Source organism: Nocardia sp. NPDC052112 (assembly GCF_040680135.1).
GTDB lineage: Bacteria > Actinomycetota > Actinomycetes > Mycobacteriales > Mycobacteriaceae > Nocardia.
Genome location: NZ_JBFAWD010000002.1, coordinates 1 through 55,426, shown reverse-complemented (window position 1 = coordinate 55,426; position 55,426 = coordinate 1). Strand labels below are relative to the sequence as shown.

At 65.7% G+C, this 55,426-nt stretch carries 57 protein-coding genes, 3 pseudogenes and 1 riboswitch (1 of these 61 cut by a window edge); of the genes and pseudogenes, 30 read left to right on the top strand and 30 right to left on the bottom strand.

What is annotated here, in order from left to right:
• On the bottom strand, window positions 1–312 hold the 5' end (the start) of the coding sequence (locus tag AB0L58_RS03570) for a TIGR03617 family F420-dependent LLM class oxidoreductase (RefSeq protein WP_364380426.1). Its footprint begins 720 nt before the window's first position; the window shows 312 of its 1,032 coding nt (coding positions 1–312); its start codon is at window positions 310–312; the stop codon falls past the left edge of the window.
• A 157-nt stretch (window positions 313–469) separates the two neighbouring features.
• Between AB0L58_RS03570 and AB0L58_RS03565 the strand changes: the two genes are divergently transcribed.
• Both AB0L58_RS03565 and AB0L58_RS03560 read left to right on the top strand, forming a co-directional pair.
• The gene (locus tag AB0L58_RS03565; RefSeq protein WP_364380424.1) at window positions 470–1,213 is read left to right on the top strand and encodes an enoyl-CoA hydratase-related protein; all 744 of its coding nucleotides are present in this window, start codon (window positions 470–472) and stop codon (window positions 1,211–1,213) included.
• A 22-nt stretch (window positions 1,214–1,235) separates the two neighbouring features.
• Window positions 1,236–2,057: an SDR family oxidoreductase gene (locus AB0L58_RS03560; protein WP_364380421.1), complete on the top strand. Its 822-nt coding sequence runs from the start codon at window positions 1,236–1,238 to the stop codon at window positions 2,055–2,057.
• A 62-nt stretch (window positions 2,058–2,119) separates the two neighbouring features.
• Here the strand turns inward: AB0L58_RS03560 and AB0L58_RS03555 are convergent, their stop codons facing one another.
• Genes AB0L58_RS03555 through AB0L58_RS03535 form a run of 5 tightly spaced genes read right to left on the bottom strand, consistent with a single transcriptional unit; the run spans window position 2,120 to window position 6,591 of the window.
• On the bottom strand, window positions 2,120–3,310 hold the full coding sequence (locus tag AB0L58_RS03555) for an acyl-CoA dehydrogenase family protein (RefSeq protein ID WP_364380418.1): 1,191 nt from the start codon (window positions 3,308–3,310) through the stop codon (window positions 2,120–2,122).
• Complete coding sequence (locus AB0L58_RS03550) at window positions 3,307–3,765, bottom strand: MaoC family dehydratase (protein WP_364380415.1); 459 nt, start codon at window positions 3,763–3,765, stop codon at window positions 3,307–3,309. The genes AB0L58_RS03555 and AB0L58_RS03550 overlap by 4 nt, the downstream gene beginning before the upstream one ends.
• A complete protein-coding gene (locus AB0L58_RS03545; protein WP_364380412.1) occupies window positions 3,762–4,973 on the bottom strand; it encodes an acetyl-CoA C-acetyltransferase in 1,212 nt (403 codons plus the stop codon). Before AB0L58_RS03545 ends, AB0L58_RS03550 begins: the two co-directional genes overlap by 4 nt.
• A 45-nt stretch (window positions 4,974–5,018) precedes the next feature.
• Window positions 5,019–5,747, bottom strand: coding sequence for a 3-oxoacyl-ACP reductase FabG (gene fabG, locus AB0L58_RS03540; RefSeq protein ID WP_364380409.1), 729 nt, complete (start codon window positions 5,745–5,747; stop codon window positions 5,019–5,021).
• 22 nt (window positions 5,748–5,769) lie between these two features.
• Window positions 5,770–6,591, bottom strand: coding sequence for a mycofactocin-coupled SDR family oxidoreductase (locus AB0L58_RS03535; protein WP_364380406.1), 822 nt, complete (start codon window positions 6,589–6,591; stop codon window positions 5,770–5,772).
• Window positions 6,592–6,762: 171 nt separating this feature from the next.
• On the opposite strand from AB0L58_RS03535, the gene AB0L58_RS03530 reads away from it, so the two are divergent.
• Window positions 6,763–7,572 (top strand): NAD(P)-dependent oxidoreductase, encoded by an 810-nt coding sequence (locus AB0L58_RS03530; RefSeq protein WP_364380403.1) that lies wholly within the window; start codon window positions 6,763–6,765, stop codon window positions 7,570–7,572.
• A 356-nt stretch (window positions 7,573–7,928) separates the two neighbouring features.
• Here the strand turns inward: AB0L58_RS03530 and AB0L58_RS03525 are convergent.
• Window positions 7,929–8,051, bottom strand: a pseudogene (locus AB0L58_RS03525) (DUF397 domain-containing protein); the annotation flags it as partial.
• An 89-nt stretch (window positions 8,052–8,140) separates the two neighbouring features.
• Here AB0L58_RS03525 and AB0L58_RS03520 point away from each other — a divergent pair.
• Both AB0L58_RS03520 and AB0L58_RS03515 read left to right on the top strand, forming a co-directional pair.
• Window positions 8,141–8,632, top strand: coding sequence for an Rpn family recombination-promoting nuclease/putative transposase (locus tag AB0L58_RS03520; protein ID WP_364380401.1), 492 nt, complete (start codon window positions 8,141–8,143; stop codon window positions 8,630–8,632).
• On the top strand, window positions 8,544–9,116 hold the full coding sequence (locus tag AB0L58_RS03515; RefSeq protein ID WP_364380398.1) for a hypothetical protein: 573 nt from the start codon (window positions 8,544–8,546) through the stop codon (window positions 9,114–9,116). The genes AB0L58_RS03520 and AB0L58_RS03515 overlap by 89 nt, the downstream gene beginning before the upstream one ends.
• A 324-nt stretch (window positions 9,117–9,440) precedes the next feature.
• Here AB0L58_RS03515 and AB0L58_RS03510 read toward each other — a convergent pair whose 3' ends face one another.
• On the bottom strand, window positions 9,441–10,625 hold the full coding sequence (locus AB0L58_RS03510) for an acyl-CoA dehydrogenase family protein (protein ID WP_364380395.1): 1,185 nt from the start codon (window positions 10,623–10,625) through the stop codon (window positions 9,441–9,443).
• A gap of 170 nt (window positions 10,626–10,795) precedes the next feature.
• Between AB0L58_RS03510 and AB0L58_RS03505 the strand changes: the two genes are divergently transcribed.
• Both AB0L58_RS03505 and AB0L58_RS03500 read left to right on the top strand, forming a co-directional pair.
• Window positions 10,796–11,305, top strand: a complete 510-nt coding sequence (locus AB0L58_RS03505) for a DoxX family protein (RefSeq protein WP_364380392.1) — start codon at window positions 10,796–10,798, stop codon at window positions 11,303–11,305.
• Window positions 11,306–11,322: 17 nt separating this feature from the next.
• Window positions 11,323–12,822, top strand: coding sequence for a fatty acid--CoA ligase family protein (locus AB0L58_RS03500; protein ID WP_364380390.1), 1,500 nt, complete (start codon window positions 11,323–11,325; stop codon window positions 12,820–12,822).
• A gap of 170 nt (window positions 12,823–12,992) precedes the next feature.
• Here AB0L58_RS03500 and AB0L58_RS03495 read toward each other — a convergent pair whose 3' ends face one another.
• The 6 genes from AB0L58_RS03495 to AB0L58_RS03470 are packed head-to-tail and all read right to left on the bottom strand — an operon-like array spanning window position 12,993 to window position 19,714.
• The gene (locus AB0L58_RS03495) at window positions 12,993–13,403 is read right to left on the bottom strand and encodes a PaaI family thioesterase (protein WP_364380387.1); all 411 of its coding nucleotides are present in this window, start codon (window positions 13,401–13,403) and stop codon (window positions 12,993–12,995) included.
• Between the two features lie 35 nt (window positions 13,404–13,438).
• A complete protein-coding gene (locus tag AB0L58_RS03490) occupies window positions 13,439–15,016 on the bottom strand; it encodes a class I adenylate-forming enzyme family protein (RefSeq protein ID WP_364380383.1) in 1,578 nt (525 codons plus the stop codon).
• Complete coding sequence (locus AB0L58_RS03485; protein ID WP_364380380.1) at window positions 15,009–16,601, bottom strand: class I adenylate-forming enzyme family protein; 1,593 nt, start codon at window positions 16,599–16,601, stop codon at window positions 15,009–15,011. Before AB0L58_RS03485 ends, AB0L58_RS03490 begins: the two co-directional genes overlap by 8 nt.
• Window positions 16,591–18,114 (bottom strand): AMP-binding protein, encoded by a 1,524-nt coding sequence (locus tag AB0L58_RS03480; RefSeq protein WP_364380377.1) that lies wholly within the window; start codon window positions 18,112–18,114, stop codon window positions 16,591–16,593. The genes AB0L58_RS03485 and AB0L58_RS03480 overlap by 11 nt, the downstream gene beginning before the upstream one ends.
• On the bottom strand, window positions 18,111–18,914 hold the full coding sequence (locus AB0L58_RS03475; protein ID WP_364380374.1) for an enoyl-CoA hydratase/isomerase family protein: 804 nt from the start codon (window positions 18,912–18,914) through the stop codon (window positions 18,111–18,113). The genes AB0L58_RS03480 and AB0L58_RS03475 overlap by 4 nt, the downstream gene beginning before the upstream one ends.
• On the bottom strand, window positions 18,911–19,714 hold the full coding sequence (locus AB0L58_RS03470; protein WP_364380371.1) for an enoyl-CoA hydratase/isomerase family protein: 804 nt from the start codon (window positions 19,712–19,714) through the stop codon (window positions 18,911–18,913). The genes AB0L58_RS03475 and AB0L58_RS03470 overlap by 4 nt, the downstream gene beginning before the upstream one ends.
• Window positions 19,715–19,813: 99 nt before the next feature.
• On the opposite strand from AB0L58_RS03470, the gene AB0L58_RS03465 reads away from it, so the two are divergent.
• Together AB0L58_RS03465 and AB0L58_RS03460 are read left to right on the top strand one after the other, a co-directional pair.
• Window positions 19,814–20,527, top strand: coding sequence for a hypothetical protein (locus tag AB0L58_RS03465; RefSeq protein WP_364380368.1), 714 nt, complete (start codon window positions 19,814–19,816; stop codon window positions 20,525–20,527).
• Window positions 20,524–21,420, top strand: coding sequence for an enoyl-CoA hydratase/isomerase family protein (locus tag AB0L58_RS03460; RefSeq protein WP_364380365.1), 897 nt, complete (start codon window positions 20,524–20,526; stop codon window positions 21,418–21,420). The genes AB0L58_RS03465 and AB0L58_RS03460 overlap by 4 nt, the downstream gene beginning before the upstream one ends.
• 11 nt (window positions 21,421–21,431) lie before the next feature.
• On the opposite strand, the gene AB0L58_RS03455 is transcribed toward AB0L58_RS03460, so the two are convergent.
• Complete coding sequence (locus tag AB0L58_RS03455) at window positions 21,432–22,241, bottom strand: enoyl-CoA hydratase-related protein (RefSeq protein ID WP_364380362.1); 810 nt, start codon at window positions 22,239–22,241, stop codon at window positions 21,432–21,434.
• Window positions 22,242–22,779: 538 nt separating this feature from the next.
• On the opposite strand from AB0L58_RS03455, the gene AB0L58_RS03450 reads away from it, so the two are divergent.
• On the top strand, window positions 22,780–23,196 hold the full coding sequence (locus AB0L58_RS03450; RefSeq protein WP_364380359.1) for a cupin domain-containing protein: 417 nt from the start codon (window positions 22,780–22,782) through the stop codon (window positions 23,194–23,196).
• Window positions 23,197–23,290: 94 nt separating this feature from the next.
• Here AB0L58_RS03450 and AB0L58_RS03445 read toward each other — a convergent pair whose 3' ends face one another.
• Window positions 23,291–23,434: a hypothetical protein gene (locus tag AB0L58_RS03445; RefSeq protein WP_364380356.1), complete on the bottom strand. Its 144-nt coding sequence runs from the start codon at window positions 23,432–23,434 to the stop codon at window positions 23,291–23,293.
• 216 nt (window positions 23,435–23,650) lie between these two features.
• Between AB0L58_RS03445 and AB0L58_RS03440 the strand changes: the two genes are divergently transcribed.
• Both AB0L58_RS03440 and AB0L58_RS03435 read left to right on the top strand, forming a co-directional pair.
• Window positions 23,651–24,001 (top strand): hypothetical protein, encoded by a 351-nt coding sequence (locus tag AB0L58_RS03440; RefSeq protein WP_364381733.1) that lies wholly within the window; start codon window positions 23,651–23,653, stop codon window positions 23,999–24,001.
• 82 nt (window positions 24,002–24,083) lie between these two features.
• The gene (locus AB0L58_RS03435; RefSeq protein WP_364380353.1) at window positions 24,084–24,974 is read left to right on the top strand and encodes an alpha/beta fold hydrolase; all 891 of its coding nucleotides are present in this window, start codon (window positions 24,084–24,086) and stop codon (window positions 24,972–24,974) included.
• Window positions 24,975–25,181: 207 nt separating this feature from the next.
• Here AB0L58_RS03435 and AB0L58_RS03430 read toward each other — a convergent pair whose 3' ends face one another.
• Both AB0L58_RS03430 and AB0L58_RS03425 read right to left on the bottom strand, forming a co-directional pair.
• Window positions 25,182–25,343 (bottom strand): hypothetical protein, encoded by a 162-nt coding sequence (locus AB0L58_RS03430; protein ID WP_364380350.1) that lies wholly within the window; start codon window positions 25,341–25,343, stop codon window positions 25,182–25,184.
• A gap of 105 nt (window positions 25,344–25,448) precedes the next feature.
• On the bottom strand, window positions 25,449–26,153 hold the full coding sequence (locus AB0L58_RS03425) for a S1 family peptidase (protein WP_364380347.1): 705 nt from the start codon (window positions 26,151–26,153) through the stop codon (window positions 25,449–25,451).
• 172 nt (window positions 26,154–26,325) lie between these two features.
• On the opposite strand from AB0L58_RS03425, the gene AB0L58_RS03420 reads away from it, so the two are divergent.
• The 6 genes from AB0L58_RS03420 to AB0L58_RS03395 all read left to right on the top strand — a co-directional run bounded on the left by AB0L58_RS03420 (window position 26,326) and on the right by AB0L58_RS03395 (window position 32,563).
• On the top strand, window positions 26,326–27,027 hold the full coding sequence (locus AB0L58_RS03420) for a response regulator transcription factor (RefSeq protein WP_364380344.1): 702 nt from the start codon (window positions 26,326–26,328) through the stop codon (window positions 27,025–27,027).
• The gene (locus AB0L58_RS03415) at window positions 27,024–28,127 is read left to right on the top strand and encodes an ATP-binding protein (RefSeq protein WP_364380341.1); all 1,104 of its coding nucleotides are present in this window, start codon (window positions 27,024–27,026) and stop codon (window positions 28,125–28,127) included. The genes AB0L58_RS03420 and AB0L58_RS03415 overlap by 4 nt, the downstream gene beginning before the upstream one ends.
• A gap of 1,260 nt (window positions 28,128–29,387) precedes the next feature.
• The gene (locus AB0L58_RS03410; protein WP_364380338.1) at window positions 29,388–30,566 is read left to right on the top strand and encodes a DUF4173 domain-containing protein; all 1,179 of its coding nucleotides are present in this window, start codon (window positions 29,388–29,390) and stop codon (window positions 30,564–30,566) included.
• A 203-nt stretch (window positions 30,567–30,769) separates the two neighbouring features.
• Window positions 30,770–30,994: a hypothetical protein gene (locus tag AB0L58_RS03405; RefSeq protein ID WP_364380335.1), complete on the top strand. Its 225-nt coding sequence runs from the start codon at window positions 30,770–30,772 to the stop codon at window positions 30,992–30,994.
• 135 nt (window positions 30,995–31,129) lie between these two features.
• Window positions 31,130–31,963, top strand: a complete 834-nt coding sequence (locus AB0L58_RS03400) for a M48 family metalloprotease (RefSeq protein ID WP_364380332.1) — start codon at window positions 31,130–31,132, stop codon at window positions 31,961–31,963.
• Window positions 31,964–32,236: 273 nt separating this feature from the next.
• Window positions 32,237–32,563, top strand: coding sequence for a hypothetical protein (locus AB0L58_RS03395; RefSeq protein WP_364380329.1), 327 nt, complete (start codon window positions 32,237–32,239; stop codon window positions 32,561–32,563).
• 449 nt (window positions 32,564–33,012) lie between these two features.
• Here the strand turns inward: AB0L58_RS03395 and AB0L58_RS03390 are convergent, their stop codons facing one another.
• Window positions 33,013–33,492, bottom strand: coding sequence for an LOG family protein (locus AB0L58_RS03390; RefSeq protein WP_364380326.1), 480 nt, complete (start codon window positions 33,490–33,492; stop codon window positions 33,013–33,015).
• 342 nt (window positions 33,493–33,834) lie between these two features.
• Window positions 33,835–35,205, bottom strand: coding sequence for a cytosine permease (locus AB0L58_RS03385; RefSeq protein ID WP_364380323.1), 1,371 nt, complete (start codon window positions 35,203–35,205; stop codon window positions 33,835–33,837).
• Window positions 35,202–35,316: riboswitch (TPP riboswitch) on the bottom strand. It overlaps the preceding gene by 4 nt.
• 182 nt (window positions 35,317–35,498) lie before the next feature.
• Between AB0L58_RS03385 and AB0L58_RS03380 the strand changes: the two genes are divergently transcribed.
• Window positions 35,499–35,780: a hypothetical protein gene (locus AB0L58_RS03380; RefSeq protein ID WP_364380320.1), complete on the top strand. Its 282-nt coding sequence runs from the start codon at window positions 35,499–35,501 to the stop codon at window positions 35,778–35,780.
• Here the strand turns inward: AB0L58_RS03380 and AB0L58_RS03375 are convergent.
• Window positions 35,764–36,573: a DUF72 domain-containing protein gene (locus AB0L58_RS03375; protein WP_364380317.1), complete on the bottom strand. Its 810-nt coding sequence runs from the start codon at window positions 36,571–36,573 to the stop codon at window positions 35,764–35,766. The genes AB0L58_RS03380 and AB0L58_RS03375 overlap by 17 nt on opposite strands.
• Before the next feature lie 40 nt (window positions 36,574–36,613).
• On the opposite strand from AB0L58_RS03375, the gene AB0L58_RS03370 reads away from it, so the two are divergent.
• A complete protein-coding gene (locus AB0L58_RS03370; protein ID WP_364380314.1) occupies window positions 36,614–37,081 on the top strand; it encodes a DUF4383 domain-containing protein in 468 nt (155 codons plus the stop codon).
• Here the strand turns inward: AB0L58_RS03370 and AB0L58_RS03365 are convergent.
• Entirely contained in the window at window positions 37,075–38,178 is a 1,104-nt protein-coding gene (locus tag AB0L58_RS03365; protein WP_364380311.1) for a glutamate--cysteine ligase, read from the bottom strand. The two genes, AB0L58_RS03370 and AB0L58_RS03365, sit on opposite strands and share 7 nt — an antisense overlap.
• A gap of 112 nt (window positions 38,179–38,290) precedes the next feature.
• Here AB0L58_RS03365 and AB0L58_RS03360 point away from each other — a divergent pair, with 112 nt between their 5' ends.
• The 4 genes from AB0L58_RS03360 (at window position 38,291) to AB0L58_RS03345 (ending at window position 41,609) form a co-directional block, all read left to right on the top strand.
• Window positions 38,291–38,887, top strand: a complete 597-nt coding sequence (locus AB0L58_RS03360) for a type 1 glutamine amidotransferase domain-containing protein (protein ID WP_364380308.1) — start codon at window positions 38,291–38,293, stop codon at window positions 38,885–38,887.
• Window positions 38,888–38,925: 38 nt separating this feature from the next.
• On the top strand, window positions 38,926–39,453 hold the full coding sequence (locus tag AB0L58_RS03355) for a pyridoxamine 5'-phosphate oxidase family protein (protein ID WP_364380305.1): 528 nt from the start codon (window positions 38,926–38,928) through the stop codon (window positions 39,451–39,453).
• Between the two features lie 66 nt (window positions 39,454–39,519).
• Window positions 39,520–40,296, top strand: a complete 777-nt coding sequence (locus AB0L58_RS03350) for a helix-turn-helix transcriptional regulator (RefSeq protein WP_364380302.1) — start codon at window positions 39,520–39,522, stop codon at window positions 40,294–40,296.
• 470 nt (window positions 40,297–40,766) lie between these two features.
• On the top strand, window positions 40,767–41,609 hold the full coding sequence (locus AB0L58_RS03345; protein WP_364380299.1) for a fructosamine kinase family protein: 843 nt from the start codon (window positions 40,767–40,769) through the stop codon (window positions 41,607–41,609).
• Between the two features lie 63 nt (window positions 41,610–41,672).
• On the opposite strand, the pseudogene AB0L58_RS03340 reads toward AB0L58_RS03345, so the two are convergent.
• The 4 genes and pseudogenes from AB0L58_RS03340 to AB0L58_RS03325 form a co-directional block, all read right to left on the bottom strand.
• Window positions 41,673–42,206, bottom strand: a pseudogene (locus AB0L58_RS03340) (sigma factor-like helix-turn-helix DNA-binding protein); the annotation flags it as partial.
• 113 nt (window positions 42,207–42,319) lie between these two features.
• On the bottom strand, window positions 42,320–43,192 hold the full coding sequence (locus AB0L58_RS03335; RefSeq protein WP_364380296.1) for a TIGR03619 family F420-dependent LLM class oxidoreductase: 873 nt from the start codon (window positions 43,190–43,192) through the stop codon (window positions 42,320–42,322).
• 1 nt (window position 43,193) lies between these two features.
• Window positions 43,194–44,678 carry an FAD-binding protein gene (locus tag AB0L58_RS03330; protein ID WP_364380293.1) on the bottom strand — a complete coding sequence of 495 codons (1,485 nt, stop codon included), beginning with the start codon at window positions 44,676–44,678 and terminating at the stop codon, window positions 43,194–43,196.
• On the bottom strand, window positions 44,669–45,175 hold the full coding sequence (locus AB0L58_RS03325; RefSeq protein ID WP_364380290.1) for a VOC family protein: 507 nt from the start codon (window positions 45,173–45,175) through the stop codon (window positions 44,669–44,671). Before AB0L58_RS03325 ends, AB0L58_RS03330 begins: the two co-directional genes overlap by 10 nt.
• Window positions 45,176–45,297: 122 nt before the next feature.
• Between AB0L58_RS03325 and AB0L58_RS03320 the strand changes: the two genes are divergently transcribed.
• Window positions 45,298–45,912: a TetR family transcriptional regulator gene (locus AB0L58_RS03320; RefSeq protein WP_364380287.1), complete on the top strand. Its 615-nt coding sequence runs from the start codon at window positions 45,298–45,300 to the stop codon at window positions 45,910–45,912.
• A 39-nt stretch (window positions 45,913–45,951) separates the two neighbouring features.
• Here AB0L58_RS03320 and AB0L58_RS03315 read toward each other — a convergent pair whose 3' ends face one another.
• The 4 genes from AB0L58_RS03315 to AB0L58_RS03300 form a co-directional block, all read right to left on the bottom strand.
• On the bottom strand, window positions 45,952–47,205 hold the full coding sequence (locus tag AB0L58_RS03315; protein ID WP_364380285.1) for an MFS transporter: 1,254 nt from the start codon (window positions 47,203–47,205) through the stop codon (window positions 45,952–45,954).
• Window positions 47,202–48,329, bottom strand: coding sequence for a PLP-dependent cysteine synthase family protein (locus AB0L58_RS03310; RefSeq protein ID WP_364380283.1), 1,128 nt, complete (start codon window positions 48,327–48,329; stop codon window positions 47,202–47,204). Before AB0L58_RS03310 ends, AB0L58_RS03315 begins: the two co-directional genes overlap by 4 nt.
• 100 nt (window positions 48,330–48,429) lie before the next feature.
• On the bottom strand, window positions 48,430–48,873 hold the full coding sequence (locus AB0L58_RS03305) for a hypothetical protein (RefSeq protein WP_364380280.1): 444 nt from the start codon (window positions 48,871–48,873) through the stop codon (window positions 48,430–48,432).
• Window positions 48,874–49,128: 255 nt separating this feature from the next.
• Window positions 49,129–49,557 (bottom strand): hypothetical protein, encoded by a 429-nt coding sequence (locus AB0L58_RS03300; RefSeq protein WP_364380277.1) that lies wholly within the window; start codon window positions 49,555–49,557, stop codon window positions 49,129–49,131.
• 374 nt (window positions 49,558–49,931) lie between these two features.
• Between AB0L58_RS03300 and AB0L58_RS03295 the strand changes: the two genes are divergently transcribed.
• From AB0L58_RS03295 to AB0L58_RS03275, 5 genes and pseudogenes are all read left to right on the top strand, one after another.
• On the top strand, window positions 49,932–50,678 hold the full coding sequence (locus AB0L58_RS03295; protein WP_364380274.1) for a hypothetical protein: 747 nt from the start codon (window positions 49,932–49,934) through the stop codon (window positions 50,676–50,678).
• 265 nt (window positions 50,679–50,943) lie between these two features.
• On the top strand, window positions 50,944–51,615 hold the full coding sequence (locus AB0L58_RS03290; RefSeq protein ID WP_364380271.1) for a hypothetical protein: 672 nt from the start codon (window positions 50,944–50,946) through the stop codon (window positions 51,613–51,615).
• A gap of 989 nt (window positions 51,616–52,604) precedes the next feature.
• Window positions 52,605–53,102 (top strand): MarR family transcriptional regulator, encoded by a 498-nt coding sequence (locus AB0L58_RS03285; protein WP_364380268.1) that lies wholly within the window; start codon window positions 52,605–52,607, stop codon window positions 53,100–53,102.
• Between the two features lie 37 nt (window positions 53,103–53,139).
• Window positions 53,140–54,666 (top strand): annotated as a pseudogene (locus tag AB0L58_RS03280) (MFS transporter); the annotation flags it as partial.
• 21 nt (window positions 54,667–54,687) lie between these two features.
• Window positions 54,688–55,426 (top strand): carboxypeptidase-like regulatory domain-containing protein (locus AB0L58_RS03275; protein ID WP_364381730.1); only part of this gene is annotated, 739 nt, incomplete at its 3' end.

Sequence of the window (55,426 nt, the reverse complement as noted above, 5' to 3'; positions counted from 1 at the left end):
GCCCCACTGGCTGCCGTAACGCTTTTCGATGTGTACGCGGACCTGTGAACCCAGGCCCAACCGGAATCGGCCGCGGCTGTACACCTGGAGGTCATAGGCGGCATGCGCCAGGTGTAGTGGACTGCGCGGCCCGGCTATCGCCACATTGGTCATCAATTCCAGGTCGGTTTCGCCCGCCGCGAGTACCAGGGGGAAGAAGACGTCGTGCTGTCCCTCGAAGGAGAAGATTCCATCGGCGCCCAGCGCGGCGATCGCGCGGGCGCTGTCGCGGACTTCGGTCGGTGACCCGTCCACCTGCAAATGCACTTTCACCGGAACTCGTCCTTTCGATCATTTCGGCCACGGCGGCCGGGCAAGGGGCCGGTCGAGCTCTTGTGGCCGGGCCGCAACGTCTGATAAGAAATCACTGTAGTTTTATCCTATGGCAGTGCCCTCCGGCAACCGTCGACAAATGTGATGAGACGAGAGCGTGAGCGAATACCTTCATTCCGAGCAGCGCGGCGCGGTACGCGTCCTGACCATCGATCGGCCCGATTCGAAAAATGCACTGCACGGCCCCCTCCGAATCGCCCTGTGCGAAGCCATAGCGGATGCCGATCGCGACGATGCCGTGCGCGCCGTGGTGCTGACCGCGGTCGATCCGGTATTCAGTGCCGGGGTCGATTACAAACAACTCGACGCGGCGGCCGGCTCGCCCGAGATCAATCCGGCCGCTGCCGCACGCGCGGCGCGCAAGCCGGTGATCTGTGCGGTGAACGGTGCGTGCGTCTCCGGCGCGCTGGAGATCGCACTCAGCTGCTCGTTCATCATCGCCTCCACGCGTGCCCGCTTCGCCGATACCCATGCCTTGCTCGGCGTGGTGCCGGCGTGGGGACTCACGGCTCTGCTGCCGCGCGCCATCGGTGTCCGTGCGGCCCGGCAGCTGTCGATTACCGGCGCATTCGTCGACGCCGACACCGCGCTTCGGCTCGGTCTGGTGAATCACGTTGTGCCGCATACTGATCTGTTGCCGTTCACCCTCGACCTCGCCCAGCGCATACCCGCGACCGCGGCGGTCGGCGAGCTGCTCGAACTCTATGCCCGTGGTGCGGAGCTGTCACCGTCCGGTGCGCTGGCCGCCGAGGCCGCCCACAGCAGGGGGCGTACCTACGACCTCGAAGCGTTCACCGCTGCCGGCAGCGCCACTGCCGCTCGGCAGCGTGGACGCGCATAACTCATTCCGAGAGGAGAACATCATGGCAGGTCGTTTCGGAGGCAGGCGCGCGGTCGTCACCGGCGCCAGCCGGGGTATCGGAGCCGGTACCGCACAGCGGTTGGCGGCGGAGGGCGCCGATGTCGCGCTGGTGGCCCGCACGCTCGATAAACACCCGACGATGCCGGGCAGCCTGCGGCAGACCGAGGCCGCGCTGCGTGCGTACGGCCACCGGGTCGGCACGATCGTCGCGGACCTCGCCGACCCGGATGCGCGCTCGACGGTGATATCGCAAGCCGTCGAAATTCTCGGCGGGCCAGTCGACATCCTGGTCAACAATGCCGTCTCACCCGCGGCCGTCCCGTTGACCGAGGTGTCGGCGCGCCAGCAGCGCACCGCCTATGAGTGCAATGTCATCGCCCCACTGGAACTCACCCAGCAGGTCGTGCCCGGTATGCGCGCGGCGGGTGCGGGTTGGATCGTGAATATGACCAGCTTCGGCGCTCGTCTGCACGACGGGCCGCCGTTCTATCTCGGCCCGCAGGGATCGACGATGGAGCTCTACGGTACGACGAAGGCGGCATTGAACCGGCTGACCAGCGGCCTGGCCGGAGATCTGCACGGCACCGGGATCCGGGTCAACGCGGTCGGGCCGCGCATCGCGGTCATGAGCGAGGGAATGGCGGATCTGATGGGTGATCAGTTGCCGACCGAGCTGTTCGAGGCGGTGGAGGAGACGGTCGAGGCGGTGGTCGCGCTGTGTGATTGTGCCGAAGACATCACCGGTCGGGTGGCCGCCAGCCTGGATCTGATCGTCGACTGGGGTCTGACGGTGCACAATCTCGACGGTCTCGCGCGGGTCTGACAACGACACGAACGGCCCCGCGCTGCGGGGCCGGTCGGTCGAAAACGGCGGGGCGACAAGATCTAGAGGCGGTAGTCGCGCAGTACGCCCTTACCGATGATCCGTTTCTGGATCTCACTGGTGCCTTCGCCGATCAGCATGAACGGCGCCTCGCGCATGAGCCGCTCGATTTCGTACTCGGTGGAGTAGCCGTAGCCGCCGTGGATTCGGAAACTGGCCTGGGTGACTTCATTGCAGAATTCGCTGGCCAGGTATTTGGCCATACCCGCGGCGACATCGTTGCGTTCACCGGAATCCTTGAGCCGGGCGGCATTGACCATCATCAGATGTGCCGCTTCGACTTTGGTCGCCATCTCCGCCAGCGTGAAGCCGATGGCCTGGTGCTCGACGATGGGTTTGCCGAAGGCCGATCGCTGCTGGGCGTAGCGGGCGCCGAGTTCGAATGCGCGGATGGCTATTCCGCAGGCTCTGGCGGCGACATTGACCCGGCCGACCTCGATGCCGTCCATCATCTGCTTGAAGCCCTCGCCCGGGATGCCGCCGAGCACCGTGTTCGCGGTCGTGGGGTAGTTGTCGAAGAGCAGCTCGGTGGTATCGATGCCCTTGTAGCCCATTTTGTGGATCTTGCCGGGAATGGTCAGGCCGGGCGCCACCGTGCCGTATCCGGCGGGTTTTTCGATGAGGAAGGTGGTGAGGTTGTCGTGCGGGCGTTCGCGGCCCTCGTCGGTGCGGACCAGGACCGCGACCACGGTCGCCGTCGAGCCGTTGGTGAGCCACATCTTCCGGCCGTCGACGATGTAGTTGCCCGCGTCGTCGCGGACCGCCTTGGTGCGAATGGCGGCTACATCCGAGCCGAGTTCGGGTTCCGACATCGAGAATGCGCCGCGGATCTCGCCCGTGGCCATCCGGGGCAGGAAGTGTTTTTTCTGCTCGGGGGTGCCATGGTGCTGAAGCAGATACGCCACGATGAAGTGGGTATTGATCACCCCCGAAATGCTCATCCAGCCCCGTGCCAGTTCCTCGACGCAGAGCGCGTAGGTGAGCAGCGATTCGCCGAGTCCACCGTATTCCTCCGGAATCATGAGGCCGAACAGCCCCATCTCCGCCATCCGGTCGACGATGGCCTGCGGGTAGGTGTCGGTGTGTTCGAGTTCCTGAGCGGTAGGAATGATCTCCTTGTCCACGAACGTGCGGACCGTATTCAGGATTTCGGTCTGGACCTCGGAAAGACCCTGTGTTCGTGCGAGTTTCACAGCACCACCACCGTAACTGTTTCCGCGACACACGCGGGTTTGGCCTGTCCTTCGTTGTCGATGGTCCAGCGCACGGTGAGCTGTGCCCGCGACTGTTCGACGCGCAGGTCCGCGATGGTCGCGGTGGCACGGATACGGGTGCCGGAGCGGACCGCCGACGGAAAGCGAACGGTATTGCTGCCATAGTTGATTCGGGCCGTGCCGAAGTCCAGGGCGTAGATGTCGCGGCCCAGCAGCGGGATCAGCGAGAGGGTGAGGTAGCCGTGGGCGATCGTCGCGCCGTAGGGTCCGTCCGCGGCGCGTTGCGGATCCACGTGGATCCACTGGTCGTCGCCGGTGGCTTCGGCGAAGGCGTCGATGCGCGCCTGGTCGATCGTCAGCCACGGGCCCGGCCCGATGGATTCGCCGACCGCGCCGCGCAGCTCGTCCAGCGAGGTGAATATGCGCTTGGTCATGCCACCCTCTCGAAGACGGCGGCCAGGCCCTGTCCGCCACCGATACACATGGTTTCCAGACCGTAACGCAGTTCGCGCCGGCGCATTTCGCGTGCGAGCGTTGCGAGCATGCGTCCGCCGGTGGCGCCCACCGGGTGGCCGAGCGAGATGCCGGAGCCGTGCACGTTGGTGCGTTCGAGGTCCTGCTCGCCGAACTTCCACTCGCGCATTACGGCGAGTGCCTGGGCGGCGAAGGCCTCGTTGAGTTCGATCAGGTCGATATCGGCGAGGGTGAGTCCGGCTCGGCTCAGCGCCGCCTCGGACGCGGGTACCGGGCCGATGCCCATGATGTCGGGTCGTACTCCGGCCACCGCCCAGGATTTGAGGGTGACCAGTGGGGTGAGCCCGAGTTGCTCGGCTTTGTCGCGGGTGGTGACCAGGCACATCGCGGCGGCGTCGTTCTGGCCGCTGGAGTTGCCCGCCGTGACCGTGGCATCCGGATCGAGTCGCGCGCGAATGGGTTTCAACTCGGCGAGCGCCTCGAGGGTGGTATCGGCGCGGGGGTGTTCATCGATCTCGATCCGGGTCTCCGAACCTCGCGCGGACACGGTGACCGGGATGATCTGCTCTGCGCTCGCGCCGCTCTGCTGCGCCGCGACCGCACGCTGGTGCGACAGCACGGCGAGTCGATCCTGCTCCACGCGGGTGATGTCGTAGGTCCTGCGCAGATTCTCCGCGGTCTCCAACATGCCGCCGGGGACCGGATGATGTTGCCCGCCGGCTGTTTCGCGGCCCCGGACGAGACCGTCGTGCACCTGCACGCCGCCGCGGGCGCCGCCCCAGCGCATATCGAGCGAATAGAACGCGGCATTGCTCATACTCTCGGCGCCGCCCGCGACGACCACCTCGTTGGCGCCGCTCTGTACCTGCAGCACGGCCTGGATGACGGCCTGCAGGCCGGAGCCGCAGCGTCGGTCGATCTGCATCCCGCCGACCGTGACGGGCAACCCGGCATCGAGTGCGACGACGCGGCCGATCGCTGGGGCTTCGCTGTTCGGATAGCAGTGGCCGAGCACGACGTCCTCGATGATTTCGGGGTCGATTCCAGTACGCCGCAACAGACCTCGCAGTGCGGCGACGCCGAGGCCGACCGCGGTGAGCGACCGGAACGATCCCCCGTAGCGTCCGATGGGGGTGCGGACGGGTTCGCAGATCACAACTTCACGCATGGAATTCGTCTCCAGGAGCAGGGAAATCGACTTGATCCGGGGCGATCACATGAACCGTCCACCGGTCACTTCCAGGGTGGTGCCTGTCATATAGGAGGACAGGTCCGAGGCGAGGAACAGCGCGACGTTCGCGACCTCGGTCGGCTCACCGGCGCGCGACATCGGAATTTCGGACATCTTCTGCGCCCACACGTGTTCTGGCATCGCCAAGGTCATCGGCGAACGAATCAACCCGGGCTGGATCGCATTGACCCGCACACCATGAGCGGCCGTTTCCTTGGCCGCGGCCTTCGTCAATCCGATGATGCCCGCCTTCGCGGCGGAGTAGTTGGTCTGACCGGCCATCCCGACCTTGCCGGAGAGCGAGGAGATGTTCACGATGCTGCCGCGTCGAGCTTCCCGCATGATCGCCGCCGCCATCCTGGTGCCGTGCCAGGTGCCTTTGAGATGCACCGCGATCACCTCGTCGAAGTCCTCCTCCGACATCTTGCGCATGGAGGCGTCGCGGGTGATGCCCGCGTTGTTCACCATGATGTCGAGCGCACCGAATGCGGTGAGCGCCGTATCGAGCAGGGCCGCGATATCGGTTGCCCGCGTGACATCGCAGCGCACCGCACGCGCGACCTCGTCGCCCAGAATACGTTGCGTGTCACCGGGATTCAGATCACCCACCACCACACGCGCCCCGTGCAGCACGAATGTCTCGGCGATGGCGAGTCCGATGCCCTGGGCGCCGCCGGTGACAACGGCGACGCGGCCTTCGAGTAACGACATGGCTATGTCCTTATGGCTGAGCTCAGTATTGGGTGGATCCGAGGTCGACCGATATCTGGGCGGCCGTGATGAAGCGTGCTTCGTCGCTGGCCAGCCAGCACACGGCGTTGGACACGTCCTCCGGTTCGGCGATCCACGCCGGGAGGAACGGTGTGGTCATATGCGCCAGTTGCGGATTCGATTCGAATGCCCGGCCCAGCGCGGCGACCATGTCACCACTGCCCATGGGCGTATTGACCGCACCGGGGTGCACGCTGTTCACGCGGATCTCGTGCTTTCCGAGTTCGGCCGCCAATGATCGGGCCATTCCGGTGATGGCGTGCTTGCTGGCCGTGTAATGCACCATGAACGGCTGCATCTTCACGCCCGCGGCGGAGCTGATCAAGATGATCGACCCACCGCGGCCGCCATCGATAATGGGCTGGACGCCCGCGATTACGGTGTTCCAGGTTCCGATGACATTGATGTCGATGACGTCGCGGAAGGAATCGGGGGTTATGGCGTCCCAGGTTTCGGGGATGCAGATTCCGGCGTTGGCGACAATGGTGTCGAGGCGGCCCAGGGCGTCGACCCCGTCCTGCACGGCCTTGCGCAGTCCGTCCAGGTCCCGGATATCGACGGCGGAGGCGAGTATCCGGCGGCCGGTCGCTTCGACCAGCCGCACCGTCTCGGCGAGGTCGTCGGGCGTTGCCGAATCGTAGGGAACCGCCGGCGGGAGTGGGCCCGCCACGTCGACGGCGATGATGTCGGCGCCTTCGGTAGCCATGCGCACCGCGTGCGCGCGGCCCTGACCTCGCGCTGCTCCGGTTATGAACGCCACCTTATCCGTGAGTCGGCCGGTCACTTGCCCTCCTTTGCCTGCGGCGTCGTATGCGGATGGATCATATCCGCGAGCGGAGAACCGGCCTCTCGTTGCCGTATCGCCGATCCGCCGAAATATATATCGTATTGTCTATGGTAAGTGCAACGGTAGCCTTGCGTAGGTTGTCCGGTGGATCGAGTGAGGAGTGCACGCATGTCGCAGGTCATCGGGTTTGTCGGTGCGGGACAGATGGGCGAGCCGATGGTGATTCGGCTGGTGCGGGCCGGCTATCGGGTGGTGGTCTACGCGCGCCGGGAATCGGTGCGGGAACGTTTGCGGGCATGCGGTGCGGAGGTGGTGGATTCGGCTGCCGCGGCGGCCGCGGGCGCGGATATCGTGATCGTCTGCGTGTTCTCCGACGCGCAATTGGTCGAGGTCGTCGGCGGCCCCGACGGCGTATTGGCGGCAGCGGGCCCGGATACGGTCGTGGTCTCGCATACGACGGGCGCGGTATCGACGGTAAAGGATTTGGCCGCAACGCATCCGGACGGACCGGTGCTGTTGGACGGCCCAGTGAGCGGTTCGGCAGACGATATCGCGGCCGGGAAGTTGACAGTGCTACTGGGTGGTCCGGCGTTGGCGGTGGAAGCGGTGCGCCCGGTGCTAGAGGCCTATGCTCGAACGATTGTCGCCACGGGTGGGCTCGGCAGTGCATTGGGTGTGAAACTGGTGAACAATGCCCTATTCGCCGCGAATGCACAGCTGGTGGCGCTCGCGGCAGAGGTGGGCAGGCGATTGGGCATCGAGGACAACGATTTGCTGGACGCGCTGGCGGCGTGCAGTGGTAACAGCTATGCGGCGAGTTCGATTCGGCGCACCGGGGGATTCCCGAAATTCGAACAGCTGGCGGCGCCCTTCTTGCGTAAGGACGTGGCGGCGTGTACGGCCGCGACGTCCGATCTCGGCGTCGATCTCGGCCTGCTCGGCACCGTGATCTCCGACGGCCCATTCGATCTCGGCTGACGCCTGCCGACCAGCATGATCCGAGCCGATACCGCGAACATCGAAACGCAATGTGCTGCGACCTGATTGGACACTGCCGAGCGCGGCGCGCACGGGGGCATCCGGTTGTCGCTCGCCGAGCGCAGTCGAAACGTGGCTCGACACGCCGTTCGGTATCACATTTCGACTGCGCTCGGCGGATCCCCTATCCGAAGTTCGATTCCGCAGGGAGCTATCTGGATGGGGCACTGGCCGCGGGCGCGCATGTCGGGTTCGAGGCAACCTATTTGGACGGGGCGCGAGTACGGGAACCATTAACGGCCTCAGTCCATTACGTGGTGGATTGAGGCCGTTACCCATGGTCGGGTCGAGGGCTGTTACGTCGTGGGGCGGGTGAACTCACCGTCTTGTACGCCTGCGGTGAAGGCGTCCCACTCGCTCGGAGTGAATACCAGTGCCGGGCCGGTCGGATTCTTGCTGTCGCGAACCCCTACGCTGCCGGGAGGAGCAGTCCAGGTCGTGGATCCGCCTGGCGTGCAACTTCATTCGGCTGACCGCGGTGTCGGTGGGCGGTAGTACGGTGCGCCACATGGCCGCGAACCCGTCGAACCCACACGACGCTTACTTCCGCAACGTACTCGGCCGACCCGCGGAGGCCGCGTCGGAACTACGTCTGGTGTTGCCGAGGGAGATTGTGGCGCGCCTGGATTGGACCACTCTCGAGGTGCAGTCGGGCACGTTCGTGTCCGACGAGCTGCGGTCCCGCCAGAGTGACCTACTGTTCCGGACCAAGCTCGACGGTCACGACGCGTTCGTCTACATCTTGTTGGAGCATCAGAGCCGCAGTGACAATCTGATGCCGTTCCGGATGCTCGAATACGTCGTCAGCATCTGGAACCATTACCTGCGTTCGCAGCCTGATGCTCGATTGCTGCCGCCGATCATTCCGGTGGTCGTTCGTCGGCCCGTCCGGCTGCCGGTGGACGGCACCGATGGACGTAGCGGAGCTGATCGATGTCGATGCCGACACCCGGGCGCCGCTCGGCGACTACCTGCCCCGGTTGCGGTACGTGCTCGATGACGTCAATGCCGTCGATCTGCCCGCACTACTGCGACGGCCTCTGACACCCGCGGCCAAAGTCATGCTGTGCCTGCAGAAAATTGCATCGGGCAACCCTGACCTCGTCGCGCAGCTCGAGCCCCTTGTTGCCGACCTGGCGGCCATCCTCGCAGGTCCCGGTGGGAAACAGGACTTCAGAACCATCGTGAAGTACATTATCGTCGTCGGTGATATGGATCCCGACGACCTCGATCCCCTCACCGATCAACTCGGGTACGAAGCCAAGGAGGTCATCGTGACTACAGCTGACAGGTTGCGCGCAGAAGGTGAAGCACGTGGTGAAGCGCGCGGGCGAGCGGCGACGTTGATCGAGCAGTTGACGCTGAGGTTTGGTCGGCTGCCTGCCTCGGTCGAACAGGCTGTCCGTGATGCCGGGTTGGAGCAGCTCAAGGTGTGGACCGCGCGGGTGCTCACGGCAAGCAGTCTGGACGACGTCCTGGTCTGAGTAAGGGCCTACTCGATTACTCCCGCGCCGACCAATCGATTCGTGCCCGAACTGAGGAGGTCATCGTGACTACCGCTGACGGGTTGCGCGCAGAAGGAGAAGCGCGCGGTGAAGCCCGTGGGCGGGCGGCGACATTGATCGAGCTATCGACTATGAAGTTCGGTCGGCTGCCTGCCTCGGTGGAGCAGGCTATCCAGGATGGCGTCCGGGATGGCGAGTTAGAGCAGCTCGAGCTGTGGTGCGCGCGGGTGCTCACGGCAAGCAGTCGACCTACTTGCCTGAGTAGGGCTTCCGCATCGGTCGTGCTGTCGACGCTGCGGTCTATTAGTGCCCGCGCCGGGCGTTCTTGACGAGTCCGCCGCCGATGATCAGGCGCTGAATCTCGCTGGTGCCCTCGTACAGTCGCAGCAGGCGGACATCGCGGTAGATGCGTTCGACGGCCACATCGCGCATATAGCCGGTGCCGCCGTGCACCTGCACCGCCAAATCGGCTACCTTGCCTGCCATTTCGGTGCAGTACAGCTTCGCGACCGATGGTGCGATGCGCCGGTCGTCGCCCGCGACCCAGCTGCGCGCCGCATCGCGGACCAGCGCTCGGCCCGCCATGACCCCGGTCTGCATATCGGCGAGCATGGCCTGCACCAACTGGAACTGTCCGATCACGGTGCCGCCCTGAGTAGCTGTCGCGGCGTAGGCCACCGACTCGTCGAGGGCGCGTTGCGCGGCCCCGACCGCGAGTGCGGCGATATGGATCCGGCCGCGGGCCAGTGAGGTCATCGCCGCGCGGTAGCCGATATCCTCGCTCCCGCCGACCAGCGCTTCGGGTCCGACGCGCACATCCTGGAACCGCACCTCCGCCGTCCACGCACCCTCCTGTCCCATCTTGCGGTCCTTGGGTCCGACCTCGACGCCGGGGGAGTCGGCGGGGACGAGGAATACCGCGATTCCGGCGCCGTTTTCGTCGGCCGGGCGGGTACGGGCGAAGGCGACGAACAGATCCGCCACGGGAGCATTGGTGATGAATCGCTTCTCGCCGTTGATGATCCAGTCCGGCCCGGAGCGGACCGCTGTACTCCGCAACGACGCCGGGTTGGAACCCGCCCCGGATTCGGTGAGTGCGAACGAGGCGACCACCGCGCCGGAGGCGATGTGCTCGAGCCACCTCGACTTCTGCTCCTCGGTGCCGAATCCGACCAGTACCTGGCCCGCGATCCCGTTATTGGTGCCGAACATCGATCGCAACGCGAGCGTGGTGTAGCCGAACTCCATCGCCAGCTCGACGTCCTGTGCGAGATCGAGGCCGAGCCCGCCCCATTCCTGGGGAATGGCGTAGCCGAAAAGTCCCATCGCCTTGGCCTGTTCGACGATCTCGTCGGGCATCCGGTTTTCCTCGGCGATCTCGCGCTCCCGCTCGACGACGACGGCTCGGACGAACTTCCTGGTCTGGTCCAAGATTTCGCGGAAATCCTCCGGCGCGACCGCATCGACGCCGGTGGATGAACTCGTCATGACATGGCCTCCTGGAATCCGGCGTCGGCGCCGGTGTCGTCGTTCGCTTGACCGCTCAGCTGTTGTCTATAACATTACTGTAATGCCAGCGGTATGGAATACGGTAGCGCTCCGGGGCGGTCCGCGCGGGCCGGGTGCCAGACCTTCGTTCTCGATGTATTGGTGCTGCGATGAATGCTTATGACCTCGGTCTGTTGATACTGCGAGTGTGCCTCGGTCTGACCATGGCCGCGCACGGGTACGGCAAGATCTTCTCGGGCGGACGGCTTGCCGGGACTGCCGCGTGGTTCGACAGCATCGGGATGAAACCGGGCGCGCTGCACGCGCGCCTGGCAGCGGGCTGTGAGATCGGCTTCGGTACCGCACTCGCGGTCGGCCTGCTCACCCCGGTCGCCGGCGCCGGATTCGTCGCGCTCATGGTGGTGGCGGCGTGGACCGTCCATCGGTCGAACGGATTCTTCATCGTGGGCAACGGCTGGGAGTACAACATGGTGCTCGCGGTGGCGGCGATAGCCGTCGCGACACTGGGCGCCGGGCGGATCAGCATCGATCGGCTGCTCTTCGGCACCGATCAACCCGACGGCTGGGTGGGTCTCGCGATCGCGGCCGGTCTGGGATCGGTGTCCGGTATCGGGCAACTCGCGATCTTCTACCGGCCGCAGGCCATGACGGTCTCCTGAAGATCATGTCGATTCCGATGACACCATCGTCTCGCAACGAAAATAGCAGCGGCACTGCGGAATTCGCGAAGCAACTATCGGCCCGCCTGGCCGACTACGGTGATCGGCCGTGTATCGAGTTCGAGCAGCGGTGGTATACGGGCGAGGAGATCGTCGACTACATCCGTGCGATCGAACCGGCACTTGTATCCGCCGATGTCTCGATATCCGAGCGGATCGCCGTCGTAGTTCGCAACCGCGTACCGCATGCCGCGGCCCTGCTCGGATGCATCGCCCGGTCTCGCCCGATCGCGATGATCAACTCCTATCAGTCCGCCGAGTCCATGGCCCGCGACATCGAGGAAGTACGGCCGAGCGCGGTCATCGCCGACCGTCAGGATTGGACCGCGCCGGTGCTGGCGGCATGTGAGCGAGTCGGCAGTGTCGGGGTGTCGCTTTCGCTGGATCCGCCGCGGGTCGAGACGGTGCTGCCACGCACTCGCGCCGCGGATCCGGTGGTCGAGGTACCCGGCTTGCACATCTTGACCAGCGGAACGACGGGACCGCCGAAACGAGTGCCGATTCCGCTGGCCGCACTCGAACATACCGTCCGGAGCATGACCGGCGGCGAAACCGCCGCGCCCGACGATCCGCCGGAGCTGGTGTACTGGCCATTCGGCAGTGTGGGTATCTGTCAGTTGCTCGCCGGCCCGTTTCTCGGGAAGCGGATGGTGCTGCTGGAGAAGTTCAGCGTCGAGGAGTGGGTTCGAGCCGTCAAGACCTACCGGATCAAGCGGGCCGGCGTGCAGCCGACCATTCTGCGAATGATTTTGCAGGCCGATGTGCCGCGCGAAGATCTGGCATCGCTGGAGTATCTGCCGGGCGGTTCCGGGCCATTGGAAGCGGAACTGCGCGCGGAATTCGAGCAGCGCTATGGTATTCCGCTGCTGTGGGCGTACGGGGCGACCGAGTTCGCGGGTTCGGTCTGTGCGTGGACGCCCGAGCTGCACCGGCGATTCGGTGTGACCAAGGAGGGCAGTGTCGGCAGGCCGCTGCCGGGTGTTCAGGTCCGGGTGGTCGACGCGACGACCGGATCCGCGGTGGCGACCGGCGCGCAGGGCTTTCTGGAAGCCAGAGTGGCTGTGCTCGGCCCGAATTGGGTGCGCACGACCGATCTCGCGTCGGTGGACGCCGACGGTTTCGTCACGGTGCACGGCCGGGGCGACGGCGCGATCAATCGCGGTGGATTCAAGATCCTGCCCGAGACCGTGCGCAAGGTACTGCTCGGACATCCCGCGGTCCGCGACGCCTGTGTGGTCGGTGTGCTCGATGCGCGGCTGGGCCAGGTGCCCTTCGCTGCGGTGGAGGTCCGGCGTGGGGTGCCTGCCCCGACGGAGATTGAGCTGAAAGAACGAGTCCGGCAAGCACTTCCGAGCCACCACGTGCCGGTGGCGATCGCAATGGTCGAACAATTGCCGCGGAATGCGGCGTTGAAGGCGAAGCTGGACGCGGTAGCGGCGATGTACGGCCGCGGCTGACGCCACCGGTCCGGCATGGCGGAGAAGCTGGGCACCGCCGACACTCGTGGTGGCCCGCGAGTCGGTGATCCACAATGTCCGGGTGGTGTCGGATCAGGTGACGCTGCACCGGCGCTGCCGCGGTACCACCTCGACAGCTGAGCCGCCCCGACGAACTCGACCGTGCTCGACTACGACTCTGTCGCGCCGGTATTGAACTCGACCGTGGCGAAGTTGACGGTCGCGAGTGCGGCCAACTCATCACCCGGCATGCTGCGCACTTCGACCTGGACCACGATGGACCGCCGACCCGCATGCACGATCTTGGTCACGGCGCGCGCCGCGCCGTCGGTGATGGCGCGAAAATACCGCACACTCAGATCCGAGGTGACCACGCCACCGCCGTTCGGTCGAGTCGCCAATGCCGCTGTGCCCGCGGCGATATCGGCCAGCGTCGCGATCAGCCCGCCCTGTAATCCACCCGAGGTATTGACCACGTGCGGAGCGACCGGAAGCTCCCAAACCGGTGAGTCGTCCGCGCCGCCGCTTCTACGGAATCCGATGTGGTCGAGGAGCCCGCGGATCGCTTGCATCGCTGTCATGTTTTTCGCTCACTTTGTCGTCGAACGCACCGAATTCAGTTACTGCCATGGCGCGACAGCAAGTCGCGCAATGCCGTGATATCGACCTTGCCGGTCGATCCGCGTGGGATGCGCTCGTCGGACTTCAGCAGCAACCAGATCGTCGGCACCTTGAACGCGCTGAGCCGTTGCCGCGCGTCGGCACTGAGCCGATCGATGGCGATATCGCCCACGATGGCCGCGGCCACCTGATCGCCCCGCCCCCGAACGACATTGGTGACGAAGGCGTTCTCGACACCGTCGATACCGCGCAGCGCCTGTTCCACTTCGCTGGGATAGACGGTGGCACCGCTGACCTTGAACATGTCGTCGGAGCGGCCGTGATAGAACAGGAACCCGCCGTCGTCGAGATGGCCGAGATCCCCCGTGGGATAGAACCCGTCGACGGTCAGCAGGTCTGCCCGACCGCGGCGGCATATGCCGCGCAGCGTATGCGGTCCGCGGAGTTGGATCTCACCCACCGTGCCCGCGCGTGCCGGGCTGCCGTCCGCCGGATCGACGATGCGCACCTCCATCCCGGCAAACGGTCGTCCGCAGCTGCCTGCCGCGGTGTCGGGCATATCGGTGTCGGCGCGGTAACCACAGTAGGGGCCGAAAGATTCGGTCATGCCGAACAAGTTGGCACGCGCACCGGGTCGCGAGCGCTGCTCGGGCGGTAGTAGTGCCTCGAGGCTGCCCAGTCGCAACGCCGAGAGGTCGGCGCCGATCGTATCCGCTTGGCGCGCGAGCATTTCGGCCTGATCGGGCCAGCCACGAAAGAGGGTGACCTGCTCGCGTTCCAGTAGTCGCAATGTGGCCTCCGGTCGGGCAATCGCCTCGGTAACCAGGGTGGCGCCCGCCAGCAGCGCGGACAGGACGCCACCGCCGAAGCCGCCCACCCAGAAGAAGGGCATCGGCAGGTACAGCCTGGTGCCGCTGTCGATGCATCGGCTGGCGAGTCCGGAGCGTACGGCACCGAATGCGTTGCCGTGCGAGTGGATCACGCCCTTGGGGAGACTTCGGCTTCCGGAAGTGAACATGATCGTCAGCGGATCGGCGGCGACGACAGTGCGCGCCAGAGCCGCGGCGACCTCGGTGGCCGTCGCGGTGACCGGCAGCCCATCCACCTGATCGACCGTCCACACCCGCCGTAGCGCGGGCAGCGCGGGATGTCGGATCGGTGCGTCGCCGAGATCGTGGAGCCCCAGCTCGGATCGGAGACCCTCGACATAGCGATGCCCACGGAACTCCTCGACCGTGATCACGAATTCCACTGCGGCGACGCGCAATTGCGCAACCAGCTCCGGGGTCTTCAACAAGGTGCTGAGCGGGACCAGCACCGCGCCGATACGTGTGAGAGCGACAGCGAACTGTACCCAGCCGACGCTATTGGGCATGATCAATCCCACCCGGGTGCTCTTGCCGACACCGGCTTCGACGAATGCTGTAGCCAGCTGGTGTGTCGTCGTGTCGAGTTCGGCGTAGGTCAGGTGTGCGATCGGATCGATGATCGCCGTGTCGGCTCCGTTGTGGTGGGCGCGCAGTCGTATCAATGCATCGACGGTGCATGCGCTCGCCGCGACATCCTCAGGCATCGAACATCTTTCGGAGTCGTTGGACATCGACCTTGCCGCTGGAGAGCACCGGTATGTCGGCGGCTCGCGCGAAGACGAACCGCTCGGGAATCTTGTACGCCGACAGTTCCGTTCGAAGTCGTTCCGGTAGGTCGTCGATGGCGCCGCCGTTCGGTGTCACGATCACCGCCGCGACCGTCTGACCTCGCTCCGCATCGGGGATGCCGAGCACGTGCGCGGTGGCTGCGGTGATCTTGGTGATGGCCTTCTCGACTTCACCGGGGGAGACGTTCGCGCCCACGGTCTTGATCATCGAACCGTATCTGCCGATGTAGTAGACGAAGCCGTCGCCGTCGACGCGCACCAGATCACGGGTGTGGAACCAGCCGTCGGCGTCGAAACTCTGCTCCCGGCTGCGCTTGTAGTAGCCCTGCATGACATAGGGCCCGCGGATACACAGCTCGCCGATCTCGCCGGTTCCTACCTCGGCACCGGTGTCCGGGTCGACGATCCTGATGTCGAATCCGGGGGCGGGTTTGCCGAATGAGCCGCGGCGCTGCTCCGGTTGATCGGATTCGTCGCCGCTGAGCAGCACGACACTGCCCGCCTCGGTCATGCCGAGCATATTGTGGCGCAGCTCGGGATCTCGGGGGCGCGCCTCCTCGGCCATGATCGGGTAGAGGTTGCCTCGGCGCATACTGGACAGATCGCGATCGGCGAAGCTGGGATGCCGGGCGAGGTGGGCGATAGCCGCCGTGAAACCATTTGTCATCGTGGGCTTTTCGGCCTCGAGTAGATCGAGGGTCGCACCGGCGTCGGTGGTGTTGGAGCACACCAGCGTCGATCCGGCGACCAGGGTCGCCAGCAGTCCGAAGGCGAATCCGCCGATCCAGAAGAACGGCGAGTTGCAGAACAAGATGTCTGTCCCGGTGAGTCCGCGGATCTCGTTCAGGTTCCGCTGGTGGTCGAGCAGTGCGCCGTGGGTGTGCACGACCCCCTTGGGCGCGCTGGTGGATCCGGAGGTGTAGATGATGGCCAGCTGGTCCGAGCCTTCGACATCGTCTTCCATCGCGGTGAGCAATGCCTCGTCGACAGACTCGGCGAAGTGGTCGAGGCCCTCGATACTGCGGATCCGGCGCGGGTCCGTGCCATAGCTGATGGCGACGTGGCGCAGCTGGGGGACAGTGCTGCACAACAGTCTGCCCCCGGAGCCGAATTTCGAGCTGGTGAGCACCTCGGTCAGCCGCTGGACATAGTCGTGGGAGCGAAAGCTCGCGGCGGCCAGCAGGATTCGGATATCGCTGTCGACCAACTGCTCGCGTATCTCCCCCGCGGTGGCGAACGTCGAGAACGGGACGATCACGGCACCGATCCGCGCGGCCGCCAGCGCGCCGACGACGAAGTCGGCGCCGTTGGGATACAGCAGCCCGATATGGGTGCCTTTACCGGCCCCGAGTGCGATGAGTCCACGGGCGAGCCGGGCCGAGCGGCGCTGCGCTCGGCCATAGCCGAGGCGTTCGTCGTCGCAGATCAACAGCGGATGATCGGGCCTGGTTCGGGCGTGTTCGTACAGGAGTTGTGCCACCGTGGGGGAATCAGTGGCCATCGTCGCCTCGCACGGCGGCCGCGGGTTCGCCGAAGTGGCGCCGCACCGCGCTCAGATCTGCCTTGCCGGACGGTGTTCGCGGAATGGCTTCGACAATGCCGATCTCGGTGGGAATCTCGTACGCCGCCAGGCGCGTTCGAAGGAACTGGACCAACTCGTCGGTTCCAGCGGTGGCGCGATCGCGCAGTTCCACCAATGCCACCGGTGTCTCCCCGAGGCGTTGGTCGGGCCGGGCCACCACCGCCGCCCCCAGCACGGCGGGGTGGCCTTCCAGGGCAGCGCGCACATCGTCGGGCATGATCTTGAAACCACCCCGGATGATCGCCTGATCGGCCCGCCCCAGGATCCACAGAAATCCATCGGCATCGATGCGAGCGAGATCGGTGGTGCGGATCCAGTCCGCCGACGGACCGAGCTGGCCGGGGATGACCTCGAGCAGGCCGGGCCGGTCGGCGCCGAGGACGGTGCCGTTCTCGTCGACAACCCGCAACCGGGCGCCGCCGCTCGCGCGACCGACGCTGCCGCGCTTGGCATTCCAGTGCCGCTGGTGATCAGCCAGCGTCCAGCCCGCGACGCCGCCGCCGAATTCGGTTGCGGCATACGACGTCAGGACCGGGATGCCGAACTTCTCGTAGAAGGCGTCGGCGTCGGCGGCCGACAGCGGCGCCGTGCCCGAGGTGACGACGCGGATGCCCGCCAGATCGTCCCGGCCCAGATCCGAATGCAGCACTGTGCGCAATGCGGCGGGTACCAGTGATACCGCGGCCGGACGATGCGCGCGCACCGCCGCGGCCCAGCCGCCGAGTTCGAACCGTGGCAACAGCACGAACGGCCGAGCCTCGGTGACGCACTGCAGTATTCGGAATATGCCGCCGATGTGGACCAATGGCGCATTCACGATCGCGATACCGTGTCGTGGTTCGGTGGGCGGTGTCGCACGACTCGGGTCGGTTCCGAGCACGCTGCGCGCGAGCATGTCGTAGGTGATATCGACCCGCTTCGGGGGACCGGTCGTGCCGCTGGTCAGCATGCGTACCGCCACCCCTGGTTCGGCCGTACCGCAATCGCGCGGATGGACGGTAGCCGCGGCCGCGTGCGGTTCCACATCCAATTCCGAGATCGATACCGTCGCCGTACCCGAATCGCTCGTGACCAGTGCCGCGAGATCACTGGGCCGTCCGATCACCAGTGGCAGCCGCAGCGCGGCGATATCGGCTCGGATCCGGTCGTCACCGCGTGCCGGATTGATCACCACGACGCTGCCGCCACCCAGCAGGACGCCGAGAAAGGCGGCAACGTGCTCGGGCCGATTGCGCAGCAGGATGCCGACCTGCCGCGGCCGCGTTCCGGGTGCGGCGGTGTGCGAGCGGATGCGACGTGCCATATCGCCGAGCTGTCGCCATGAGAACCATCGGTCGTCGTACTCGATCGCGGGTGCGTCCGGGCGCAGGTCGAGCACATCGGCGATGCGTCGGATCAGTGGATGGTCGTCGCTCGGAAAATCGTTCGTCATCGGATCCTCGGTTCGGTCGGAACACGCTGTGGCGCAGTGCCGTTTCGCTCGTCGGCCAGTTGGGCGGTACCGATCGGATTGCCGAGGCGTGTATAGATGAGTCCGTGGTCCAGCGCGGCTCGATAGGGTTTGTCGAGTGATTCCCAGATCGCCTTGACCGTGCCCTGCGTGGCCGCGGGTGGTTTGGCGGCGACGGTGGCGGCGATCTCGTGCGCGCGGGCCCAGAGTCGGTCGCGGTCGACCACTTCCGTCACGAGTCCGATGCGCAACGCGGTTTCCGCGCCGACCCGTTCGTCATTGCCCATCAGCGCCATCCGCAAGGTGTCGCCGAGCCCGACGCGTCGCATGAGTCCGACGGGTTCCAATGCGGAGACCAGCCCCGCCGAGACATGTGAGTCGAAAAAGGTGGCCTCGGACGAACAGATCACGATGTCGGCCTCGTTGACGAAGTAGAACGCGCCCGCGGTGCAGATGCCGTGTACGGCGCAGATCACCGGTTTCCACATCTTCTGCCACTTCGGGCTGAGTGCTTCGCCCGGATCCTCGTGATGCCACACACTGGCGGGCTGCCCGTAGGGCTTCTTGATATCCAAACCGGCGCTGAATGCCCGCGCGCCCGCCGCGCGCACCACGACGGCATTGACCGCATCGTCCAATTTGACGATCTGCCAGGCACGTTCGATTTCCTCGCACATGGTGCGGTCGAAGGCGTTGAGACGATCCGGCCGGTTCAAGGTGATGGTGGCGATCCGGTCGACGGGATCCACCTCCAGCAGAATGGTTTCGAATTCGGTACTCATCGGCACTGCCAATCCGGGGTCCGCTTTTCGATGAAGGCTTGGGGCCCCTCGAGCGCGTCTCGGGTGCGGGTGACGCGCTCCCGGAATGATTCGGCGAGCATCTCCGCTTCGTGCAGCGGCACGTCGAGTCCTTTGACGATGGCCAGGCGGGTGCCTCGAACCGCAAGCGGCGCATTGGAATTGATGATATCGGCAATTTCGTGTGCGCGGTCGAGGAGTTGGTCGTGCGCGACGACCTCGGTGATCATGCCCAACTCGTAGGCGCGCTGCGCACTCATTCGTTCGTGCTTACCCATCAGTGCCATGCGCAGCGCGACCGAACGCGGCAGCACCCTGGCCAGGCGCACCACCTCCCGGCCCGCGACCAAGCCGATGCTGACGTGCGGGTCGAAGAAGCTCGCCCGCTCCGAGGCGATGACGATATCCCCGGTGGTGACCCAGTCGAGCCCGGCGCCGCAACACAATCCGTTGATCGCGGCCAGGATCGGTTTGGTCATGGTGCGGAACGGCGGTGTGCCCTCCTGGGGTGCTTCCCACTGCTCATAGGTGGACAGATACGGCCGTTCGTTGATCACTTTGCCGTCACCAGGGATGGCCTTCACATCCGCGCCGGTGCAGAAGGCCCGCCCGGTACCGGTGACGACGATCGACCAGACCTTGTCGTCGTTCTCCGCCTCGTCGTAAGCGGCCCGCAATTCGGTGATCATGTGCGGACTGAGCGCGTTGAGGGCGTCCGGCCGGTTCAGTGTGACGGTGGCCGTATGCCCGTCGACGTCGTATCCGATGGTGTCGAACGGCATGGGATTCCTTCCTGGGCACAGCTGCTGACGCACACTACTGATATATATACAGTAGATAGTACCGTTAGGCTTCTGCAAAGCGACGACGAAAGAGGTCCGATGGCCGAGCACGGACAAGCCACTGAGATCGGTACGGCGACCGCCGCGGGATCGGCGATTCGTTTCGGGGAGCAGCCGCTGCCGCAGACCATGGCCGCGGCCGCGGCCATCCGCAGGCTCAGCGGGTTACTGCTGTCGTTGGAGCATCCCAATCCGACCGTCGACACCATGCTCCGGCGATTCGCCGAATGGGAGCGCGAACTGCGCCGGGCGGTCCCGCCGGATCCGGCCCCACGGGTCGGGGCCGACCAAAGTGCTTCGCAGCGGGTCTATCTGGATCACGCGTCGGACATCGGCGCATTCAATCCCTGTTTCCCGGAATACCGATTCGACCATCTCGGCGTCGCCGCAGCCGCGGGCCGGGTCACCTTTCCGCTGGTGTACGAAGGTCCACCCGGGCTCGTGCACGGCGGCTTCCTCGCGATCTTCTTCGACGCCGTCGTCCAACACCAGAGCTGTGTGGTGGGCCTGACCGGCAAGACTCGCTCGCTGAATGTGACCTATCGCCGCCCGACGCCGATTCTCGTCGAGTTGCGGTTCGACATCGTCCGGTCGGTGGGGGAGGCCGGCATCGAATCGACAGCGCGGCTGATTCTGGCGGACGAGGTGCTCTGCACGGCAGTCGTCCAGACGGTCGCCGTACCGCCCGAGCGGCTGACCGGGGTGCGATACGGAAAACGATCCCCGGAAGAGAAGGAAGAGACATACCGATGACAAATTCCAGCGCCGCCGATGGCCGCGTGCTCTGTCACGTGGACCCGGACAAGAGGATCGCCACCGTCACGCTGAACAATCCCAGCCGGCGCAACTCCTACGATGCGGCCATGCGTGACGGTCTGGCCCGATACCTGGACCAGATCGCCGAGGACGACGACATCACCGTCGTCCTCGTGCGCGGGACGGACGGCATTTTCAGCACCGGCGCGGATATGAACAACGCCTACGGTTGGTACGGCGAGGGCGCCGGGAACGGCAATCGGCCCGCCAAGAATCGGCCCAGCCAACGACGCCGGCTGACGGTGGACCGCAAAACGTTCGACTTCTACCACAATTTCCTCGGCTTTCCGAAGGTCACGGTGGGGGAGATCAATGGCTACGCACTCGGTGGCGGTTTCGAAATGGCGCTGATGACCGATATCTCGGTGATCGCGCGGGATACGAAAATCGGTATGCCCGCGACTCGCTTCCTCGGTCCCGCGCTCGGCAGCCTGCATATGTTCTTCCACCGGCTCGGGCCGGTACTTGCCCGCCGGCTGCTTTTGACCGGGGACATCATCGAGGCGGGCGATATCGAACACCTCGGCGTCTTCACCGAGACGTGCGAACCGGTCGCGGTGACCGCGCGGGCGCGATACTGGGCGGAGAAGGCCGCGAAAATGCCTGCCGACGGTGTCGTCATCGCCAAGGAGGCGTTCCGGCTCGTCGAGCAGAGTCAGGTATATCAAGGCGAGGAAGTGGCCAGCTATCTGTTCCACGCCTTCGGAACCAATCTGCAATTCGCTCCAGGCGAATTCAACTTCGTCAAAACACGTGCCGAGCATGGGACCAAGGAGGCATTCCGACTGCGGGACGAACACTTCTATGTGCCGGAGCCGGAGGTTCGGTAGCGCGGGTGGTGCTATCGACCCCGGAAATCCGGTGGGCGACGCTGTTGGAAGGCGGCCAGGCCCTCCTTGAAATCCGTTGTGCGGCAGGCGAGTTCGAGGGCGAACAGTTCGTGGTTCAGTGCTTCGGGCAGGGTGGTGTGCTGGTTGTGATGGATGGCCTGTTTGGTGAGTCCGAAGGCGATGGTCGCCGCCGCCCCGAGGCGGGTGAGTAGCGCCTCGGTGTGCTCTTCGAGTTCGGCGGATGCGGTGACCTCATGGATGAGGCCCCAGTCGGCCGCGTCGGTGGCCGCCACCTGCTCGCCGAGTAGCAGGAGTCGTCTGGCTCGGGTCAGGCCGACGAGACGAGGCAGTAGCCAGGTGGATCCGGTATCCGGACTGAATCCGCGGGCCAGGAAGGGTTCCCAGAACACGGCGTCGTCGGCGGCGATGGTGAAGTCGGCCGCGAGCGCGAGGTTGCATCCCATACCCGCCGCCCAGCCGCGGACGGTGCACACCACCGGTAGGTGAATGGTGTGGACGAGTTCGATGACGCGGTGCGCGGTATGCGGGATGCGCCGGACGAGGTCACCGGTCCGGGGGCGGCGGCGGTCGCTGTTGGTGGCGACCCAGTCCACTCCGGAGCAGAAGTCGCCGCCCACGCCCTGGAGGTGGATGACGCGCAGGGTGTCGTCGGTGGCGGCAGCGGTGAGTGCGCCGACGAGATCGTCGATCATGGTGGGGCTGAGTGCATTGCGCTGTGCGGGGCGGTCCAGGGTCAGGCGCAGCAGGGGGCCGTCCCGGTGACTGTGCACTGTGCCGTCGGTGGTGTCGTCATCGCTCACTGTCGTACCCGCGTCTTCTCTGGCCGCTTACGGATTCGCACCCTACTGTCAGATATACAGTATCTGATACCGTCAGATCCGATCGTTCCGGCGATCAGTCGGCGACCGGGATCGGGCCCGACCTGGGCCGCGATCGACGGATGGTGCGCTGTGGTACTGCGAATCTCGGAAGAACCTCAGTAGATGGGTCACATCTCGTGGGACGGATGTCCGAGTTTCGGCCGAGGTTGCCGCCAGGTAGCCGCAGGGCCGTTATGCTGACGTCGCCTGCCCTGAGACGCAAAACCTGGTCGATTCGGCCCGCCGCACCGACGACGTTTCCGGCCGCAAGGTGAAGCCGGTTCTCATATGGTCGGGCCCTTTTGATGAGATCGATGGCCGGAAAGCACTACTGCCGGCGAGAACGCCCGGATTGCCCCCGACGACGTTCGATCAGGGTTGGCCCACGATAGCTGGCCGCCCCGGGGCAGAGCTTTATCACCGGATCTACATCGCATGCTGACAGTGGGTACAGCCGTCTGACAACAAAGGAGACACGATGTCCGAACAGGACGCCGATGACAAGTTGCAGAACGCGATGACTGTGCTGCAGCGCGTCACCCCGCCCTTTCTGCCGGCGGACGGGGAAGTGATGACCTTGCTGATCGAGTGGCCGCCCGGCGAAACCGGGCTCGCACCACACCGCCACCCCGGCGGGCCGTGTTTCGGTTGCGTGCTGGACGGCGAGATGGTCTTCGAACTGGAAGGTGATTCGCCGCGGGTGATCAAGGCCGGCGAGGCATTCTGGGAACCCGGCGGAGACGTGATCCACTTCCAGGACGGCAACAATCGCACCGACATCCCGCTGCGGTTCCTGGTCACGATGATCATGGCTCCCGGTCGGCCGATGCTTGTCTTCGTCGACGACGACGAGCTCGAGCGGCGCCGTTGGACAAGGCGCTCACCCGGCGAATGACCTGAGGGAGGCGGCGCACATTGCCTCGTGCGTTGGCAGCGGAGCCGGGTTGATCCTGGGCAGCGATCGCTGATCGGGCCTCGAACCTACTCGTCTAAGGCACCACCTGGCCAATGCCCAGGAGGTTGCCTTCGCTGTCGCGGAACCACGCGCCTCGCTCGGCTCGTCCCTTACTCGGATAGTTGCCCGCGATGTCCTTGATGCCGTTGACGGTGCCGTCGTATTCCTCGAACACCACGCCGTGGGCCCGCAGGCGCGCGACGGTTGCCTCGATGTCATCGACGTAGAAACCCCATGTGTGCGTTGCTCAGCGTCTTCGTCATGGTAGCCAGCCGGCCGCACGGTATCGGGTCCGATCGAGCCGAGTCGCTGCCTCGGATTTCCCTGTCGGCGAGCGGGGGTGCTGGAAGACTCTTGTGTCAGAACAGCCACTGTGACGGAGGGAGTTTGGAACGTGGAGGTCGTGTACAACATCGTCGTTGTCGCCCACCTGTTGAGCATGGCGGCGATTGTGGGCGGGTATGTCGCCGGACAGCCGGGAGTATCCGAGCTGATGGTGTGGGGTGCGCGGGCATTGCTCGTCACTGGTCTGATACTGGTGGGCATGGCCGATTCGATCGATTCGCTCGGCAAGGATCCAAATATGGCGAAGATCGGCACCAAGTTGGTCATCTCCGTATTGGTTGCCGCATTCGCCGAGATCGGTCGAGCGGATGCCAAAAAGGGGAAGCCGGTGCCGTGGATGACGCACGCGTCCGGTGGTTTGGCGATCGTGAATGTATTCATCGCTGTGTTGTGGACCTGATCCGGCCTCCGCGCACGGCCCTCGACATCGCGTCATCCGCGCCGTACCTTCGTTACAGGACGGAAGCAATGGAGGGAATCGGATGCGGGTCGATATCGAATTCACCAGTGGCGCAGTGACATTGCGGGGCTGGCTCTTCAGGCCGGAAGGTGCGTCGGGCCCCGTCCCGCTGGTGGTGATGACGCACGGTTTCGCGGGCGTCAAGGAATGGGTGGCCCCCTTCGCCGAAGTGTTCAGCAAAGCCGGGCTGGCCTGTCTGGTGTACGACCACCCTGGATTCGGGACCTCCGATGGTGAACCGCGTTATGAGGTCGACCCCGTCGCCCAGATCGAGGGTTACCGCGATGCGATCACCTTCGCGCAGACCTTGGAGGGCATCGATCCGGAACGCATCGGCGTGTGGGGAACCAGTTTCGCCGGCGGCCACGTGTTGGTCGTCGCGGCGACCGATCGGCGGGTGCGCGCGGTCGTATCGCAGGTGCCACTGACCAACGGCTGGGCCAACTTCCGCAGTTTGGTCCCGTCCATCATGCTGCCCGCGGTCCACGCGGCCATCGCCGCCGACCGGCAGGCCCGCGCCTCTGGCAAGCCGCATCAGCTGATCAAGGCGGCCTCCGATGATCCCACCGAACTCGTGGCCATGCCGGGTATCGAGGTCTACAACTGGCTGATGGCCAACGGCCCGCAGATCCCCACCTGGCGCAATGAGGTCACGCTCTCCAGCGTCGACAAATTCCAGTCCTACGCCCCGGAAGCCTTCCTGCGGCGCGTTTCCCCGACACCACTGCTGATGGTGATCGCCGATCAGGGCACGCTGACGCCGAGCGATATCGCGCTGCAGAGCTATGCCGAGGCACTGGAACCCAAGCAACTGGCGCTGATTCCCGGCCCGCACTTCGCTGTCTACGACGAGCAGTTCGAACTTGCGTCCGCTGTCGCCCGCGACTTCCTACTCACCAACCTCGGCGGATAGTGCTCCCCCTCATCCAACGGGAGCAGCGGCAGTCAGGCACAGACGGGTAGCAACTCGGGCCGCTCGGGAGCGATATTCGTGCTCGAAGAGCGGCCGTGGAGTCGGCGGACGACCCGCCGGAGCAGGTGTTTCGTCATCCACTGCAATGCTGCGGTGAGTGCCGGGGCGAGGGTGTGCTCGAGTGCTGGCGCTGGGTCACGCGAGCTGTCATCGGAGCCGGGTATCGGCGAGGCTCGCGGCGACAGCACAGGCGACCAGCGCGTGGCCGAGGGGGCCCGGATGGAGTCGGTCCTCGGCCCGTACGCGCGGATGTGTCGTGGCGGCGACGGATTCGAAGTCGACCAGGGTGACGCCGCATCCGGTTGACACTCGGCGCATTTCGGCATCGAGTGCATGAACGCGGGGTGAGAGCGGGCGGGTGAGCGGTGCGACGGCGCCGATATCCGGGAAGGTGAATGCGACGACGCGCCGATCTCAGAGCGGCCGGAATCCGGCGCCGACCCCGCCCGAGCGATCCATCTCGCCGACGATCACGCCGATCTCGATCGCCACAGCCGGATCGTGCACCGCTGCCTCGCCGCACGCGCTGTCGACGATGGGCACATCGAGCAGCGTGACCCGGACATGCCCGATATTCATCCCCACAAGGCGGTCGCCGAGCGTGACCGGCGCGCCCGAATCGCCCGGCTTGGAGCAGAGCTGGCTCCGGAACCACCAGTCGTGCGTATCCCACACCACACCGCAGTCGAAGCCGGAGGTCCGGCCGTTCTTGCAGACGATATCGCCCGGTCGCGGCGGTGCGCCGAGGCCACCGATGAAGGTCTGCGCCACCTGGCGAACCGGCGTGACCTTGGTGCGGTCGAATTCGATGACGGCAAAGTCGTTGTTGCGGCCGACCGCGACGACGGTGCCGATGACGCCGATCTGCTGTGTCTCGGCCTGGACGGTCGCACCGATGTCGGCGCAGTGTCCGGCGGTGAGCCCGACCACCCGGTCGGCGGTGTCGTAGCCGACCGTGGTCAGGGTGCATGCCGCTCGGCCGTCGAGAAGGATGCCCGATCCGCCGCCCAACGTCGCCATCTGTGCAGCCGTCGCGTTACCGGGTACCCCCGAAGGGGCCATGACCGCGATGGCTGCGGCCACGAGTATGCGGATCCCGATACTTCTCATGGCAACCATGCCGCTAACTGTCCACCGTGGTCGCGGCGTCTCGGTACTCGCTATCGTTGCAGGTGGGAAACAGTTTGATGTCGTCGACTCCACCGTCCTGCTCGCGGACGCCCTCGGTGCTCACGGAATCTCCACAATTGATACGGGTTCTCTCCACAGCGGGTGGCTAGGGTTTCGGTTCATGGAACAGCACGGGGCGGGCAACGGGCCGGCGGCGCGACGGATTCTGGTGGTCGATGACGAGGTGACCATCGCGGAATCGGTGGCGGCGCGGCTGCAGGCCGAGGGGTTCACCGTCGAGCTGGCGCATGACGGTCCCGGAGCGGTCGCGGCGGCCGAGGCGGTCGTGCCCGATCTGGTCGTACTGGATGTGATGCTGCCCGGCTTCGACGGTCTCGAGGTGTGCCGCCGTATACAGGCCGCGCGTCCGATTCCGGTGCTGATGCTCACCGCGCGCACCGACGAAACCGATCAGCTCATCGGCCTCGGCGTCGGCGCGGACGACTACCTGACCAAGCCGTTCTCGCTTCGTGTCCTGGCTGCCCGAGTCCACGCCCTGCTACGTCGCATGGACCGCGCCGCCGAACGCGACGGTGCCACCATCACCGTCGGTGACCTGCGCATCGATGTGGACCAGCGCCGGGTGTGGCGCGCCGATATCGAAGCCCAGCTCACCCCGCTCGAATTCGATCTGCTGGCTCGCCTGGCCCGACGTCCCCGTGTCGTGCTGGCCCGGGAACGATTGCTCGAAGAGGTCTGGGACTGGGCCGACGCGGCGGGCACCAGGGCGGTCGACAGTCATATCAAGGCATTGCGCCGCAAGCTCGGCGCGGACGTGATCCGTACCGTGCACGGTGTCGGCTACGCGTTGGACGCGCGATGAGCGGAGAGACCGGTACGGGCCGCTCGTCCGAGGGTGTCGTGCGTGCAGGTGGGGCGTGGCGGGCGGCTGTCTCACCGAAGCTGCGTGCGTTATCCGACGCGGTGGCGGAGGTGCTGCCGCGTCCGCTGGATCCGGTGAAATCGATCAAGCTGAAATTCGCGATTCTGATGCTCGGATCGGCCGGGGTGGCGTTCGGGTTCTTCCGGCTGCGGATCGGCTGGCTGCCACCCAAGACGACGATCGCGGCGACGGTGATCGCGCTGATCACCTCGCAGATCCTCGCGCACGGCACCACGCGGCCGCTGCGCGAGATGACGGCGGCGGCCAAGCGGATGGCGCAGGGCGACTACACGCGCCGGGTGCGCGCCAGCTCCCGCGACGAGGTCGGGCAACTGGCGGTGGCCTTCAATCAAATGGCAGCCGACCTGGCAGCCGCCGACCAACAGCGACGTGACCTGATCGCCAATGTCTCCCACGAACTGCGCACCCCGATCACCGCGCTGAATGCGGTGCTGGAGAACATGGTCGACGGTGTCTCCGAACCCGACGACAAAACCCTGCGGACCGCACTTGCCCAGACCGAACGGCTAGGCCGCCTCGTCTCCGAACTGCTCGACCTGTCCACCATCGAATCCGGCGCCCGCGCGCTCGACCGCGAGGAACTCAGCGTCACACCGCTTTTGGCCGAGGTCGTCGCCGAGGCCGAGGTGGCCGCGGCGGCGCTCGGGCGTGGCGTGCGGTTCCGCACCGGTGTGCAACCGAGCAGCGCCAGCGTTTTCGCGGACCGTGCACGTTTGCATCAGGTGTTGCTCAACCTGCTCGACAACGCCGCCCGACACGGACCCGCCGGTGGTGAAGTTCGCATCGAGGCCCGCGTCGACCGCGGCGATCTCGTCATCGACGTCCAAGACCAAGGTCCCGGCATCCCGATCGCCGAGCGCGCCACCATCTTCGACCGCTTCACGCGCGGCGGGCGCACCGACGGCGGCGGTACCGGCCTCGGCCTTGCCATCTCGCGCTGGATAGTCGACCTACACGGCGGCACCATAGCGGTCGCCGATCCGGGCTCTCGCATCCGCGTGGTGCTCCCGGCCCCTTAACTCATTTCGATATTCCGCAACCCGGGCCGAACACGGTCCCGGGACGATCTCGCACACCCCAAGGAGGGACAGCATGCCCGACGAACCCACAGCCGACCCAACGCAATCCAAGTCACCCACGCCACCGATATCGGAGCCGAGGAACCGGGTCGAATCGGCGGAGGCCGCACCGAGCGGTGCCGAGTCTTCGGCCGAAGCGGGGCGGTTGGATGCATCCGACGACCTTTCCGCGTCCGAGTCCGACGATGATGCGCCGACCTCTGCCGAGTCCGTGGGTGATGCGGTTGCGGAGGTGCATACAGCCGTCGAGGGGTCGGCTGCGTCGTCCGCTGACTGGATGTCGGACGCATCGGATTCGACGAGCGCGGATGCGGCGCCGACGGAATCGAGCGCACCCACGAACACATCGACGGCGGAACGGGGAGTGGCGTCGAGTGGTATCGCGGATGCGTCATCGGGAATGTCGTCGAATTCGCCGACGAGCTCGCCGAATGTGTGGTCGAGCCAGTCGAGTGCGTGGGCGAGCCCGACGAGCCAGGTGAGTGTGCCGCCGCCCGCCGGACCCCTCGTTGCGCCACCGGGCTTCGGGTTGCAGGCGCCCAGGCCCTGGCCTGTTCCGGTACCGAGGTGGCGGCGCATAGCCTGCCCGCCAGGCGTGTTACCCGCAGCTGGTATCGCAGGTCTCGCGGGCGCGGTGTTCGTCCCATTGGACCGCCCTGGAATCGGTTGGGTACTTGCCGGTTCGGTGGCAGCGGCCGCGGTGGTCACCGTGGACCGCCGTGCGCGACGCATCGCCGCAGGCGAGCCGACAACGCATCCGTCCGCCGCCGGAGGAATGGAGTGTGCCCCAGGACACTGGGTGCCTGAAGTCGGTAATCGGATGATGCGCAAAAGTGCTGGCGTGGAGTCCGATCGGTCCGAGGTGAGCAGCGGCGGTTCGGTACGCGACGATCTGATGTCGAATCCGAAGGCGTCGGAATATGCGCCGGGCAGTCGGTTCCGGAGGTTGGCGGTGATCGGGCGCTGCGCCGAGGTGCGGGATCGACCAGCGGGGGCGCGGGGGAGGATGCGGCGTCGACACCGGATTCGTCGGAATCGGCTGAATCGCCCGCATCGACGGCGGCGGGGCATGATCCGGAGCGCGCGGGTGCGGTTGGCACAGGCGGTCGGGCGACGCCGGGAGATGATGCGGAAGCGGGCCGGCCGGTACCGAGATCGGTTGTCCGCGCTGCGAATTGGGGTCGGATGTGGTGGACGACGTTGGCGTTGGCGTTGCTGGCGGTCGGGGCGGTGCGGGCCGCAGGGTGGCTGTTCGCGCTGTGTGTGGTGGGGGCTGGGGTGGCCGGGTCGTTGGCTGTCGTCGGCCGTCGGTCGGTGTATGGGGCGTGGTACGACGTGATCGCGGTGCCGATCGAGTCGATCGCGGGCATTCCGTGGGTGTATTCGGCATTCGGGCGGATCGGTGCCGGGCCGGCGTGGCGATCGTGGCGGGCCGGGATATCGGTTGCGGTGACGCTGGCGTTATTGGCGGTTTTCGTGCCGTTGCTGGGTGGTGCCGATGCGACATTCGCGAAACTGCTCACCGCCGTGACGCCGGAGATCGACGCGGGATCGGTCGTGCAGTGGACCGTGCTGTTCGCGGTACTCGGGCTCGGCAGCGTCGGAGCCATGTACCTGCTTGCCGGTCCGCGAGCGGCGGCCAGCGGTGCGCCGTCCGGCCGATGCCTGCGACGGTTGGAGTGGGCACTGCCAGTGGGCGCGCTGACCATTCTGTTCGCGGTCTTCGTGGCCGCCCAGTTCGTCGCGCTGTTCGGCGGTGACGACTACGTCCAGCGCACCGCGAATTTGACCTACGCCGAATACGCGCGCAGCGGATTCTGGCAGCTTTCGATCGTCACCATCCTCACGCTCGCCGTAATCGCCGTCGTATTGCGATGGGCCGCACAGGAATCCGCCACGGACCGGGCTTGGCTGCGTACCCTCTTGTGCGCGATCGGCGTGCTGACGCTGATCATCGTCGCCTCCGCCCTCGGCCGCATGTGGACCTACCAGCAGGCTTACGGCTTCACCGTCATGCGCGTATTGGTCGAGGTATGTGAACTCTGGCTGGGGCTGGTGTACCTGCTGATGATCGTGGCGGTGCTGCGCCTGGACGGCACCTGGCTGCCGCGCGCCGCCATCGGCACCGCCATGTCGACACTGTTCGCGCTGGCCGTGCTCAACCCGGAAGGCCTCGTCGCGGAGCGGAATATCGATCGCTGGGAGCACGGCAAGAACCTTGACACGCTCTACCTCAGCAGGCTTTCGCCCGATGTCCTCCCTGCCGTCGACCGACTGCCGCAGCCACAGCGTGCGCAGATACTCGGCCCGATCCGCAACAGACTCGACCAGGACACGTGGCAGAGCTGGAACCTGTCTCGCGCCGATGCCCGAAACTGACAGCGTGATCGTCGGACCCGCCCGCCTACCGAGTTCGTGTCGATCGCAGCGACCGAATGGACCGCCGAGATCGCCCCTTATCCACCGTGAGAGACGGTCGGTCGTCCAGCACGAAACGTACTCTCGAGTAGCCGCTGGGACTGTGGATCTAAGGGTGTTTCCGGCCTGATTCGCTGAGTGATGCTCAGCGGGAGGGTGCCGTGATGACGACACTTGATGCCGTGGCGACGAAGAAGGAGCCGGTGCAGGCTTCGGCCGAGGAACTGGCAGTGGCGGAGTTGGTTCGGATGGCCAAGGAGCAGATCGGTTGTCCGCAAATGCATCCCGATCCACCGATAAATGCTGGCGCGGCGGGGCACCGCGATACTGTTTCGTACGAGGGGCACGGCGATCGGGTATCGCCATCCCCTGTTGGTTCGGTGCAGTGACCGGCTGGAGTGGCCGGTGATGCAGTCAGGAGAGCTATGTGGGCTTTTCGTGGTTCGCCGCGACGCGACGGTTCTGCTGATGTGCTCGGACGTCGACTTCGGGTTGCGTTGTCGTGGTCGGTCAGTGTTCTGCTCGTGTTGCCGACGGTGGCGCTGAGTGTGCTCATCATGGTTGTGATCGAGATGTGTACCGGAGTGTGGCTTACGGCTTTGGTGGTGGGGGCGTGGGTGTTGGTCGGAGTCATCGTTTTCGACGCGGGATGGTTCGCTCCGAACCGCCAGTCGATGGCCACGATGTTCGGATTCCGCAGGCCGGTTGCCGCGGAACCGGAAATCCTCTCCGCCGCATGGGCGCGGGTCACTCGTGCTCCCGGGCTGGACGGCTGGCCGTACTCGTTGTGGGTTCAGCAATCCGGGTTCCTGAACGCCTATGCCGCGCCGACCCGCGTTGTCGCGGTTACCAGTTGGGCGGTCGCCTCGCTGGAGTCACGCCAGTTGGAGGCCGTACTCGCCCACGAACTCGGCCATCACCTGCACGCCGACCAGCGGTTGCGACTACTCGACGCCTGGTGCTCGATTCCCGCGAGGATCGTGCAGCGGCTCGTGGCGGTGGTGGGGCGGCTGGTGAACGTTCTCGGTGTTACCGCGATCGTGGTTCGGTTCGTGTTCGTCGTGGCTTTGCTGGCCGTTGTACCCGTTGCACTGGCACCCACGACAGGTTTGCCGGTCGCGCTGGGGCTGTCGGTGCTGTTCGCTATCGAACCACTCACCAACGCGACACGCAGCCGGCGTGAGGAATTCGCCGCCGACCGGGTAGCGGTCGACCTCGGATACGGGGGTGATCTCGCGGCCGCGCTGCGTGAGTGGCTGCGAGACCGCACGCCGGTCACCGGACTGCTCGCCGTGCGTGCCCGCTGGTTCGGCAGCCATCCCCCGATCGCCGAGCGGCTCCGTGCGATGGAGGGCTGATCACACCAGGGATGCTGCCTCGCAATCGAATCCGCCGACGACGCCCAGACCTACCGGCCGGGAAGATGCTTACGATCGAAGAGTTGCGCCTGCCGGTACGTGCCGAGCGAGGAGGCATGCGTGGTGGACGAAGCTACGGACGTTGGCGTCTTCATCGAGGTGTTCGATTCGCGAATCACATTGCGATCACTGGTGTCGAGGCCGCAGTCGGTGCGTGGCAGGCAGGCGGCGGATCGGGCTAGAGAGGCGTGAGCGTCGGTTACCTTGGTTGTCATGGATGAAGCCCCGGACAGCGTAGACGCCGTGGAACCGCCATATCCTTGGCAGGGATACATCCACATGCTCACATACGGCATTTGGGGAGATGTTCTACTCCGCGACGACGAGGTCGTCGGGATTGCGGAGGACCTGATCGAGCAGCGGACCTTCACCGGTCCAGTGGATAACTACTACCAGGCCGCAGTCGATGCTCTCGCATCGGGATGTCCGCGCCTGTCGGCGCTCGATCATCACGATGACGCCGTCGTGCGGGACTTCCTTGCCCGACTCGTACGCGCGCTCGACGAGCGTAGGCCGTGGACGAGGCCGCCATTCGCATAGCGCGATGCGGCACAAAGATCACGACTATCTGGTGTTCGCCGAGAACACAAGCCCAGCAAGCGCGCCCGGAAGTCCTGTCCCATTCCCAGTCCGTTCTCGCCCGCGGAGCGCATCTCGCCATAGCCATACGCGACGGCGGAGTCGGCCTCGCCGGCACGGTTACTCTCACCGTGCTGCTACTCACCCACCTCGGCACCCGGTAAGGGAGAGTCATCTGCCCCGAATAGGTCCGAGCTCCCGCCACGATCGAGGTTGTCACCTTCGGCCTCGGTCATCCCGCCGCGGCCGCCGCTCGCGCGTTCTATGAAGGCCTCGGCTTCACCCCAGCCGAGATGGCCACCCCGGGCTCGGAAGGCGGCCCACGCCAGACCTTTCGGCGAACGGTTCCCATGGCGCCGACGGGCAGCGGCCGCTGAGTTTCGCGTGAGTGTCGGAGCGGGTTTCGGGGATCAGGCGAGGGCGCGGTGAACGGCGTCGGCGGGGTCGGTGGCGAGTTGTGCTGCTGGGATGGGGTTTCCGGCGGCGTCGTGTAGTTGCCAGCCGCCCAGCGAGATGACGGGGGTGGTGCCGCGGTGGCGGGCGAAGGCGAGTTCGGAGAGGGTGCCCCAGGAGCCGCCGATCACGATGACGGCATCGGCGGAGTGAATGAGGATCGCGTTTCGGCCCTCGCCCATGTTGGTGTATAGAACCGCGGACAGACCGCGACATGGAGCGGACTGGTCGGTATCGGGTCGGACTCCGATGACGAGACCACCCGCACTGAAAGCCCCCTCGGCGACCGCGGCCATGACGCCGGTCCCGCCGCCACACAGAACGGTGGCCCCGGCACTCGCGAGCAACCGCCCCACCTCCGCGGCCCACTCGGCCTCGATACCAGTGCAGTCACTCGGTCCGCACACCGCAACCTGCATGGGTACGTCGTATGCCATGAAGTCGACGATAGTTGTCCTGAATCTTCTTCATTGCGTACTCCCTGTAGGTCGGCCTGGCACGCCCAGTAGTACGGTTCAGCCTTTTCCACCCCACGGGCGCTGTCTCGTGATCGTGACGTCGGCGATTCGAGACGAGGGGACGTCGCACCGCTGCTTGCCGCCTGGGATTCGAGCGAATGCCGAAGTGGCGGAATTGATCTCGGCACATATCCAGTGGGCGCCTCGTATGAGACAGAGCCTGTGCGGGGTGTGCACTGGATACGCGACAGCGCTGCCGTGCGTCCCGCGTCGACAACGCGTGAGCCACCTGTCGGCGGTCGCGGTGCATCCATTCGGAGGCTATACAGACTTGCGTCGCACCGAAATCCGCCCCACACCCCACGCGATCACGACCGCGGCCAGGAACGACAACAGCGACGCGCTCATCCACGCCTGTTTGGTGAAGTGCAGTTCTTCCTGTACGTCGACCCAGAAGTCGGTCCACACTCCGGCATCGCCCGGGTTGATCAGTTGGTATACCGAAAGTCCGACCAGCCAGGCGAAAACCATGCCCCAGCGCGATGGCGCGGTCGCCGAGGTATCCCACTGGTCCCGCGTCCGCAGGAAGAAATCCGCGACGAGCACGCCGAGCAGTGGCACGAAGACCGAACCGATCAGGCCGAGGAAGCCGAAGTAATTCGCCATGTTCAGCCGCAGTGCGAGCAGCGTGATCAGCAGGCCGAGACCGATCGAGAGCACCCGGCGGTCGACCCGGGGCGCGAGATTCTGAATCGACACGGCCGTCGAGTACACATTCGCGAAGGACTGGTCGGCCTCGCGGAAGACGAAGACGAAGAAGAACACCGCTCCGAAAGTGACCTTCAGGAATGGCGAATACACCCCGCCGTCGGCGGACGCGAGCGCCAATGCGAACAGTCCGAGCACATAGGCGATGATCTGGGTGAACGCATACGCCCCACTGGCCGCGCCGAATGCCGCGCGGGTGCTGCGGGAGTGCCTGGTGTAGTCGGCCGCCACCGGCACCCACGAGATCGAAACCGCAAGTGCCGCATCGGTAGCGATCCAGAAGAGATTCCAATCCACACCGAACGGCCCGCCGCCCGCGGGTCCCGGATTGGCGGTGAGATTCGGCAGACCCGCGCGGACGAACTGGATATAGAACCAGATCAACGCGATCACCACGCCGACGGTCACGAATCGCCGCAGCATTCGCACCGATCCGAGCGGCCAGATCGTCAATACCGTCGTCAGCACACCCGCGGCGATCACATAAACCCAGTGCGGCCCACCGTCGAACAGCTCCTCGGCCGCATCGCCGATGACGATCAGTTCGAAGGTGCCCCAACCGATCAGCTGCGCGATATTGAGCACCGTCGGCAGGTAGCTGAGCTTCGCACCGAACAACCCGCGCAGCAACATCATCGCGGGCTTACCCGTCTTGGCTCCCGGCACCGCGGCCAGGCCGAGCATGAGTCCGCCGACCACCGTTCCGATGATCATCGCGAGAATGCCCGCGGCGATGGAGATCTGCGCGGCGCCACCGGTGTTCGGTGCCAGCACCGTGTACGCGCCGGAGAAGGCGAACAGGCTGACCCCGAGGTTCGCCCAGAATGCGCTCTGGTCCCAGAAAGACAGGACTTTCGGCGCGGGCTGGTCCAGCGTCAGCGGTGCTTCGCGCCGCTCGGATCGATCAAGGGTGGGTGTAGACATCCCGGTACCGCTCTCCCTACGCCGGCATTACCCGGACAGGTTCATGCGGTCGGCGAAACGTGGGGTCCGCCCTCTCAGCCCGGCCGTGCCCGAGCTCCCGCGTTGGGGTCGTTCGGGCGAAATGCTACACCCGCGCACCGGCGCGCCGGGCCGCGCCTTCGGACATTCCAGACAGGTTCCGCAGAGACCGCCCGAAAATCTCGGCCGACGTCCATACTGTGCGGTACCGACCTGGTTATTGCTCGGTTATCTGCCGCTCATCGCCCGCCTCTACCTGGAATGAGTATGCGCCCATGATGCTGATTACCTTGCACGAGACCGTCCTTGCCCAACTCGGGGATCCGACGCCCGAGGCGCCACCCAATTCGGAGAAGATCCTGCAGTTGGTCCGTTACCTGACTTGGTTTGTTCTGCTGTCGGGTGTCTGCGGTATCACCTACGCGGGCGGCCGGTTCGCTTGGGAAAAGTGGAGCGGAGGCACCCTGGACTCGCCGAAGATGCTCGCCGGCGCGATGGTCGGTGGTGTCATCGCGACCAGCGCGGGCACCATCATGAACGCTATCGTCGGGAACTGAAACCCGTTGTGGGCGTTCGGCTGACGGTGGATCCGGCCGCGGCGGCGGTGCGCGCGAAGACGATTGCGTCGCGCACCGCCGCACCGCCGGGATCATTGTTGAAGTAGATGAACACCTGCGCCCGATCCGACCAGGTGTCGGCCAGCCGTCGCGCCCAACTGGTGAGTGCCGTGCGCCCGTAACGCGGTGCGGGTGTCGCGCGTCCGGAATGCAGTCGCAGATAACCCCAATCCGTCGTCCGCCACAGCGGGGCGACCGGGCGCGATCGGACATCGGCCCAACACAGCGCCGCACCGCATTCCGTCAGGACGGCACGAACTTCGGGAATCCACCAGGAATCGTGCCGGGGTTCGACCGCGATGCGGATCTCGGGCGGAAAACAGCGCAGGCAGGCGTCGAGCAGTGCCGGATCCACCCGCAGCGTCGGCGGCAGTTGCAGGAGCACCGGCCCCAGCTTGTCGCCCAGTGCACAGGCGTGCTCCAGCATGCGCGCGACTGGCTCCTCGGGTTCGCGCAGCCGCTTGATGTGGGTGAGGAACCGGCTGGCCTTGACCGCGAAACAGAAGTCCGGCGGTGTTCGATCCCGCCATGCCGCGAAAGTCTCGCCGCTGGGCAGCCGATAGAAGGCATTGTTGCTCTCGACCGTCGCGAAGCCCGCGGCGTAGGTTTCGAGCCACGCACGCTGCGGAACTTTTCTCGGATACAGCACATCGCGCCAGTCGCGGTACTGCCAGCCCGACGTGCCGACGAGCAGGGGCACACCTCCATCGAAGCACTTTCCCGTCACCGCCATATCAACTACTCTGTGTAGTAGAGCGATCGGGGAGGGTGCGATGGGCGAACTATCTGTGGTAGATCGGCGAATCGGTGGGGCGCAGTGGAGTTTTCTGCAATGGGCCGTGTTCGTGATCGGTGCGATCCATATCGTGTGGGCGATCGCGGGGTGGTTCGCCGAGCCCAGTTTCGAACTCGGCGAACACGCCCCGGCGACTCCGGTGCTCGGTATGGACTACAACGGCTGGCATGCGGTGGCCGGGCTACTGCTGTTCGGCCCGGCGCCGATCGTCGCGACCCGCAAGTCGTGGTCGGCCTGGTACTGCATGCTCGCCGGGGTCGGCGGGGGATTCGTGGTCGGGGTGTGGGCGCTGTTCTCGCACCACGTGCTGATCTTCAGCTTCCCGAGCCATATCACCGATGCGATCGAGCACATGGTGACCGGTGCGACGCTGCTGGCGCTCGTCGCCGTACAGGTCGTCCGTGACGGTGGCCTGCGCCCGGTATTCGGCTCGTCCGGTCAGTAGCACCCTTCGAGGGTCGCGGCGGCGACAACATCGATGACATCGGTGACATCGTTGTGCACGTACAAGGCGGCGCGTTGGCGCCGGGCGCCGTTGCCACGCGCCAGCACCGCATCGACGGTATCGACGACGAACTGCCGGTCACCCGACTGCTCGAGCGCGGGGGTGAGGTAGTCGACCAGCGCGGCGAGCAGGGTGCGGGCCGGAAAGGCGCGGCCGCTGATCGTGTCGAGCCCATCGCCGTCCAGCCCGGATCGGGCGGCCCGCCAATACGCGGCCCGCAACACCTCCGCGGGCACCGGCGGCGGTGGCAGCCGATCGTGTATCGCCGTATTCGCCATGACGACGGCGGCACGAATCAGCGTGGCCAATAACGCCGTTTCCTCGACCGTCGCCGGCACATCACTGACGCGCACCTCGACGGTCGGGTACGTGGCCGAGGGCCGCACATCCCAATACACCATCGCCTTATCGAGAATGCTGCCGCTGGCGAGCATCATCCGCACCATATCGTCGTAGTCGGCTTCGGAATCGAAGAACGGGGGTGGACCGGCACTCGGCCATCGCCGCCACTGAATGCTGCGCCAACTGGCGTATCCGGTATCGGTGGCACGGTAGACCGCGGAATTGGCCGTCAACGACAACAACACCGGCAACCAGGGCCGCAAATAATTTCCGACCCGGACCGCGATTTCCCGTGACGGCACCCCGACATGAACATGGCAGCCACACAAACCCTGCTCATGGGCGAGCATCCCGAAATTGTGTTCGATGCGTTGATAGCGCGGGGTATCGGTGACCGGAAACGTCTCCGGCGTCGCGGGCGGAACAGCGACCGCGAGCAACCGTGCGCCGTGCTTCTCCGCGCAATTCGCCACACTGCGCCGCAGCCGCCGCAGATTGTCGAGCAATTCGGGGGTCCGGGTGTGCACGTCTGTGTTGGTCTCGACCTGACAGCGCGTCAACTCCAACTGCAGATCGATGCCGACATCGGCGGCCGCCGCCGCGACCTCGACATTCCGCGGACTCGGCGCACCCGTGATCGGATCCGCCAAGAGGAACTCCTCTTCCACACCGACACTGGGCGGAACCGCGGCCATTACTGGATTTTACTGCGCAAATCGCCGATCCGGACGGATGCCGGAATCGTTTGAGTGCACCGCGCCGGGGTAGGCCGACCGTAGTGGAGGAGCGGCGAGAAAGGGGTTCGGTATGTCCGAGGAATTGCGCGGTGTGCGCGCATTGGTCATCACCGCGAATACCGGCGTCGAACACGACGAGCTGCTGGTGCCGCTGGACTGGTTGCGCGAACACGGTGCCGTCGCCGTGCACGCGACCCCGGAGCGCGGCGAGGTCCAGACTTTTCGACACGATGTCGACAAGGATGAAGTAGTGCAGCCGGATGCGGCGCTCAATGATCTCGAGGTCGACGATTTCGATCTGCTGGTCGTGCCTGGCGGAACAGTGAATGTGGACAAACTGCGCGTCAGCGATCGCGCCGTGGAAGTCGCACAACAGTTCGTGCACGCGGGTAAGCCCGTCGCGGCGATCTGCCACGGTCCCTGGCTGCTCGTGGAGGCCGACGTCGTCGCGGGCAAGACGTTGACGTCCTACCACTCGCTGCGCACCGATGTCGTCAATGCCGAGGGACGCTGGATCGATCGTGCGGTGGTGCGTTCCGACGAGAACGGCTGGCCGTTGATCACCTCCCGCAGTCCCGGGGACCTCGCCGAATTCACCGACGCGATCGCCGCCGAGCTCACCGCGGCCCAGTCGGCCCAGGCCTTCGCGGGCGATGAAATCTTCTGACACCGGTGAGTTCTCCGGATCCGAATCGTCCTACCGATATGGACACAATCAACCTCGCCGACCTCTACGAGCTGCCGCCCCTCGACTGGGACCGCATTCGCGAACGACTCGACGCGGGTATCGAACAGGCTCCCGGCACCGGCGGCCTGGACCGGCACACCTGCTGGCTGACCACGATCAATTCGGACGGCAGCCCGCACGTCACCGCGGTCGGCGCACTGTGGGTGGACGGCGCCTTCTGGTTCACGACCGGCGCCCGCAGCCGCAAGGGCCGCAACCTGGCTCGCGATCCGCGCTGCTCGATGAGCGTGGCCACCCACGAGTTCGATCTGGTCGTGGACGGCACCGCGACCAGCATCGCCGATCCCGCCGTCGTCTCCGATATGGCCCGGCGCTGGGCCGATGACTGGCCCTGTCGCGTGGACGACTCCGGCGAGGCGGTCACCGCTGCATACAGCGCCCCCTCCGCAGGCCCACCGCCGTGGCACGTCTACCGCCTGACGGCGCGCACCGCCACGGCGCTCTCGACTGTCGAACCCGGTGGTGCGACCCGCTGGCGGTTCTGAGCCGGCGCACGTCGATTACCCGACAGGTAATCGTGTCGGGGCCGTCGGCTTCGTAGGATCGGCAGGGTGAGTACGCAGAAAGCCGGTGACCTATTGCGCCACTGGCGGCTCGAGCGCAGGCTCAGCCAGCTGGAATTGGCCGGGCGTGCCGAAACTTCCGCACGGCATCTGAGTTTCATCGAAACCGGTCGCGCGAATCCGAGTCGCACCATGCTCGTACACCTGTGCGAGCAGTTGGAGATTCCGTTGCGGGAACGCAATCGGCTACTACTCGCGGCCGGATTTGCTCCCGCCTACGCCGAACCGACCCTCGATACACCCGCGATGGACGCGGTGCGCGGTGCGATGCGCCAGATCCTCGCGGGTCACGACCCCTATCCCGCGCTGGCCATCGACCAGAGCTGGAATATGATCGACGCCAATTCCGGCGTGGCACTGCTGTTGACGGATATCGACCCGAAATTGCTCACCGCACCCGTGAATGCGCTGCGGCTGAGTCTGCACCCCGACGGAATGGCCAGCCGCATCGTCAATCTGGCCGAATGGCGCGGCCATATCTTCGAGCGGCTGTCGCGTCAGATCGAAGTCACCGGCTCGCCCGAATTGCTCGCGCTCCGCGACGAACTACGCGAATATCCCGGCGGCACAGTCGATCTCACCCTCCCTGAACCAGACCAGGCCGTCGTACCACTACGACTGCGTCACGATGACCACGAACTGTCCTTCATCAGCGTCACCACCGTCTTCGGCACACCGATGAACGTGACCGTCGCCGAACTCGCCATCGAATCGTTCTTCCCGGCCGACGAGGAGACGAAGAAGCGTCTCAACGCCGCGGCGTGATCAGCGGCCTCGCAGGTCCTGGTCGAACTGGTCGGCCGTATGCGTCGTTGGTGATCAACGCCGGTGAAATGGCTGATTGCTGCATACGTGCTGGATCGAGCGCATCGGCGACGGTGCGCACCGAGGGGGCGTTCGTCGAACTATCGGCTGCTGCTCACGCTGGCCGTTAAGGGCGCTTCGCCATGTGGCGCGTGGTCGGCGTTGCCGAGCTCGACGAGGCCCACTGCGCTGAGTTCGACACGCCTGGTCATGCACCTTGCTGCGGTCCGGACTGCGGACTGGGATGAACAGCATACGGGCGCAGCATATTTGGGTCGACGAGTCCGGCGCAGTGGGGTTCGGACGTGGGCGACGTAGTGTGGCGGACGATATCCAGGGCGCGGCGCCGCAAGCGGCCGAGGCACAACTCGCTTCGCTGAAGCGAGGGCCGGTCGGGGTAGGTTCGGGAGCGTGGGCAGGGGACCGAAGTGATGGGCGCGGCGGATCTCGCGGACCTGATCGGCGTCGCGGTGCATTCGGTGACCGATCTGGGATCGAGTCATGCGTGGACGTTGTATCGGGCGGTACTCGGCGATGGTCGCGCAGTGTTCGTGAAGGCCGCGCTCGACCAGGCGTCGGTATTTTCGGCCGAGGCCGCGGGTCTGCGCTGGCTCGCCGCGGGGGCGCCGGAGTTGGTGCCCGAGGTGCTGGCGGTAGATGGCCGGATGCTGGTACTGCCCTGGGTATCCGAGGCCGCGCCGACCGCATTCAACGCCGAGCGTTTCGGGCGCGAACTGGCTGTGCTGCACGCGAATTCGCCGGGACTGTTCGGCGCGCCGTGGTCCGGTTGGATCGCCGACCTGCCGTTGGACAACACGCAGACCGATGGTTCATGGGCGCGCTGGTACGCCGACCATCGCCTTGCCCCGTACCTGCCGCGTGCCGCCGCTGATCTCGGCGACGGAATTCGCTTGCTGGAGCGCGTGATCGAGAATATCGAAGTCCTCGCGGGCCCACCTGAACCACCGAGTCGCATTCATGGCGATCTGTGGTCCGGCAATGTCCTGTGGACTGCCGACCGTGCACTCATCATCGACCCGGCGGCACATGGCGGTCACCGCGAAACCGACCTCGCCATGCTCGCCCTCTTCGGCGCCCCACATCTGGACCGAATCCGCGCCGCCTACCACGAAACCCACCCCCTCGCCGACGGCTGGCGCAACCGCATCCCCCTGCACCAACTGCACCCACTCCTCGTCCACGTCGTCCTGTTCGGCGGCTCCTACCGGACCCGAACCCTTGCCGCGGCCTCCGCTGCCCTGACACCCGAATGACCTGCGCTGCTTCGCCCCGACATCGGCAGGCCGGCGGGCCGCTCTCATCCGCGGGGCACCGACTCAGCGGCGCGGGGCAGTTTCGGCCCGCATATGCGACAACTTCTCGGGATTGCGGACCGCATAGAGGCCGGTGATCAGCCCGTCGTCGATGCGCAACGCCAGCACCGTGTCGAGCTCGCCGCCGAGCCGGACAACCAGCGCCGGGCAGCCATTGACCCGGGTCGGTTGCAGTGACGTGGCAGCGATCCGGCCCAGTCCGGTGGCCAGCAGCCGGGCCACTTTGTCGGCTCCCGTGACGGGCCGAGGCAGGGCTTGTTTGATTCCGCCACCGTCACCCAGCAACACCACATCGGGCGCGAGTGTATCGAGCAGAGCCTGCATATCGCCGGTTTCGACCGCCTGCTGGGATGGCGCGAGCACGTCTCGGGTTTCGGCCGCCGAAACCGTCCCGCGCGGTCGGCGCGCGGCCACATGTGCTCGGGCACGATGGGCGATCTGGCGGACCACGGCCGGGGTTTTGTCCACGGCTTCGGCGATTTCGTCGTAGGGCAGGTCGAACACCTCGCGCAGTACGAACACCGCCCGCTCGATGGGGAAAGGATCCTGCTGATGGTCTTCGGTCCGGGCCATCGGTGAAGCGCAGGGCGACGATGGCCGCATGCCATAACCCGCGCATCTCACCTCGAGCGCGCGGGCCGGGCATCGGTTCAACTCGTCTTCGCGATGACCTTCTCGGCGAACCGAGACAGATGCGCGATCTTGGTGTCCAGCGATTCGGTATCGGGTTCGGTGGTGTACGGGTAGCGGAAGCCGACGATCACATCGGTGACCCCTTTGTCCTCCAACCGCTTCACACCGTCGACGGTGAATCCGTCGAGCGAGATGACGTGGATCTCGAAATCCTTGCGGGTGCCGTATTCGGCGCGCAGGACATCGAGTTTCGCGAGCAGGCGATCCAATTCGGCCGGATCGCCGCCGGCGTGCATCCAGCCGTCGCCGCGCTGGGCCGCACGACGCAATGCCGGGCCGCTGTGTCCGCCGATGAGGATGGGAATCGGTTCGGTGGGCACCGGGCTGATCTTGATGGGCGGCAGATCGTAGAACTCCCCGTGGAATTCGAAATAGCCGCCCGCGGTGAGTCCGCGCACGATATCGATGCACTCGTCCATCCGTGCACCACGACGTTCGAACGGCACACCCATGATGTCGAAATCATCCGGCCACGGGCTGATGCCGACTCCGAAGCCGAACCGGTTCCCGCTCAATGCCGCGATCGAGGCGGCCTGCTTGGCCACCAATACCGGTGGGCGAATGGGCAGCTTCACGACGAAGGGCGTGAGCCGGAGTGTGGTCGTGGCCGCCGCGATGGCAGCCGACAGCACGAATGCCTCGATAAACGGCTTGTCCTCCAGGAACTCCCGACTGCCGTCGGGGGTGTACGGGTAGGTGGCGTCGGATTCCTTCGGATAGGCCACACTGTCGGCGATCGTTATCGAGGTATATCCGGCTGCCTCCGCGGCCTGCGCCAGCGGCACATAGAAGGTCGGGTCCGTCATCGTCTCGGCATAGGTGAATCGCATCTCAATCGCCTTTCATCCTTTCGGCGCTGTGCGCCTTGTTCGATACGGCGCCGGATAGGCCCGCCGCATGTGCACCCGCGCGTCGTCCGAAGAAGGACGCCTCGCCCAGACACGTCCCGCTGGAATAACCGGAACTGTCCTGCGCCAGATTCGAGGCGCAGGCTCCTGCCGCATACAACCCCGGGACCACCGACCCGTCGGTGCGAAGCACCGCACCATCGACCGAGGTCCGCAGCCCACCGAGGGTGAACCCGACGTAGGTGGCCCGACCCGGCGTGAGATCGAAGGCACCCCACGGACGTTCGGTCAACGGCATCAGCCAGTCGGGGTGTTTACCGAACTCCGGATCGCGGCCCTGTGCCGCCGCGGCGTTGTAGTCGTCCACTGTCTTTCGCAGCGCACCGCTGGGAATGCCGAGCGCGGCCGCCATCTCCGCCAGCGAATCCCACCCGTCGACGAACTTCACCATCGGCAGCTCCGGCCACACCATATGCCTGTTGTCCACGATCAGATATGCCGTCGAATCCGGCTGCGCGACAACGGCACCCGCGGTCCGCCCGTGATAGGAATCCTCCGCGACGAACCGCCGCCCCGCCTTGTTCACGATTACCCCGTACAACAGCTCGGCCGGGGGATAGAACGACGCGGTCATGAACGCCCCGTCCATATTCGCGATATCACCGCCTGCCGACTGCCCGAGCCGAATGCCGAGCCCGTCATCGGATGGAACACCCAGCGGCAGAAAATGTTCGGCCAATCGTGGGGTATAGATGGCGACCATCTCCGGATTCATCACGTACCCGCCCGCCGCGAGCACCACCGCACCAGCGGCCGCACCGTCGCGCCAGCACACCCCGACGACCCGCCCGTTCACATCGACGACCAGCTGCCGCACCTCGGTCTCGTACCGGACCGCTATCCCCAATTCCCGCACCCGCCGCGCGAGCACCGCCATCACCTGCCGCCCACCGCGCTCGGCCCGCGCGTTCACCTTGTGCCCGCGCGGCGCGGGCCGCGCCCGTTCGCGATAGGGCCACACCTTCTCGTTGCCGGTCCACATCAGCCCCTCGGTGCCCGGTTGCACAACCGCCTTTCCGGGATAGAACGATCGCTCGAACTCGACCCCGTGCGCCTCCAACCATTCGAAATGCGAGACGCTTCCGGCGCAGTACGCGCGAATCTTCGCCGCATCGGGCTCCGGAGTGACCGCCTCGAGGTAGGCGGTCATCGCCTCGACGCTGTCCGCGTACCCGGTCGCCTGCTGCACCGGCGTACCGCCACCGAGATAGAAATGTCCGGCCGCCAGCGCCGAAGCACCGCCCGCCGCGCCGGTGCGCTCGAGCAGCAGCACGCGAGCCCCCGCCTCGGCCGCACCGATCGCCGCGCAGGCTCCGGCGATGCCGAATCCGACCACGATCACATCCGCGGTCGCATCCCACTCCGCGGGTTCGGTAATGAGCTGGGGGAGTTCGGTTCCTACGCCCATGGGTTCGAAAACCCTTCCGGAATCAGCTGATCGAACATCGCCTTCATATCCGCCGACAGCCGCATGAGCTCGACGGCGGAACCGAGCGTGCCGCCGTCGAGATAGGCGAACTCCATGCCGACGCCCTCGAACGTGCCGCGGGCGAGCACCTCGGCCCCGCTCGCCGTCGCCTCGGCCAGTGCCGCGTCGTAGTCCTCGGGCACCCACGCGACGTGATGCAGTCCGGGCCCGACGCTGTCCAGATGTTCGGAATACAAACTTGTCCCGGACCTGGGCTCGATCAGCTCCAACTGCTGCCCGCCCGCATACCCCAGCGCCACGGTGATCGTGTAATCGGCGGGCGCGCCACGCAGTTCGCACAGCCGCGGCCCGAAGTGCACATCTGGGATGGTGAACCATTTCGCGACGCCGTATCGCTCGGTGAACTCGCGCCGCGCCGCCTCGATATCGCGCACCACCCAGCACAGCTGGAAGATCGGGCCCCGCGTGATGGTCATCGGATCACCTCGAGTCTGCTGCACGAAGGCCGCGCTCAGCACGGCCGCGCCGTCATTTCGTACGGCCCAATTAAGCACTTATGCTTAATATCGTCAATACTTCTGTTTAGTACAGTGCTGATATGGCCACCGAGGATCCGCGTACCGCGCTGCTCGACGCGGGTGAACGACTCATCGCCGAACGCGGCGTTGATGTCCCGCTCCGCGATATCGCCGCGGCCGCGGGCCAGCGCAACAACTCCGCGGTGCATTACTATTTCGACTCCCGCGGCGGTCTGCTCGAGGCCATCGTCGACCGCCGCATGAACTGGCTCGAGGAGCGCCGAATGGGGCTGCTCGCCCGATATGAGGCCGAGGGCAACACACACGAGATCCGCACGCTGGTCGCGATGCTCGCCGCGCCTATCCTCGAACTCATCTATACGGCACAGGTCACCCACTACGGCCGCTTCCTCGAGGTGGTGCGTGCCCACCCGGTAATCGCCGACGCCCGCCGCCTCGCGGGCGCCGATCGCGCCGCCGTCCGCATCATCGCCACCCGCCTGGACGCCGCCCTCCCGCAACTCCCACCCCGCCGACGCCGCCAGCGTCTGGAAACCATGGCGACCGTCATGTTCGCGCTGATCGCCGATTACGAACGCGCCCTGGAAGCGGGCGTGCGCACCGCGGATCCCGACAGCGACACCGGCGAGATCGTCGACATGATCGTCGCGATGCTCACGGTCCCGGTGCGCTGAGCGACTTCGGGTGGTGCGCAGGGATTTTCGCGTCGCAGCCTATGGATCCACGCTCTCGGAGGCCGTGACTTGTGCGGGTGCGGATCGGTCTAGGCCGTGTAATGCCAGCGCAGCGATCGCGCCGATGCCGGTGAGCCCGGCCCAGACCGCCCAGTCGGCGCCCGCGCTGTGGGCGGCGCCGACCACAGCGCCGGTCGCGAGATTGCCGATCAGGATTCCCACGCCGACAACGGTGTTGTAGAACCCGTAGTGAGTGGCTATCAGCCTGCCGTTGGCCAGCGATACCACGGTGTCCATCTCGAACGGGAACACTGCGGCCGTCCCGACTGCCAGCAGCGCTGCGGCCGCCAGGAGCGCCGCGATCGCGGCAACCGTGCCGAATCGCCGTGGTCCGGGCACGAGTACCAGCGGCAGGAACGACACCGTGAGCAGCACCATGCCGACGACCAGTCCGCGGCCGCTGCCCCAGTGGGCGCGCAACCACATGGTGATGCGCAACTGTCCGGCCACCGCGACGACACCCGAGAGCACGAACACCGCCGAGGTCACCACCTGCGAGTGCGCACCTGCCACATAGTCGGCCTGTAGCGGCAGGGCGAGGTAGATCTGGAACGACAGCACGTAGGAACCGATCATCGCCGCCGCGAAGGCCACGAACCGCCGGTTGGAGACCACGGTGCGCCAATCCTCGAGCACCGAGGTCTGCTCCGGCGCGATTTCGGCGCGTCGGGTGGGTAGCGCGCACAGTTGCGCGACCGTCAGCATCGCGAACACCGTTGCCGCCGCGCCCGCAGTGACCCGGAAATCCAGGGTCATCAGCGCGAGACCGACCAGTGGCCCGGCCAGGATGCCTGCTTGGTAGAAGATGTTGAATACCGCGAACGCCTCCACGCGGCGTTCTCCGGTATCGGCCGCGAGATAGGCGCGGACCGCGGGGTTGAACAGGGCTCCGGCGAAACCGGTTGCCGCAGAGGCGATCAGCAGCCCCGGCAGGGACGTGGCGAAGATCAGTAATGTGAAACCACCGGTGCGCAACAGGCATCCGGCGACGATCAGCGGTTTGTATCCGAGCCGGTCGGCCAGTGTGCCGCCGAGCAGGAACATGCCTTGCTGGGAGAAGTTGCGCACACCCAACACCAGTCCGACCGCCCAGGCCGCCAAACCCAATGGTCCGGCCAGGTATCCGGCCAGGTACGGCATCAGCATGTAGAAGCCGAGATTGATGCCGAACTGGTTGACCATCAGCAACTGGGCGGCGAGATCGAAACTGCGGAATTTCGCGACTGCGGTCACGGTGGCTGCTCCCCGCCGCGGGTGAGGTCTTTCGGGTCGACGACGGTGGTGCAGCGGGTCCACGAGTGCACGACGCGCTCGTTCGGATACCCGATGGTGTCCGGTTCGATCGGCGGTTCGGCGTCGAACAGGCCGTGTTCCTCGCAATAGGTGTCGTTGTAGATCGTGTCGAAGTAGCGGCTCGGCCCGTCGGGGAACACGGCCGCGATCCGCAGTTCAGGGTCGAAGATCCGGGCGGCCCACCCCGCGACCAGTGCGACGGCGCCGACGCTCCATCCGCCGCTGGCATGATGGGTCACGGCCAGCGTGCGGCACGACCAGACTGCCTCCGACGGTGCGACCCAATGGATTTCGTCGAAGGCGTCGTAGTCGACGTTGCGCGGGTGGATGCTCGATCCGAGGCCTCGCATCAGCCGTGGGCCGGCCGGTTGGCCGAAGATGGTGGATGCGATCGTGTCGACGCCGATGAGTGTCAGGTCGGGATTGAACCGGCGCAGCAGCCGCGCCACCCCGGCCGAGTGCCCACCGGTGCCGACGGCGCATACCAGCACGTCGATGCCGCCGAGTTGTTCGATCAGCTCGATGGCCAGCGAGTCGTAGCTGTCGGTGTTGTCCGGGTTGTTGTATTGGTCCGGGCACCACGCGCCGGGTTCGCGGTCGAGCAACTCCGTGACCCGATCGAGGCGTGCCTGTTGCCAGCCGCCTGTGGTGTGTGGTTCGGCGACCACGTCGAGGGATGTTCCATAGGCCGTGAGCATCCCTGCGACGATGGGCTCCATCCCCGGGTCGGTGACCACTGTGACCGGATGGTGGTAGACCGTTCCCGCCAGTGCCAGACCGAGTCCGAGCGTGCCGCTCGTGGACTCGACGATCCGCGCACCGGGCGCCAGATCGCCGCGTTGTTTCGCCCGCCGCACCATGTGCAAGGCGGGGCGATCCTTCATCCCGCCCGGATTGAAACCCTCGAGTTTGGCCCAGAATCCGCGGCCCGGCGGTGCCAGCGGCGCGCCGACCCACAACACCGGAGTGTTGCCGACCAGTGCGTGCGGTTGGCAGGCGGGGGTTGGAGCCGACGCCAGCGCTGCGCGAACCTCGGCAAGCCTGCCGAGCACTACATTGTCCATGACGATCGCCTTCGGTATCGAGACCGCTCACAGGGGCGGTGACGTGTACGGCAGCGGACACCGGCCGACGGTCAAGGCATGTCGGCCTAGCGCTGACCGATCAGCGTCGGGCGATACAGAGGTGGGTCAGCAGTACTCTGCCGCTGACGGCGGGCACGGCCGCGACCGGCGGCCCGCGAATGCCACCGGACCCCGCCCAGTGGACAGTCGCGACGACTATGGCCGCGGCCAGCACGAACAGGACCAGCAGCAGCGGTGCGAGACTTCCGCCACCCACCGGTAGTGCAGGGTTGACAAAGCAATGGATATCGTGCGGCACACCGTAGCGACCATCGGTATCGGCGATGGCACGCGAGGGGGCAGCCACAGTCGAGGCGCCCAGGGCGGTGATCGGCGATGCGCTTTCATGGGAGTGCTGGGCAGTCGCGTGGGAATGCTCGTCGGCGTCGAGCAGCGTGCAGTGCAGCAGCGGCGCCATCAGCAGCGCCGCGGCGAGCAGCGCCAGCGCTAGGCCGCCGGCGCGCAAACAACCGACGAATTTCATTATGAATCCACCCTAGCAATCAGATCTCATCGAGTACCACCCGTGCAGTTCACGAACGCCGACGGGCGGCACCAGAGCACGCTCCGTGCGCGTACCGAACCCGTCTTCCCTGATCAGACGCTGCGGTAGGTGTTGATCCCGCATCCGGGCAGCCATCGTCGGATGCGGTAGCCGTAGGTCGAATGCCGCTCGGGCGCAGCCGAATCGGCGCCTTCCGAGCGGTCGGAGACGATTCGTTCGTGACGCCTGTGGGAGCTACTCGAGTCCGTCGGGGGTGTAGAGACGTACCGCTCGAACCGCGGCGGCGACCGCGACGAGCGGGGGTATGCGATGGCCGTGTCCGCCGCCCGCCGACCATGCGAGGCCGGGGGGCAGGGGCCATACGGTGCGGCCGACGTGGAGCACCGCCCCGCAGCGTTGGAGATACTCGATGGCCCGATCGGCTTTGCTGATGCCGGTGACGAGCCGGATTTGGCGCCCGACCGGACCGTCGATGGCGATGGTGGGTCCCGACAGTCCGTTGTCCTGGAAAAACAACTCCACCCCGATCCGCAGCGGAGCGGGTAGCTCGATTCCGGCTCGTTCCACTCCGAACGTCACCACGAGCGTGTCGTCGGCGTGGCTGATCGACCAATCGAACCGGTTGGCCGTGGCGGCGGGTTCGGTGACGGCCGTAGATGTCATGGGATTCGTCGGTGTCGCAATCAGTGTGTACTCCCTTTTCGAGCATCGACAGTGTTCGGGGAACGCACATATGCCCAGACGTCGCTGGTGGGAGGCCATATCGTTACGCTGGCCGATCGGTTGGGGAGGGCATCGGGCATTCGCCTTGCCCTAGGTCTGCTATCTGGGGTCCAGGTTTTGTTCGAGTGGATGTCGTGGACCGGAAGACTCGGTTTCGGCTGATGTCCTCGAAGTCGAGCAAAGGGTAGCTGCGAACCAACTGATCAGCGCACAGCTAATAGTTAGCTATCAAACGTGCTATCGGAAAATATTTAATTAAGATCGATCCGGTAAATCCGTGAACTGGGTGAATCTTGCAGCTAGAGTCGTTGGCTATGACTGACGTACAAGTGGACGAAGGTGGGTATGCCTTCGCGCGCGATATGTGGGCAACTGAAAGACTATGGCTGTCACGGTCCGTGCGGACCATCCTCGTCGGACTCGCCGGCCAACTCAGCGGGCTCGGACCCCAGGCATGGACTCGCTATGAAGACGGTGAGCTGGAATTCGTGGAAGCACGTGAGTTCCAACTCGCCCTGCTGCGAGTACACAGTGTGCTCGCGAACGAGATCGACGCCGGGATGTCGGAAGCTGCTGCCGCCGCCCTCGACCATACGGCCGGGCTGGGCGACGTCGCCTCCGTCACGGGCCTGGACCGGGCGCATACCTATCAGCGCTGGGGCGCCCTCACCGCGGTCGGTGAACGTATTGCGCTCATCATCTCGCAGCCATGGCCGGATGCCGGGCCGTCTGCCCTCCGGTCTCCCGATGTGCTCTACGAGCGAGATCGGCGATGGTGGCGGGTGAGCAGCGCCGCGAGACGCAACGCCCATTTCGCCATCGTTGTCGTCGACCGACTGGTCCAGCGGGTATACGCGATCGACCAAGACGGTTGGCAACCGGATGCTACGGGAGCGCGGTGGGAGTTCCGGGCACTCGGGTCCGAACCGCTATCGCAGATCCACGTGGACCGTGCATACCGAAAGGGGCACCTACCGGTCCGATTGGGCGACCCCTATCCCGCCCGGCTGGATCGCGCGTGCGTCCCCAGTTACTTCTCGGATGGACATGATGGCGCCTGAGGCGCGGACGTCGATGCCATCCCATATCGCAATCCGACGTCAGCGAACGCTTGCGAGGAATCGTACTTTCGGTATGCGCTTCGTCTGATTTCCCGACATTTGCTCGCACCATCACCTATTTCTCTGGGTGAAGCTGGTCAGGACATTGCCGCTGTGATTTTGTGTTGGCGCATCGCTGCCCGTCTACGGTCGCGCGCATTCAGCAGATCCACCTCGCTTGCCTGGGTCCACAAAATAGAATCCATGAAATAGAAAAGGACATTTCGTGATCGAAATCTCGCGCATCGCGGCGGTCGGTATCGCATGCGTTGCAGCAATCGCACCGGTAACCGCCCGCGCGGATGCGCCCGCCGAACATGACATCGAGTACAAAATCACCTCAGTGGAACGTGTTGTGACAACCACGCTATCGGGAGGGACCTTCGTACTCGACCGCGATCACAGCTCGTTCACGATTCGCGATGAGAGCGGCGCACCCGTGATGGTCGTGCCAACGCGATTCATCGTTGGCGACAAGGTGCTCACAGTCGACTCCATACTCGGCAAAGACGCCAAAGAGCTACGGTTGACGCCCGGTGAGCTGCGACCCGCCGGCTCGCCGGCCGCGTCGGCGATCGCATCGCCCGTCGAGAACCAGGCCGCGATGGCGGAGTTCTCGACCCGACTCGGGCTCGCCGCCACGCTCGGTACACTCGTCGGCACCGCGATCGGTCTGGTCGTCGGAGGCGTTACCGGATGCATTATGGGTTTGCCACTGTTAGCGGTGGGCTGCATACCTGCCGCGATCGCCGGTGCGGGGATCGGCGGCATTCTGGGGACACTTGCTGCCGGGGGACCGGTCCTGATGCTTTCGGCCGTGGAGCTGATCGACACGCTCAACGCCCCCGCCGGTACGAGTAAATGGGCGCAGAACTCCTCGCCGACACCCGCGAATTAAGTGTTCAGCGACGCGATGTCACCAGGCGCGATATAGCGCCGACATTGGGCTACCAGGTATTTGCCGAAATTCGGTGAATACTATGGTGGCCTGTGGTTTGCACCATTTCTTTCGGGTAGTCCCGGCGACCGCTCGGGCGCTTACCACGATGTAGGGCAGCGGCTCCGGGGCTCGCTCGGCGACGCGGAGATAGTGCTCGAGCGCACTCGATAACGGCGTGATCGAAGGCGAGGCCGTTGTCCGTGCTCGCGTTCGAGGTTACGGCCACGGCGACGTTTCGTCCGGGGACTGTGGGTAGATCGGTGAACTGACCGTTCGCGGTTCCACCGTGTCCGAAGGCGAGGACGCCGTCGATGCCGTGCAGGAACCCGCAGATGCCGGCCCGGTGACCTTCCATCGGGACGGCATCCATCCGTGGTGCTCCCACGCCCCACCGCGCGTAGTCCGCAGGCGTCTTCGGTGCGGCGCCCAGTTTGCGGCCTGCTTGTTCGAATACCAGGGTGCTGCATCGCCGGTGACCACGGTGGCGGCCTCGACGGTCCGCGGGTCCGCGGCGGCCGCAATATTGCCTCCCCGACTTCGGCCACGCGAACGCGCCGATACCGACCACCTCTACCGCCATCGCACCTACGGCCGGGCCGACGCGAGTTCGTGGTGTACGGTGTCGGGCCGACTTGCCGTCCACTGCCATTGATGCCTGCGGCACTTTTTCGCGCTCGCCCGGTAGAACGGGCCGGGCCACTTCGTTATCTGTTTCTAGGAACGTCGCACACTTTCGCCGCTAGACGCAGACGAGCGTCCTTGGGACAGCGGCCCTTGACCATGTTGCCGAACATCGTTCGGGTCGATCCGACCCGGGTCGGCACCGCGTTCGTCTACGCGCGCCGACCCGCCGACGGCAATACACCACAACCAGCCTAATTGCTTAGCGCAAGTAAGTAATATATAGTTGCGTACCACAAGCAACTAATCTCGTGCTGGGAGTGGGCATGGCAGTGTCACCCGATACGGCTCAGAGCCTGATAAAGGAGCTCTATTTCATGGGCCGGGCGATCCGCGCCGCCCTCTCGCACCCGGAAGAAGGGCAGCTGCTGCCAGGCGGTGTCGGCGTGCTGGGCTCCCTCGAGGCCAAGGGGCGGTGCCGGCAGGTGGATCTGGCCGTGGACTTGTGCATCAGTCCATCGACACTGAGCAGGCATGTCGCCGAGCTGGTGAGCGCCGGCGACATTGCCCGCCACGCCGATCCCAGGGACGGCCGGGCCACCCTCATCGAAATCACCGACCAAGGACGCGATCTGCTGCGGCGCGTCCGAGTGTCGCGGGCGCGGGGATTGCAGGCTGCTCTCGCAGATTGGAGCGAAGACGAAGCCGAGCAGGCCGCCCTGGTTGTTCAGAAGCTCAGGAATTCACTGGCCACAGTCGCGCACCACACCGCAGTGGGCGAGTGCGGGCCGGTTTCGACAGAGAGTCAGGAAGTGGATGTCTAATTCAGTCGATGCGGGGATGCGGCGCGATCCGGACGCGATGACCCATCGTCAAGTCCTGGAAGCCATGACCGGGCTGTTGGCGGCGCTGTTCACGGCGTTGCTCAGCACCACGATCGTGTCGACCGCGCTACCCACGATCATCGGCGATCTGCAGGGTTCGCAGACCGCGTACGCCTGGGTCATCACCACGGCGCTGCTGGCCAACGCCGCGTCGACCCCGATCTGGGGCAAGTTCGCCGATCTGTTCAACAAGAAGCTGTTGGTCCAGTCGGCCATTGTCATCTTCGTCGTCGGTTCGGTGATCGCGGGCGTCGCGGGCAACGTGCCCATGCTGTTGGCGGCACGCGTCGTCCAGGGTGTGGGCATGGGTGGGTTGACCGCGCTCGTCGTCGCGATCATCGGCTCGATCGTCGCGCCGCGCGAACGCGGACGGTATTCCGGCTACATGGGTGCCGTGATGGCGGTTTCGATGTCGGGTGGGCCGATCCTCGGCGGCGTCATCGTCGACAGTCCGCTCGGCTGGCGCTGGTGTTTCTTCGTGTGCGTGCCCCTGGCCGTGATCGCACTGCTGCTGTTGCAGCGGACCTTGCGGCTGCCCACCGAGCGTAAGGACGGAGTATCGATCGACTGGCTCGGCGCCACACTGCTCACCGGCGGTGTGTCGGTCCTGCTCGTTTGGGTGTCGTTCGTCGGGAAAGCCGGCTACTACGCCTGGCTCTCCAGAGAATCGGCGCTCTACGTCGGCATCGGCGTGCTGTTGCTGATCGCGACCGTGTGGGTCGAGTCCCGCGTCAAGTCGCCGATCATCCCGCTGGCGATCGTCGCCGAACGCACCACCGGTCTGGCGATCATCGCCTCGATCGCGGTCGGGGTCGGCATGTTCGGTGCGACCACTTTCCTGGGCCAGTACTTCCAGACCGCGCGCGGATACTCACCGACTGTGGCCGGTGTGCTGACCATCCCGCTGGTCGCGGGCATGCTTGTCGGCTCGGTCGGCTCCGGGCAGCTGATCACCCGATTCGGCAAGTGGAAGCCATTCGTCGTCGCAGGCGGCGCGCTGCTGGTGGTCGGATTCACGCTGCTCTCGACGATCGACCACGCGACCGACCTACGGCTGGTCGGCACGTACATCGCCATTGTCGGGCTCGGCGTCGGCATGATGATGCAGAATCTAGTGCTGGCCGTGCAGAACACCGTGAGTGTGCACAACATCGGCGCGGCGTCCAGCAGTGTCGCCTTCTTCCGCACATTCGGCGGTGCGATCGGTGTTTCGGTGCTCGGTTCGGTGCTGGCTACCCGAGTGAGCGAGCTGTCGGCAGCGGGTTTCGCCAGGCTCGGTGTGAACGTCAGGTCCTCCGGCGGCAGCAACCTGAATCTCGATGCCTTGCCGACACCGATAGCCACGGTCGTGCGCGCCGCCTACGGTGACGCGACCGGCCGGATCTTCCTCATCGCCGCGGCTGCGACGGTCGTTGCCCTCATTGCGACCATGCTGCTTCCGAACCGTCCGCTGCGCCGCACGATCGACATCGATCCGGCCACGAAAGAGTCTGCGTTGCAAGACAATCCGACCGCCGCGGACGACATGGCGGCACTGGATGCCGAACTGGACGAATTCGCGGAGTCGAGCTGGGACGAAACCCAACTCTGGGAAGGCGCCGAGCGGATGTTTACCGAGCCTGAACCGGTGCCGGCCGCGTCGGCCGGGGGGCATGCGTCCGTCGAACAGAACGGTCGTGTGTACCGGGTCATCGCGTCGTCACAGAGCGGCCTGTCGACTGCCGGGCTGTCCGGGGCGGACTTCAACGGTGGGTCGCTCGGTGGTCGTGTCCATCGTGAGGACGGTCATGCGGTGCCAGCTGCGGTGTTGACGTTGATCGATCAGGTGGGCCGTCAGGTAGCGCGCGCGAGCAGTGATTCTGATGGCGGTTATGCGATCACTGCGCCGGAGACGGGCAACTACGTGTTGATCGTGTCGGCGATGGGGCACCAGCCGACTGCGGTCAATGTGTCGGTCGGTCACCAGCCCCAGCGCCTGGATCTGACCTTGGTGGGCTCCGGTGAGTTGTCGGGTGTGGTCCGCACGGCCGGCCATGGTGCGCCGTTGCCGGGTGCGACCGTTACGTTGACCGATTTGCGCGGCGAGGTGGTCGGGGCGGCTGTCACGGGCGGCGACGGCACATACGTGTGTCACGGTGTGGTGTCGGGTGTCTATACGCTGGTCGCGGTCGCCGAGCATATGCGTCCCACCGCAACCACATTGACGGTGCCGGATAGTGGTGTGTTGCGGCATGATATCGAGCTTTCTCCGATGGCGGTACTGG

Bases quoted from the DNA above. Each gene is read 5' to 3' on its own strand.
- AB0L58_RS03560 (WP_364380421.1), top strand. From the start codon at position 1,236: ATGGCAGGTCGTTTCGGAGGCAGGCGCGCGGTCGTCACCGGCGCCAGC.
- AB0L58_RS03550 (WP_364380415.1), bottom strand. From the start codon at position 3,765: ATGACCAAGCGCATATTCACCTCGCTGGACGAGCTGCGCGGCGCGGTC.
- AB0L58_RS03545 (WP_364380412.1), bottom strand. From the start codon at position 4,973: ATGCGTGAAGTTGTGATCTGCGAACCCGTCCGCACCCCCATCGGACGC.
- fabG (WP_364380409.1), bottom strand. From the start codon at position 5,747: ATGTCGTTACTCGAAGGCCGCGTCGCCGTTGTCACCGGCGGCGCCCAG.
- AB0L58_RS03530 (WP_364380403.1), top strand. From the start codon at position 6,763: ATGTCGCAGGTCATCGGGTTTGTCGGTGCGGGACAGATGGGCGAGCCG.
- AB0L58_RS03520 (WP_364380401.1), top strand. From the start codon at position 8,141: ATGGCCGCGAACCCGTCGAACCCACACGACGCTTACTTCCGCAACGTA.
- AB0L58_RS03515 (WP_364380398.1), top strand. From the start codon at position 8,544: ATGGACGTAGCGGAGCTGATCGATGTCGATGCCGACACCCGGGCGCCG.
- AB0L58_RS03510 (WP_364380395.1), bottom strand. From the start codon at position 10,625: ATGACGAGTTCATCCACCGGCGTCGATGCGGTCGCGCCGGAGGATTTC.
- AB0L58_RS03505 (WP_364380392.1), top strand. From the start codon at position 10,796: ATGAATGCTTATGACCTCGGTCTGTTGATACTGCGAGTGTGCCTCGGT.
- AB0L58_RS03500 (WP_364380390.1), top strand. From the start codon at position 11,323: ATGACACCATCGTCTCGCAACGAAAATAGCAGCGGCACTGCGGAATTC.
- AB0L58_RS03495 (WP_364380387.1), bottom strand. From the start codon at position 13,403: ATGACAGCGATGCAAGCGATCCGCGGGCTCCTCGACCACATCGGATTC.
- AB0L58_RS03490 (WP_364380383.1), bottom strand. From the start codon at position 15,016: ATGCCTGAGGATGTCGCGGCGAGCGCATGCACCGTCGATGCATTGATA.
- AB0L58_RS03485 (WP_364380380.1), bottom strand. From the start codon at position 16,601: ATGGCCACTGATTCCCCCACGGTGGCACAACTCCTGTACGAACACGCC.
- AB0L58_RS03480 (WP_364380377.1), bottom strand. From the start codon at position 18,114: ATGACGAACGATTTTCCGAGCGACGACCATCCACTGATCCGACGCATC.
- AB0L58_RS03475 (WP_364380374.1), bottom strand. From the start codon at position 18,914: ATGAGTACCGAATTCGAAACCATTCTGCTGGAGGTGGATCCCGTCGAC.
- AB0L58_RS03470 (WP_364380371.1), bottom strand. From the start codon at position 19,714: ATGCCGTTCGACACCATCGGATACGACGTCGACGGGCATACGGCCACC.
- AB0L58_RS03465 (WP_364380368.1), top strand. From the start codon at position 19,814: ATGGCCGAGCACGGACAAGCCACTGAGATCGGTACGGCGACCGCCGCG.
- AB0L58_RS03460 (WP_364380365.1), top strand. From the start codon at position 20,524: ATGACAAATTCCAGCGCCGCCGATGGCCGCGTGCTCTGTCACGTGGAC.
- AB0L58_RS03450 (WP_364380359.1), top strand. From the start codon at position 22,780: ATGTCCGAACAGGACGCCGATGACAAGTTGCAGAACGCGATGACTGTG.
- AB0L58_RS03435 (WP_364380353.1), top strand. From the start codon at position 24,084: ATGCGGGTCGATATCGAATTCACCAGTGGCGCAGTGACATTGCGGGGC.
- AB0L58_RS03425 (WP_364380347.1), bottom strand. From the start codon at position 26,153: ATGGTTGCCATGAGAAGTATCGGGATCCGCATACTCGTGGCCGCAGCC.
- AB0L58_RS03420 (WP_364380344.1), top strand. From the start codon at position 26,326: ATGGAACAGCACGGGGCGGGCAACGGGCCGGCGGCGCGACGGATTCTG.
- AB0L58_RS03415 (WP_364380341.1), top strand. From the start codon at position 27,024: ATGAGCGGAGAGACCGGTACGGGCCGCTCGTCCGAGGGTGTCGTGCGT.
- AB0L58_RS03405 (WP_364380335.1), top strand. From the start codon at position 30,770: ATGACGACACTTGATGCCGTGGCGACGAAGAAGGAGCCGGTGCAGGCT.
- AB0L58_RS03395 (WP_364380329.1), top strand. From the start codon at position 32,237: ATGGATGAAGCCCCGGACAGCGTAGACGCCGTGGAACCGCCATATCCT.
- AB0L58_RS03390 (WP_364380326.1), bottom strand. From the start codon at position 33,492: ATGGCATACGACGTACCCATGCAGGTTGCGGTGTGCGGACCGAGTGAC.
- AB0L58_RS03385 (WP_364380323.1), bottom strand. From the start codon at position 35,205: ATGTCTACACCCACCCTTGATCGATCCGAGCGGCGCGAAGCACCGCTG.
- AB0L58_RS03380 (WP_364380320.1), top strand. From the start codon at position 35,499: ATGATGCTGATTACCTTGCACGAGACCGTCCTTGCCCAACTCGGGGAT.
- AB0L58_RS03375 (WP_364380317.1), bottom strand. From the start codon at position 36,573: ATGGCGGTGACGGGAAAGTGCTTCGATGGAGGTGTGCCCCTGCTCGTC.
- AB0L58_RS03370 (WP_364380314.1), top strand. From the start codon at position 36,614: ATGGGCGAACTATCTGTGGTAGATCGGCGAATCGGTGGGGCGCAGTGG.
- AB0L58_RS03365 (WP_364380311.1), bottom strand. From the start codon at position 38,178: ATGGCCGCGGTTCCGCCCAGTGTCGGTGTGGAAGAGGAGTTCCTCTTG.
- AB0L58_RS03360 (WP_364380308.1), top strand. From the start codon at position 38,291: ATGTCCGAGGAATTGCGCGGTGTGCGCGCATTGGTCATCACCGCGAAT.
- AB0L58_RS03355 (WP_364380305.1), top strand. From the start codon at position 38,926: ATGGACACAATCAACCTCGCCGACCTCTACGAGCTGCCGCCCCTCGAC.
- AB0L58_RS03345 (WP_364380299.1), top strand. From the start codon at position 40,767: ATGGGCGCGGCGGATCTCGCGGACCTGATCGGCGTCGCGGTGCATTCG.
- AB0L58_RS03335 (WP_364380296.1), bottom strand. From the start codon at position 43,192: ATGCGATTCACCTATGCCGAGACGATGACGGACCCGACCTTCTATGTG.
- AB0L58_RS03330 (WP_364380293.1), bottom strand. From the start codon at position 44,678: ATGGGCGTAGGAACCGAACTCCCCCAGCTCATTACCGAACCCGCGGAG.
- AB0L58_RS03325 (WP_364380290.1), bottom strand. From the start codon at position 45,175: ATGACCATCACGCGGGGCCCGATCTTCCAGCTGTGCTGGGTGGTGCGC.
- AB0L58_RS03320 (WP_364380287.1), top strand. From the start codon at position 45,298: ATGGCCACCGAGGATCCGCGTACCGCGCTGCTCGACGCGGGTGAACGA.
- AB0L58_RS03310 (WP_364380283.1), bottom strand. From the start codon at position 48,329: ATGGACAATGTAGTGCTCGGCAGGCTTGCCGAGGTTCGCGCAGCGCTG.
- AB0L58_RS03305 (WP_364380280.1), bottom strand. From the start codon at position 48,873: ATGAAATTCGTCGGTTGTTTGCGCGCCGGCGGCCTAGCGCTGGCGCTG.
- AB0L58_RS03300 (WP_364380277.1), bottom strand. From the start codon at position 49,557: ATGACATCTACGGCCGTCACCGAACCCGCCGCCACGGCCAACCGGTTC.
- AB0L58_RS03295 (WP_364380274.1), top strand. From the start codon at position 49,932: ATGACTGACGTACAAGTGGACGAAGGTGGGTATGCCTTCGCGCGCGAT.
- AB0L58_RS03285 (WP_364380268.1), top strand. From the start codon at position 52,605: ATGGCAGTGTCACCCGATACGGCTCAGAGCCTGATAAAGGAGCTCTAT.